The 57,671-nt window shown below is 37.1% G+C and carries 66 protein-coding genes, 1 tRNA gene and 2 other annotated features (2 of these 69 cut by a window edge); of the genes, 62 read left to right on the top strand and 5 right to left on the bottom strand.

Annotation, left to right across the window (positions count from 1 at the left end):
* From AC6UDA_RS03230 to rpmF, 16 genes are all read left to right on the top strand, one after another.
* Positions 1-580, top strand: partial view of a DnaD domain protein gene (locus AC6UDA_RS03230; protein WP_500710912.1) — the end only. Its footprint begins 764 nt before the window's first position; 580 of the gene's 1,344 nt are visible here — the last part of the coding sequence; the start codon falls outside the window, past its left edge; its stop codon occupies positions 578-580.
* Positions 581-582: 2 nt separating this feature from the next.
* Complete coding sequence (dnaI, locus tag AC6UDA_RS03235) at positions 583-1,509, top strand: primosomal protein DnaI (RefSeq protein ID WP_500710915.1); 927 nt, start codon at positions 583-585, stop codon at positions 1,507-1,509.
* A 261-nt stretch (positions 1,510-1,770) separates the two neighbouring features.
* The gene (gene thrS, locus AC6UDA_RS03240; RefSeq protein ID WP_500711131.1) at positions 1,771-3,744 is read left to right on the top strand and encodes a threonine--tRNA ligase; all 1,974 of its coding nucleotides are present in this window, start codon (positions 1,771-1,773) and stop codon (positions 3,742-3,744) included.
* A 17-nt stretch (positions 3,745-3,761) separates the two neighbouring features.
* Positions 3,762-3,886, top strand: a sequence feature (ribosomal protein L20 leader region).
* Positions 3,887-3,924: 38 nt separating this feature from the next.
* On the top strand, positions 3,925-4,431 hold the full coding sequence (gene infC / locus AC6UDA_RS03245) for a translation initiation factor IF-3 (protein WP_500693664.1): 507 nt from the start codon (positions 3,925-3,927) through the stop codon (positions 4,429-4,431).
* Between the two features lie 41 nt (positions 4,432-4,472).
* Positions 4,473-4,667, top strand: coding sequence for a 50S ribosomal protein L35 (gene rpmI, locus AC6UDA_RS03250; RefSeq protein WP_010021583.1), 195 nt, complete (start codon positions 4,473-4,475; stop codon positions 4,665-4,667).
* Positions 4,668-4,701: 34 nt separating this feature from the next.
* A complete protein-coding gene (gene rplT, locus AC6UDA_RS03255) occupies positions 4,702-5,058 on the top strand; it encodes a 50S ribosomal protein L20 (RefSeq protein ID WP_010021582.1) in 357 nt (118 codons plus the stop codon).
* 103 nt (positions 5,059-5,161) lie between these two features.
* Complete coding sequence (locus AC6UDA_RS03260) at positions 5,162-5,707, top strand: YqeG family HAD IIIA-type phosphatase (RefSeq protein ID WP_500693958.1); 546 nt, start codon at positions 5,162-5,164, stop codon at positions 5,705-5,707.
* Positions 5,707-6,825 (top strand): ribosome biogenesis GTPase YqeH, encoded by a 1,119-nt coding sequence (yqeH, locus tag AC6UDA_RS03265; RefSeq protein ID WP_500701031.1) that lies wholly within the window; start codon positions 5,707-5,709, stop codon positions 6,823-6,825. The genes AC6UDA_RS03260 and yqeH overlap by 1 nt, the downstream gene beginning before the upstream one ends.
* Before the next feature lie 12 nt (positions 6,826-6,837).
* Positions 6,838-7,149, top strand: coding sequence for a ribosome assembly RNA-binding protein YhbY (gene yhbY, locus AC6UDA_RS03270; protein ID WP_500695713.1), 312 nt, complete (start codon positions 6,838-6,840; stop codon positions 7,147-7,149).
* Positions 7,150-7,160: 11 nt separating this feature from the next.
* Positions 7,161-7,730, top strand: coding sequence for a nicotinate-nucleotide adenylyltransferase (locus tag AC6UDA_RS03275; protein ID WP_500710917.1), 570 nt, complete (start codon positions 7,161-7,163; stop codon positions 7,728-7,730).
* Positions 7,723-8,325 carry a bis(5'-nucleosyl)-tetraphosphatase (symmetrical) YqeK gene (yqeK, locus tag AC6UDA_RS03280; protein ID WP_500693668.1) on the top strand — a complete coding sequence of 201 codons (603 nt, stop codon included), beginning with the start codon at positions 7,723-7,725 and terminating at the stop codon, positions 8,323-8,325. Before AC6UDA_RS03275 ends, yqeK begins: the two co-directional genes overlap by 8 nt.
* An 8-nt stretch (positions 8,326-8,333) precedes the next feature.
* Positions 8,334-8,693: a ribosome silencing factor gene (gene rsfS, locus AC6UDA_RS03285; RefSeq protein ID WP_500693669.1), complete on the top strand. Its 360-nt coding sequence runs from the start codon at positions 8,334-8,336 to the stop codon at positions 8,691-8,693.
* A 1-nt stretch (position 8,694) separates the two neighbouring features.
* Positions 8,695-9,432: a class I SAM-dependent DNA methyltransferase gene (locus AC6UDA_RS03290; protein WP_500693959.1), complete on the top strand. Its 738-nt coding sequence runs from the start codon at positions 8,695-8,697 to the stop codon at positions 9,430-9,432.
* A 5-nt stretch (positions 9,433-9,437) separates the two neighbouring features.
* Entirely contained in the window at positions 9,438-10,556 is a 1,119-nt protein-coding gene (locus tag AC6UDA_RS03295) for a nucleotidyltransferase (protein ID WP_500696744.1), read from the top strand.
* Positions 10,557-10,638: 82 nt separating this feature from the next.
* Positions 10,639-11,193, top strand: coding sequence for a DUF177 domain-containing protein (locus AC6UDA_RS03300; protein WP_500710919.1), 555 nt, complete (start codon positions 10,639-10,641; stop codon positions 11,191-11,193).
* A gap of 42 nt (positions 11,194-11,235) precedes the next feature.
* Entirely contained in the window at positions 11,236-11,415 is a 180-nt protein-coding gene (gene rpmF / locus AC6UDA_RS03305; RefSeq protein ID WP_010021570.1) for a 50S ribosomal protein L32, read from the top strand.
* A gap of 87 nt (positions 11,416-11,502) precedes the next feature.
* On the opposite strand, the gene yidC is transcribed toward rpmF, so the two are convergent.
* Together yidC and AC6UDA_RS03315 are read right to left on the bottom strand one after the other, a co-directional pair.
* Positions 11,503-12,474 carry a membrane protein insertase YidC gene (gene yidC, locus AC6UDA_RS03310; protein WP_500695709.1) on the bottom strand — a complete coding sequence of 324 codons (972 nt, stop codon included), beginning with the start codon at positions 12,472-12,474 and terminating at the stop codon, positions 11,503-11,505.
* Between the two features lie 70 nt (positions 12,475-12,544).
* A complete protein-coding gene (locus tag AC6UDA_RS03315; protein ID WP_500710921.1) occupies positions 12,545-12,829 on the bottom strand; it encodes an acylphosphatase in 285 nt (94 codons plus the stop codon).
* A gap of 86 nt (positions 12,830-12,915) precedes the next feature.
* On the opposite strand from AC6UDA_RS03315, the gene AC6UDA_RS03320 reads away from it, so the two are divergent.
* The 8 genes from AC6UDA_RS03320 to greA all read left to right on the top strand — a co-directional run bounded on the left by AC6UDA_RS03320 (position 12,916) and on the right by greA (position 20,702).
* Positions 12,916-13,683 (top strand): TrmH family RNA methyltransferase, encoded by a 768-nt coding sequence (locus tag AC6UDA_RS03320; RefSeq protein WP_500710923.1) that lies wholly within the window; start codon positions 12,916-12,918, stop codon positions 13,681-13,683.
* Between the two features lie 86 nt (positions 13,684-13,769).
* On the top strand, positions 13,770-14,252 hold the full coding sequence (locus AC6UDA_RS03325; RefSeq protein WP_500693675.1) for an HDIG domain-containing metalloprotein: 483 nt from the start codon (positions 13,770-13,772) through the stop codon (positions 14,250-14,252).
* 17 nt (positions 14,253-14,269) lie between these two features.
* The gene (locus AC6UDA_RS03330; RefSeq protein ID WP_500693676.1) at positions 14,270-14,608 is read left to right on the top strand and encodes a winged helix-turn-helix transcriptional regulator; all 339 of its coding nucleotides are present in this window, start codon (positions 14,270-14,272) and stop codon (positions 14,606-14,608) included.
* Between the two features lie 262 nt (positions 14,609-14,870).
* Entirely contained in the window at positions 14,871-15,908 is a 1,038-nt protein-coding gene (gene pheS, locus AC6UDA_RS03335; protein ID WP_500695707.1) for a phenylalanine--tRNA ligase subunit alpha, read from the top strand.
* 14 nt (positions 15,909-15,922) lie between these two features.
* On the top strand, positions 15,923-18,334 hold the full coding sequence (gene pheT, locus AC6UDA_RS03340) for a phenylalanine--tRNA ligase subunit beta (RefSeq protein WP_500710926.1): 2,412 nt from the start codon (positions 15,923-15,925) through the stop codon (positions 18,332-18,334).
* A 13-nt stretch (positions 18,335-18,347) separates the two neighbouring features.
* Positions 18,348-19,475 carry an endolytic transglycosylase MltG gene (gene mltG / locus AC6UDA_RS03345; RefSeq protein ID WP_500693679.1) on the top strand — a complete coding sequence of 376 codons (1,128 nt, stop codon included), beginning with the start codon at positions 18,348-18,350 and terminating at the stop codon, positions 19,473-19,475.
* A 12-nt stretch (positions 19,476-19,487) separates the two neighbouring features.
* Entirely contained in the window at positions 19,488-20,162 is a 675-nt protein-coding gene (gene udk, locus AC6UDA_RS03350) for a uridine kinase (RefSeq protein WP_500693960.1), read from the top strand.
* Positions 20,163-20,225: 63 nt separating this feature from the next.
* A complete protein-coding gene (greA, locus tag AC6UDA_RS03355) occupies positions 20,226-20,702 on the top strand; it encodes a transcription elongation factor GreA (protein ID WP_500693680.1) in 477 nt (158 codons plus the stop codon).
* A gap of 45 nt (positions 20,703-20,747) precedes the next feature.
* Here greA and AC6UDA_RS03360 read toward each other — a convergent pair whose 3' ends face one another.
* Entirely contained in the window at positions 20,748-23,387 is a 2,640-nt protein-coding gene (locus tag AC6UDA_RS03360) for a YfhO family protein (protein ID WP_500710929.1), read from the bottom strand.
* A gap of 147 nt (positions 23,388-23,534) precedes the next feature.
* Here AC6UDA_RS03360 and AC6UDA_RS03365 point away from each other — a divergent pair, with 147 nt between their 5' ends.
* The 7 genes from AC6UDA_RS03365 to AC6UDA_RS03395 all read left to right on the top strand — a co-directional run bounded on the left by AC6UDA_RS03365 (position 23,535) and on the right by AC6UDA_RS03395 (position 28,797).
* Entirely contained in the window at positions 23,535-25,598 is a 2,064-nt protein-coding gene (locus tag AC6UDA_RS03365; protein ID WP_500710931.1) for a peptidoglycan D,D-transpeptidase FtsI family protein, read from the top strand.
* 122 nt (positions 25,599-25,720) lie between these two features.
* Entirely contained in the window at positions 25,721-25,870 is a 150-nt protein-coding gene (gene rpmG / locus AC6UDA_RS03370; protein ID WP_500693683.1) for a 50S ribosomal protein L33, read from the top strand.
* A gap of 55 nt (positions 25,871-25,925) precedes the next feature.
* On the top strand, positions 25,926-26,459 hold the full coding sequence (locus AC6UDA_RS03375; RefSeq protein ID WP_500710934.1) for a 5-formyltetrahydrofolate cyclo-ligase: 534 nt from the start codon (positions 25,926-25,928) through the stop codon (positions 26,457-26,459).
* A gap of 10 nt (positions 26,460-26,469) precedes the next feature.
* Positions 26,470-27,144, top strand: coding sequence for a rhomboid family intramembrane serine protease (locus AC6UDA_RS03380; RefSeq protein WP_500695700.1), 675 nt, complete (start codon positions 26,470-26,472; stop codon positions 27,142-27,144).
* A gap of 36 nt (positions 27,145-27,180) precedes the next feature.
* Positions 27,181-27,408 (top strand): YqgQ family protein, encoded by a 228-nt coding sequence (locus tag AC6UDA_RS03385; protein ID WP_010021549.1) that lies wholly within the window; start codon positions 27,181-27,183, stop codon positions 27,406-27,408.
* Position 27,409: 1 nt separating this feature from the next.
* Positions 27,410-28,372: an ROK family glucokinase gene (locus tag AC6UDA_RS03390; RefSeq protein ID WP_500693686.1), complete on the top strand. Its 963-nt coding sequence runs from the start codon at positions 27,410-27,412 to the stop codon at positions 28,370-28,372.
* Positions 28,373-28,392: 20 nt separating this feature from the next.
* Positions 28,393-28,797, top strand: a complete 405-nt coding sequence (locus tag AC6UDA_RS03395; protein ID WP_500693687.1) for a rhodanese-like domain-containing protein — start codon at positions 28,393-28,395, stop codon at positions 28,795-28,797.
* A gap of 43 nt (positions 28,798-28,840) precedes the next feature.
* Here AC6UDA_RS03395 and AC6UDA_RS03400 read toward each other — a convergent pair whose 3' ends face one another.
* Positions 28,841-29,017 carry a DUF3042 family protein gene (locus tag AC6UDA_RS03400; protein WP_500693688.1) on the bottom strand — a complete coding sequence of 59 codons (177 nt, stop codon included), beginning with the start codon at positions 29,015-29,017 and terminating at the stop codon, positions 28,841-28,843.
* A 92-nt stretch (positions 29,018-29,109) separates the two neighbouring features.
* On the opposite strand from AC6UDA_RS03400, the gene miaA reads away from it, so the two are divergent.
* The 24 genes from miaA (at position 29,110) to AC6UDA_RS03520 (ending at position 48,493) form a co-directional block, all read left to right on the top strand.
* Positions 29,110-30,030, top strand: coding sequence for a tRNA (adenosine(37)-N6)-dimethylallyltransferase MiaA (gene miaA, locus AC6UDA_RS03405; RefSeq protein ID WP_500710936.1), 921 nt, complete (start codon positions 29,110-29,112; stop codon positions 30,028-30,030).
* Complete coding sequence (locus tag AC6UDA_RS03410) at positions 30,020-30,541, top strand: hypothetical protein (RefSeq protein WP_500710938.1); 522 nt, start codon at positions 30,020-30,022, stop codon at positions 30,539-30,541. The genes miaA and AC6UDA_RS03410 overlap by 11 nt, the downstream gene beginning before the upstream one ends.
* A gap of 74 nt (positions 30,542-30,615) precedes the next feature.
* A tRNA-Arg gene (locus tag AC6UDA_RS03415) sits at positions 30,616-30,689 on the top strand.
* A 100-nt stretch (positions 30,690-30,789) separates the two neighbouring features.
* Positions 30,790-30,862: a sequence feature (ribosomal protein L21 leader region), on the top strand.
* Between the two features lie 16 nt (positions 30,863-30,878).
* On the top strand, positions 30,879-31,187 hold the full coding sequence (rplU, locus tag AC6UDA_RS03420) for a 50S ribosomal protein L21 (protein WP_500693691.1): 309 nt from the start codon (positions 30,879-30,881) through the stop codon (positions 31,185-31,187).
* 5 nt (positions 31,188-31,192) lie between these two features.
* Positions 31,193-31,513 (top strand): ribosomal-processing cysteine protease Prp, encoded by a 321-nt coding sequence (locus AC6UDA_RS03425; protein ID WP_500693692.1) that lies wholly within the window; start codon positions 31,193-31,195, stop codon positions 31,511-31,513.
* A gap of 26 nt (positions 31,514-31,539) precedes the next feature.
* Positions 31,540-31,836, top strand: a complete 297-nt coding sequence (rpmA, locus tag AC6UDA_RS03430; RefSeq protein WP_010021538.1) for a 50S ribosomal protein L27 — start codon at positions 31,540-31,542, stop codon at positions 31,834-31,836.
* A gap of 114 nt (positions 31,837-31,950) precedes the next feature.
* Complete coding sequence (gene efp, locus AC6UDA_RS03435; RefSeq protein ID WP_039143941.1) at positions 31,951-32,511, top strand: elongation factor P; 561 nt, start codon at positions 31,951-31,953, stop codon at positions 32,509-32,511.
* Positions 32,512-32,554: 43 nt separating this feature from the next.
* Positions 32,555-32,983 (top strand): Asp23/Gls24 family envelope stress response protein, encoded by a 429-nt coding sequence (locus AC6UDA_RS03440; protein WP_500710940.1) that lies wholly within the window; start codon positions 32,555-32,557, stop codon positions 32,981-32,983.
* On the top strand, positions 32,980-33,378 hold the full coding sequence (nusB, locus tag AC6UDA_RS03445) for a transcription antitermination factor NusB (protein WP_500693694.1): 399 nt from the start codon (positions 32,980-32,982) through the stop codon (positions 33,376-33,378). The genes AC6UDA_RS03440 and nusB overlap by 4 nt, the downstream gene beginning before the upstream one ends.
* Before the next feature lie 94 nt (positions 33,379-33,472).
* Positions 33,473-34,336, top strand: a complete 864-nt coding sequence (locus AC6UDA_RS03450) for a bifunctional 5,10-methylenetetrahydrofolate dehydrogenase/5,10-methenyltetrahydrofolate cyclohydrolase (RefSeq protein WP_500693695.1) — start codon at positions 33,473-33,475, stop codon at positions 34,334-34,336.
* Positions 34,326-35,675 carry an exodeoxyribonuclease VII large subunit gene (gene xseA, locus AC6UDA_RS03455; protein WP_500710942.1) on the top strand — a complete coding sequence of 450 codons (1,350 nt, stop codon included), beginning with the start codon at positions 34,326-34,328 and terminating at the stop codon, positions 35,673-35,675. Before AC6UDA_RS03450 ends, xseA begins: the two co-directional genes overlap by 11 nt.
* Entirely contained in the window at positions 35,675-35,926 is a 252-nt protein-coding gene (locus AC6UDA_RS03460) for an exodeoxyribonuclease VII small subunit (RefSeq protein WP_500693697.1), read from the top strand. Before xseA ends, AC6UDA_RS03460 begins: the two co-directional genes overlap by 1 nt.
* Positions 35,913-36,785, top strand: a complete 873-nt coding sequence (locus tag AC6UDA_RS03465) for a polyprenyl synthetase family protein (protein ID WP_500696732.1) — start codon at positions 35,913-35,915, stop codon at positions 36,783-36,785. The genes AC6UDA_RS03460 and AC6UDA_RS03465 overlap by 14 nt, the downstream gene beginning before the upstream one ends.
* A 7-nt stretch (positions 36,786-36,792) precedes the next feature.
* A complete protein-coding gene (locus AC6UDA_RS03470) occupies positions 36,793-37,611 on the top strand; it encodes a TlyA family RNA methyltransferase (protein WP_500706556.1) in 819 nt (272 codons plus the stop codon).
* Positions 37,612-37,623: 12 nt separating this feature from the next.
* Entirely contained in the window at positions 37,624-39,330 is a 1,707-nt protein-coding gene (gene recN / locus AC6UDA_RS03475; RefSeq protein ID WP_500706554.1) for a DNA repair protein RecN, read from the top strand.
* Positions 39,331-39,412: 82 nt separating this feature from the next.
* Positions 39,413-40,030: a guanylate kinase gene (gmk, locus tag AC6UDA_RS03480; protein WP_500693701.1), complete on the top strand. Its 618-nt coding sequence runs from the start codon at positions 39,413-39,415 to the stop codon at positions 40,028-40,030.
* Entirely contained in the window at positions 40,030-40,233 is a 204-nt protein-coding gene (gene rpoZ / locus AC6UDA_RS03485; protein ID WP_500693702.1) for a DNA-directed RNA polymerase subunit omega, read from the top strand. Before gmk ends, rpoZ begins: the two co-directional genes overlap by 1 nt.
* Positions 40,234-40,337: 104 nt before the next feature.
* Complete coding sequence (gene coaBC / locus AC6UDA_RS03490; RefSeq protein ID WP_500693703.1) at positions 40,338-41,543, top strand: bifunctional phosphopantothenoylcysteine decarboxylase/phosphopantothenate--cysteine ligase CoaBC; 1,206 nt, start codon at positions 40,338-40,340, stop codon at positions 41,541-41,543.
* Between the two features lie 20 nt (positions 41,544-41,563).
* The gene (gene priA / locus AC6UDA_RS03495; RefSeq protein ID WP_500710946.1) at positions 41,564-43,987 is read left to right on the top strand and encodes a primosomal protein N'; all 2,424 of its coding nucleotides are present in this window, start codon (positions 41,564-41,566) and stop codon (positions 43,985-43,987) included.
* Between the two features lie 10 nt (positions 43,988-43,997).
* Complete coding sequence (gene fmt, locus AC6UDA_RS03500) at positions 43,998-44,942, top strand: methionyl-tRNA formyltransferase (protein WP_500710949.1); 945 nt, start codon at positions 43,998-44,000, stop codon at positions 44,940-44,942.
* Positions 44,929-46,269 carry a 16S rRNA (cytosine(967)-C(5))-methyltransferase RsmB gene (rsmB, locus tag AC6UDA_RS03505; RefSeq protein ID WP_500707122.1) on the top strand — a complete coding sequence of 447 codons (1,341 nt, stop codon included), beginning with the start codon at positions 44,929-44,931 and terminating at the stop codon, positions 46,267-46,269. The genes fmt and rsmB overlap by 14 nt, the downstream gene beginning before the upstream one ends.
* A 9-nt stretch (positions 46,270-46,278) precedes the next feature.
* A complete protein-coding gene (rsgA, locus tag AC6UDA_RS03510; protein ID WP_500707121.1) occupies positions 46,279-47,184 on the top strand; it encodes a ribosome small subunit-dependent GTPase A in 906 nt (301 codons plus the stop codon).
* Between the two features lie 2 nt (positions 47,185-47,186).
* Positions 47,187-47,846: a ribulose-phosphate 3-epimerase gene (gene rpe, locus AC6UDA_RS03515; protein ID WP_500707120.1), complete on the top strand. Its 660-nt coding sequence runs from the start codon at positions 47,187-47,189 to the stop codon at positions 47,844-47,846.
* A 2-nt stretch (positions 47,847-47,848) separates the two neighbouring features.
* A complete protein-coding gene (locus tag AC6UDA_RS03520) occupies positions 47,849-48,493 on the top strand; it encodes a thiamine diphosphokinase (protein WP_500707119.1) in 645 nt (214 codons plus the stop codon).
* A gap of 57 nt (positions 48,494-48,550) precedes the next feature.
* Here the strand turns inward: AC6UDA_RS03520 and rpmB are convergent, their stop codons facing one another.
* Positions 48,551-48,736, bottom strand: coding sequence for a 50S ribosomal protein L28 (gene rpmB / locus AC6UDA_RS03525; protein WP_500693710.1), 186 nt, complete (start codon positions 48,734-48,736; stop codon positions 48,551-48,553).
* A gap of 193 nt (positions 48,737-48,929) precedes the next feature.
* Between rpmB and AC6UDA_RS03530 the strand changes: the two genes are divergently transcribed.
* The 7 genes from AC6UDA_RS03530 to smc form a co-directional block, all read left to right on the top strand.
* Entirely contained in the window at positions 48,930-49,292 is a 363-nt protein-coding gene (locus AC6UDA_RS03530; protein WP_010021513.1) for an Asp23/Gls24 family envelope stress response protein, read from the top strand.
* 30 nt (positions 49,293-49,322) lie between these two features.
* Positions 49,323-51,023, top strand: coding sequence for a DAK2 domain-containing protein (locus AC6UDA_RS03535; RefSeq protein ID WP_500707117.1), 1,701 nt, complete (start codon positions 49,323-49,325; stop codon positions 51,021-51,023).
* Positions 51,024-51,099: 76 nt separating this feature from the next.
* Positions 51,100-53,130, top strand: coding sequence for an ATP-dependent DNA helicase RecG (gene recG / locus AC6UDA_RS03540; RefSeq protein WP_500707116.1), 2,031 nt, complete (start codon positions 51,100-51,102; stop codon positions 53,128-53,130).
* A gap of 15 nt (positions 53,131-53,145) precedes the next feature.
* A complete protein-coding gene (plsX, locus tag AC6UDA_RS03545; RefSeq protein ID WP_500710951.1) occupies positions 53,146-54,177 on the top strand; it encodes a phosphate acyltransferase PlsX in 1,032 nt (343 codons plus the stop codon).
* A gap of 12 nt (positions 54,178-54,189) precedes the next feature.
* Positions 54,190-54,462 (top strand): acyl carrier protein, encoded by a 273-nt coding sequence (locus tag AC6UDA_RS03550; protein ID WP_500693715.1) that lies wholly within the window; start codon positions 54,190-54,192, stop codon positions 54,460-54,462.
* An 80-nt stretch (positions 54,463-54,542) separates the two neighbouring features.
* Positions 54,543-55,274, top strand: coding sequence for a ribonuclease III (rnc, locus tag AC6UDA_RS03555; RefSeq protein WP_500693716.1), 732 nt, complete (start codon positions 54,543-54,545; stop codon positions 55,272-55,274).
* A 13-nt stretch (positions 55,275-55,287) separates the two neighbouring features.
* Positions 55,288-57,671, top strand: the 5' portion of a protein-coding gene (smc, locus tag AC6UDA_RS03560; protein WP_500710954.1) for a chromosome segregation protein SMC. It continues 1,150 nt past the right edge of the window; 2,384 of the gene's 3,534 nt are visible here — the first part of the coding sequence; its start codon is at positions 55,288-55,290; its stop codon lies off the right edge, out of view.

Here is a 57,671-nt window from a genome sequence, read left to right on the forward strand (position 1 = left end):
ATTAATTTCTAGACGAAATCAAATAAAGGCTCCAGCAGAAAATCAATCCAAGCAAAGCCGTGTCCATGAGGCAGATAAATTACAAAGTAAGCTAACGGCCAAGGAACAGCAATTGGCCCAAATTGCTGATTCTTCCGCTCCAGTAGAATTTCTTGATTCTTTAAAGAGTGAAAAAGGTGGTTTTACTACTTCCGCTGAAGAAAGGATTCTATCTGAACTTATTAATCGCAACACTTTGAGTAATGGAGTGATCAATATCCTTGTTTATCACATCTTGATTGACGAGGGGAAACCTACCATTAATAAAAATTTAATTGACACCATTGCAAATGATTGGGCGCAAAGAAAAATTAATAGTGCATCGAAAGCGATTGACGATATTAAGCACCGTCAGGAACAGGTTACTGAAAGTAAAAACAATCGACAAAGAAGATACCGAAGGCGTACAAATGTCAAAGAAACATTGCCTGACTGGGCTAAGGAAAATAAAAGTCGGGGTAATGAAAAAATTTCGACTACTCAGCGAAAACGAATTGCTGAGAAATTAAATTCATTAAATAAAAAGTCTGGGGATGAGTAATCATGAAGAATGTTAGTGATGAGATGAGCCAATTGATGAAAAAGAAAAATTTGAATCATAATTACCAACAGTTAATGAATTCGGTTTATTCTGATCCAGACGTTAAAAAATTTTTAAGTGATAATGAGAGTGAATTAAGTGATGATGTTGTGAAACGGTCGGCATCAAAACTGTATGAGTTTGTCAATGAAAAGAAAAAGTTGGAAGAGGGAAACGCTAACTTTGCTAAGGGATACCAACCAACCTTGGTTTTAAGTGACCATTTGATTGACGTTTCGTACGAACCTACGCAAGCGTTGTTAAACAAGCAGAAGCGAGAACAATTTGCGTCACGCATTAAGTCCATTTCAATGCCCAAAGAAATTAAATCGGCAAATTTAAGTGATTATGAACAGACAGCTGAACGAGCTCAAGCTTTGGAAGGAGCACTTGATTTTATTGGTTCATATGAAAATAATCCTCAGCATTTTCAGAAGGGGTTGTACCTATACGGTCCCTTTGGCGTAGGTAAAACTTATTTACTTGGAGCAATTGCCAATCGTTTGGCCTCTGACGGTTATAGTTCGGTTTTGATTCATTTTCCAAGTTTTGCCGTTGAAATTAAAAATGCAATTGGAAACAATCAAGTTGGCGGTAAGCTGGATGAAATTAAAACTGCTCCAGTTTTGATGATTGACGATATTGGAGCAGACTCAATGTCATCTTGGATCAGAGACGACATTCTTGGGGTTATTTTAGAGTATCGAATGCAAAATGAGCTTCCCACCTTTTTTAGTTCTAACTTTTCTATGGATCAATTGGAACAAGAGCATTTAAAGGTTAATGCTCAGGGAGATGTGGAACCACTTAAAGCTAAGCGATTGATGGAACGAATTAAATTTTTAGCAAAGCCCATTGAACTTGATGGTAGGAATCGCAGGAATAAATAATGATTATTCTTGACATGTAACAGGTCGTTGTTTAGACTGTTAATTGTTAAGGACATGAGTGATTACGAATTTCACAGAGAGGATAGGTTTTCTGGAAACTATCTGTTTGGAGTAACTTACTTACCACCTTTATTAAATGACATTAATAAATAGGTTTTAAACGAGATGTCCAAATAAATGGACGAATTTGGGTGGAACCGCGCTAATGGCGTCCCTAGTATTTACTTACTAGGGACTTTTTTTATGAAAGGAATGAGTAAAATGGCTAAATTATCATTTGAGTTTCCAGATGGTAACAAGAAAGAATTTGATTCGGGGGGTACTGCGGCAGATATTGCCAAGTCAATTTCAGTTAGTCTAGCCAAAAAGGCAGTTGCGGCTAAGATTGATGGAAAAGTTGTTGATTTGATGCAACCACTAAAAGATGGTGGCAAGATTGACATCATTACTTCCGGTTCTGATGAGAGTCTTAAAATCCTACGACAGGGTGCTGCTCAGTTACTGGAAACGGCGGTCAAAGAAAAGTATCATGATATTCGCATTGGTGAAATTGCCGCGGATGAAGATGGTTTTTTTGTTGATACTGACAAAGAAGATCGTCAAGTTAGTTCAGATGAACTTGATGAATTAGCTGATAAAATGAAAAAGATCATCAAAAATAACGCTACGGTCGAAAGGGTTTATCTAAGTAAAGATGACGCTTTAAAAGAAGTTGATGGTGATCCTTATCAAGCACAACTAATTGCCAACATTGATTCTGATAATATTCTTTTTTACAGTATCGATGGGGTTAAAACGCTAGCTCAAGGGGTAGTAGCTCCAAGTTTGAAAGATCTAAAACACTTTAAGCTCCTGTCTGTTGCTGGTGCTTATTGGGAAGGTAAGTCATCCAATCCAATGCTTCAAAGAATTTATGGCACTGCTTTCTTTAAAGCTGATGACCTAGATGAAGATTTGAAGAAGCGTAAAGAGGCTAAAGAGCGTGACCATCGTGTTATTGGGAATAACCTCGACTTATTCTTTGTCGATCCAAAGGTTGGGGCTGGTCTTCCTTACTGGATGCCAAAGGGTGCAACGATTCGTCGTACAATTGAGCGTTATATCACTGATAAAGAGATTGCTCATGGTTACCAACATGTTTATACCCCAGTATTAGCTAATTTGGATTTGTATAAGCAATCTGGTCACTGGGATCACTATCGAGACGACATGTTTCCACCAATGAAGATGGATGATGACGAAATGTTGGAATTACGTCCAATGAACTGTCCATCTCATATTCAGATTTACAATCATCATATTCGTTCTTATAAAGAGCTTCCTCTACGAATTGCTGAACTAGGAATGATGCATCGATACGAAAAGTCTGGTGCACTTAGTGGTCTTCAACGAGTTCGTGAAATGACTTTAAATGATGGTCATACGTTTGTTGCTCCTGATCAAATTCAAGAAGAATTCAAAAAAATCTTGAATTTGATGATGGAAGTTTATCATGATTTTGACATTAATAACTATACGTTCAGATTAAGTTATCGTGATCCAAAGAATACCGAAAAGTACTTTGACGATGATGAGATGTGGAACAAAGCGCAAACGATGTTAAAGGGTGCCATGGATGACTTAGGTCTTGATTACGTTGAAGCCGAAGGTGAAGCCGCATTTTACGGTCCTAAGCTTGATGTTCAAACTAAGACGGCTCTGGGAAATGAAGAGACGTTATCTACCATTCAACTGGACTTTATGTTACCGGAACGATTTGATCTTCACTATGTCGGAGAAGATGGTAAGGAACACCGTCCCGTTATGATTCATCGAGGGATTGTTTCTACCATGGAAAGGTTCACCGCTTACTTGATTGAAATGTATAAGGGTGCTTTTCCAACATGGCTTGCACCCGATCAGATTCAAATCATCCCGGTTAGTGATGAAAAACACGGTGACTATGCTCGCAAATTAAACGAAAAGTTTCGTGCACTAAACTTACGTTCCAATGTCGACGAACGTGGTGAAAAGATGGGATACTTGATTCGTGATGCTCAAACCAAGAAGATTCCATATACACTAGTTGTTGGTGATGATGAGATTAAGAATAATACGGTTTCTGTTCGTAAGTATGGTGAAGATGACAGTCGCGATATGTCAATTGATGACTTTATTTCAGAAGTTCTTCATGATATTGCTACTTACTCACGTAATGATGATGAAGAGTCTAAGTCAGTTGACAAAATTAAATAAAATTGGTACTATTATGTAGTCAAAAGCAGAAGCTTCCCGCTTCTCGCCTGAGTGATTTTGATCGCTGGGCAATCTACGAATGAAAGTCCTAATGTTTTTAGGTGTAGCGGGTGCTCTGTAGCATCCGCTATTTTTCTGCTTAAAATTACCTGGAGGTGAATTACCATAGCAAGAGATAAGATGGTTAACGAGGGTATCCATGCTCGCGAGTTGAGATTAATCGGTGCTAATGGAGATCAATTAGGAATCAAATCTACTAAAGAAGCTTTGTCAATTGCTGAAGAAGCTAATTTGGATTTAGTTGTTGTTGCTCCCAAAGCAAAACCACCTGTAGCCAAGATTATTGATTACGGGAAATATCGGTTTGATCGCCAAAAGAAAGAGCGTGAAGCTCGAAAGCGTCAAAAAACTGTTAGTGTTAAAGAAATTAGGTTAAGTCCTACGATTGATAGTAATGACTTCAACACCAAACTTAAAAATGCCAAAAAGTTTTTGACAAAGGGTGAACGTGTTCGAGTTTCTATTAGATTTAAGGGACGTGCCATTACCCATAAAAGTATTGGAAGAGATGTCTTAAATAAAATGGCGGAAGCTACTTCTGACGTTGCCGATGTAACTCAACGAGCAAAGATGGATGGCCGAAGTATGTTCTTAATGCTTGCACCAAGTAAGAATGAAAAGAAATAACTCATTTAATTGGGTTATGAATCGATGAGGAGGAATATAATATGCCAAAATTGAAATCAAATCGTGCTGCCGCAAAGCGTTTTAGAAAAACTGCTAATGGTGGTTTAAAGAGTGGTCATGCCTACACTAGTCACCGTTTTCACGGTAAAACTAAGAAACAACGTAGACATTTACGTGGAACACGTATGATGGCTAAGTCAAACTTGAAGACTTACAAAGAATTACTACAAAAATAAGCGAATAATATAGTTTGTATAGGGGGATTTTAATATGCCACGAGTAAAAGGTGGAACTACCACACGTAATCGTCGTAAGCGTGTTCTTAAATTAGCTAAGGGATACCGCGGTGCTAAGCATCGTTTATTCAAAACTGCTAAAGATCAAGTAATGAAGTCACAGGAATATGCCTTTCGTGACCGTCGTGCCAATAAAGGTAATTTCAGAAAGATTTGGATTGCAAGAATTAACGCAGCCACTAGAAATAATGGATTGAGTTACAGTAAATTCATGCATGGTTTGAAACTTGCTAACATCGATATGAACAGAAAAATGTTAGCTGACTTAGCAGTTAACGATGCTGATGCCTTTTCTGCATTAGCGGAAAAAGCCAAAGCAGCATTAAAATAAGCCTAAAAAACTTTCACCGCTCTTGTTTGGTGGAAGTTTTTTTATCGGATTGGGATGCTCCCAATCTATACATAAATGATTTAAAATAGAAACATCAATTCTTATTTACAGAGAGGTCTATATGCTATCATTATTCAAACCGACTTGGATGGTTAACAATATTTATCAAATTTCCCCAGAAAAACTTGAAAGTTACGGGATTAATGTAATTCTGACCGATTTAGATAATACCCTAATTCCGTGGAATAATCCTGAGGGAACCGTAGAACTGCACGATTGGCTCAAAAGAGTTCGAGATCATGGAATCAGGGTGATTGTGGTTTCAAATAATAATCGGGAAAGACTAGAGAAAGCTCTTACTAGTCTTGAGTTACCATTTATTGCCCGGGCTTTAAAACCACTTACTTTTGGGATTTTAAGGGCTCTTAAAACGTATCGTTTAAAACGAAGTCAAGTGGTAATGGTGGGAGATCAAATTTTAACGGATATATGGGCCGCTAATAATACTCGAATTAGAAGTATTTTGGTAAAGCCATTGGTTACTTCAGATGCGTGGAACACACGGATTAATCGTTTCTTTGAAACGTTTGTATATGCACAATTGATGCGAAAGTACAGTGATTTAAAGTGGAAGGATGATATTGATTAATGGATAATGATGAAAATAATGAGCCCTTATATTGCATTGGGTGTGGGGCACAAATTCAAGATACCGATCCGAAACAGGCTGGTTACACGCCTAAATCAGCAATCAAGAAAGGAATTGATTCTGGAAAATTATACTGTCAGCGTTGTTTTAAGCTTCGTCATTATAATCAAATTGAACCAATTAGCATCTCAAATGACGAGTTTGTAAAGTTATTGAGTGAAATTAGCGACACTGATTCGTTAGTAGTATATGTCGTGGATGTATTTGATGTAGATGGAAGTATGATTCCTGGGATTCAGCGCTTTGTTGGTAACAATCCGATTATTTTAGTTGGTAACAAATCAGACTTGTTGCCATCGTCGTTCAACCAGAACAAAGTTAAAGATTGGTTACGTCAAATGGCAAATAAGAATGGAATTAGACCCATTGATATTGAATTAGTATCTGCCAAGACGAATCAATCAGTCGATGATCTGTTAAAAGCCATTTCAAAAAATCAGAAGGGCCGAGATGTCTATGTGGTTGGAGTAACTAACGTTGGCAAATCTACCTTAATTAATCAAATTATCCAACAAAGCACTGGTGAGAAGCAGGTTATTACTACCTCTAAGTTTCCTGGTACTACCCTCGATTTGATCAAAATACCGTTGGAAGATGGAAAAGAGTTGATCGATACACCTGGTGTTGTTCATGAAGATCAGATGGCTCACTATTTAAGTTCTAAAGACTTGAAGTATGTCTCACCGCAAAAACGGATTAAACCCAGGACTTATCAGTTGGATCCAGGGCAGACGTTATTCTTAGGTGCAATTGGCCGGTTTGATTTTATCTCGGGGGAACGTCATGGCTTTACCGTTTATGCTGACAATAATCTGATGATTCATCGAACCAAATTAACAAATGCTGATGAATTTTTTGAGAAACATGCCGGTGAATTATTGACCCCACCAACTGGTAAGGACAACGTCGTTGAGTTAAAACGACATGAATTTAAAATTACTGACAGAAGTGATTTAGTGATTGAAGGACTGGGATGGATTACCGTGCCGAAAGGTTCCACGGTTGCTGGATATGCTCCTAAGGGTGTGTCAGTGTTAGTTAGAAAAGCAATGTTTTAGGAGTATTTAATAATGAATTTAAAGGGAAAACAAAAACGATTTTTAAGAGCAAAAGCGAATCATATGCGGCCCATTTTCTCAGTTGGAAAGAATGGGTTAGATGAGACTTGGATGAATGAAGTTAAAAATGCTGTTGATCACCGTGAATTAATTAAAATTAATCTTCAACAGTCTGCCGATGTGGATGTGAGTGACGTTAAACAATTTATTGAGAATAACTCGGACATCCAAGTTGTCCAAACGATTGGTAAGACACTTTTATTGTTTAAGGAATCGAGTAAGGACAATTATCGTAAATTATCGATTGAAGTGGCAAATTTGTAGGAGATTGATTGATGCGCAAAAAGGTTGGAATTTTAGGTGGAACTTTTAACCCCATTCACTATGGTCATTTAATTATGGCTGAACAAGCTTTAACCCAATTAAACCTAGATTTAGTTCTATTTATGCCCGACTATTTGCCACCACATGTTGATTATAAGTCCGCAATTGATGCTTCTGATCGGGTTAACATGATTAATTTAGCCATTAGGGATAACGCTAATTTTAAAATTGAAATGATTGAAGTAAATCGCAAGGGGAAAAGTTATAGCTATGATACGATTAAGCAATTAACTAAAATTCATCCCGATGTTGATTATTACTTTATCATTGGTGGCGATATGGTCGAATATCTGCCAAAATGGTATCGAATTGATGATCTTATTAAAATGGTTAAATTTGTTGGCGTTAATCGTCCGGGTAATTCTGGGTCTTCTAAGTACCCAGTAAGTTTTGTTGACTCACCTGAGATAGCTATTTCATCGTCTTTAATTAGATCACATCTCGAAAAGGGTGAAAGTGTCAGATATTTGTTGCCAGATGTGGTGTTACGGTACATTAAGGAGCATGATTTATATGGATAAAGAGAAAATTAATTATCAAAAATATTCTAAGTATGATCGTGATCAAATTGTTGCCAAACTAAAAGCGACGTTAAAAGAGAAAAGATTTCAACATTGCTTGCGAGTTGAAGAGACCGCCATTACCTTAGCACGAGAGTTTAATGTGGACGAAACTTTAGCTGGACTTAGTGGTCTGGTTCATGATTATGCCAAACAACGGCCGGATTCGGAATTTATTGACATTATTAAGTCCCATCATTTGAATCCAGAACTACTTAATTATGGAAATGCTATTTGGCATGGCTACGTGGGTTATCTGATTGTAGAATCAGAACTTGGGATTCATGATAGTCGAATTCTAAACGCGATTAAATATCATACGATCGCATCGCCTGACATGGACAAAGTTGCACAGATTACTTATATGGCTGACTACATTGAGCCGGCCCGTGATTTTGATGGGGTTGAAAAAGCTCGTAAGATTACCAATCAAAATTTATGGGATGGTGTTAAATATCAAACTAAAAGTACCATTTCATATTTGGCAAGCAACGGAAAGGCAATTTATCCCGGTGCGATTACAGCTTTTAATGTAATTGTTGCTGGTAAAAAGTAGGGGATTATATGGATAATAATAAGATTTTACAAAATATTGTTGAAACTGCTGATAGTAAACGCGCCCACGATATTGTGGTTTTAGACATTGAAGAATTGTCGTTGGTCGGTCGTTATTTTGTCATTATGGATGCTCCTAGTGTTCGTCAGGTGAAGGCAATCGCAAATGATATTATTGATCGATTGAGTGAGGAGCACGTTGAAGTTTTACGGGTCGAAGGGCTAAATACAGGATCTTGGGTATTAATTGACCTCGGTGATATTATTATTCACGTCTTTAAGAGTGAACAACGGTCCTTTTACAACTTAGAGAAGCTTTGGTCTGATGCTCCTGATCTTGATATAACTGATTGGGTCAGTGAAGACTGATATGATTTATTCTGAGTTTGCGTCATTTTATGATAAATTATTTGACAATCATCTATATCGAAAGTGGTATGAGTTTGTAGCTGATAACGTCCCTAAAGAAAAGCATATTTTAGATTTAGCCTGTGGGACTGGTCGTCTTTTGGTTACTTTAAAAAAAGCAGGTTATGTCGTATCTGGAGCTGATTTATCGGATGATATGCTGGCCATCGCAAATGATCATTTAAATGAAAGCCATGTGTTTGACGTGGCGTTAATTAATGCCAATATGCTAGACCTGGATGGTGTACCCAATTATGGTGCCATTACGTGTTTTGACGATTCGATTTGTTATTTAGAAAATATTGAGCAAGTTAAAACAATGTTTGCTCAGGTTAAAGGACATCTTGTTAAGAATGGTAAATTCTTATTTGATGTGATCACCCCTTATCAGACCGATGTTGTTTATCCAGGCTATATGTTTAACACCAACGATGGTGACCATGCTTTTATGTGGAATACCTTTGTTGGTGATTTTCCTCATTCAGTGGAACATGATCTATCTTTTTTTGATTACAATCGGAATATTAACGGTTTTGATGAATATAATGAAACCCATAAAGAACGAACCTATCCCTTGGTAAAATACACTCAGGCACTGAATGAAGTCGGATTTAATAACGTTAAGGTGACGAGTAACTTTGGAAAAGATAAGGTTAAAGATGATACTACCCGTTGGTTCTTTGTATGTAGTGAGGAATAATCCAAATGAAAGCTGTTGGAATAATAACCGAATATGATCCTTTCCATAATGGTCATCTTTATCAATTACAGGAAGCTAAAAGACGAACTGAAGCGGATGTAACGGTAATATTTATGAGTGGTAATTGGACTCAGAGAGGCGAGCCAGCTATCTATGATAAATGGATCCGCACTCAGATGGCTTTAGATAACGGAGTTGATTTAGTAATTGAACTTCCAATATCGGATGCGGTTCAACCTGCCAGTATTTTTGCAGAGCGGTCGATGAAACTTGTAGAAGCTTTGGGCTGTTCATACTTATCGTTTGGTAGTGAGCACAGTGACTGGAATTTTACGAAGTTGGCATCTATTGACGTTCATCCGTCTGATAATTTTCATAATTATAATTTTTCCTATCCAAAATTATTTCAACGAACAATTAAAGAACAGAGTGGAATTGATTTAATTAAGCCAAATGATACACTTGCGTATTGGTATGCAAAGGCCAATCAGAAGTTGGGTTCCCCTTTAAAGCTAGTTCCGGTTAAACGGTACAGTAGTGAGCATAATAGTGGAGAGTTGAGTGGAAAAATTGCGAGTGGCAAAGCTATTCGCGCTTCAATTAAATCACATGATCATCGTTACCAAAAGTTTATTCCCAATTCTTCTGTCGTTCTAGACAACGAAAAACCAGTTTTCTGGTCAGATTTTTGGCCTTTTTTACGTTATGAATTGACTCAGAGTTCGATAGCTGATTTAAATCAAATTTATCAGATGACTGAGGGGTTAGAGAATCGTCTAAAGCAAATGGCGGTCAAAGACACAACCTATCAAGCATTTATTAAAGATGTTAAGACAAAACGGTATACCTATACTAGGATTCAAAGACTGCTGGTCTATACTTTATTTAAAATAAAGAAAACACAAATGATTAGTTATAATCCAGTTGTCCGAGTTTTGGGAATGAACGATACCGGGAAAAGTTATCTGAATCAAGTTAAAAAAGCAATCCCATATCCGATCGTTGATCGAATTGGAAAAGAAGAATTTAATAATACGTTGGAACTAGAATGCCGTTCTGGAATTCTTTATGGAATGATCAATGGTCGAATGCAAGATAAATTTACTTATCCCATTGTTATATAGAAGACCGTGCTATCAAGGATAGGACCTTGACAATGAATTTTATGGTATGTATAATTAGTCGTGTTGCATTGGAGGTTAAATTATGAAGTGGTCATTTGAAAAACTACTAGGATATAAGAAAGAGCCGTTTACAACCCATGAGACAGTGGATTTAAAAGACGATTTAATGAATCGATATCCGAAAAGTATTCTTGATGCCACTTCCTTTGACGTTGATGTATCTGCTACTCCTGACAAGGGAGATGTGATTATAGATGCTCACGTCAAGGGTAGTGTAACAGTTCCTTCTTCACGATCGTTAACCCCAGTTAAGTTACCCATGGATTTTAACATTAGTGAGATTTATGTGTTAACTGAAACTGCGCTAAATCGATATGATAATGAAAAAGTAGTGTTAGTTGTTGGTGATGACTTGATGATTGATTTTGATAAAGCAGTTGCTGATAACATAATTGTCAACATTCCGATGCAAGTTCTTTCACCAGAAGAGCAAAAAGGCAAAGCAATGCCTGAAGGAAATGACTGGGAAGTTATTTCTGAAGATGATTTTAATCGACAGGTGGAAGAAGATAAAAATGTTGATCCACGTCTTGCAAAATTAAAGGATTTCAAACCTTCAGACGATGACAAGACTTAAAAATTCACTAGTGGAAATCAAATTAAGAGGAGGTTGTGAATAATGGCTGTACCAAAGAGAAAAACTTCTAAAGCAAGAAGAAACATGCGTCGTTCGCATGACAGTTTATCAGTTCCTGGCATGAGCCCATGTCCTAACTGTGGCGAACTACGTAAGTCACATTTTGTATGTCCTAACTGTGGTTACTATGACGGTAAAGAAGTAGTTGCCAAAAAGGGTTAATTTAAAATAAAGAACTTCAAAAACACCATGGGTTTTTGAAGTTCTTTTTTTGTACTAAAAAACCGACAATTTAATTGTCGGTTTTATTTACTCGTTATGATTATGATGCTGTTGTTTTCCCGCATTACGTTTTCGGTTGTTTTCGTGTTCAATCTCAGTTTCGGATTCTCCAGATTTAGAAACTGTATTTTTGGAGCTGGTTGTTGAACTTGGTTCGGCCCCTGTCTCAATCTCTTCTTCTAATTCCTTTGGAATGACAACTTTGGGAGGATTCTTTTGGGCTTTTTCATTAATTTGTTTTCTAATTCGTGGACGGGACAAATTGATGATAAAGGTCTGAACGCAGGCAAATAATCCGCCAATAAAGAAGTAAATTCCTAATCCAGCTGGGGATGAAAGAGTAACAAATAGAATCATGATCGGACTAATTAACATCATAATCGCCATTTGCTTTTTCTGTTCTTTAGGGATCCCAACGGTTGAAAGGTATCCCTGAAGTGCATAAGCCAGAAACGACAAGACGGCTAATAAGATGCTGGATTGGCCTAGTTTAATGCCCATAAAGACGGTATGAGAAACTTCAGGTGAGTAACGAATAGCTGCATACAGAGCAGCAAACACTGGCAACTGGATCAATAATGGCAAGCATCCAATTCCACCTGTCATACTGATTCCGTTGTCTTTATAGAGTTGCATCATCTGCTGATTTAAGGCAACCTGCTGTTCTTTGGTCGTTGCTTTTTTTAGGAGTTGTTGAATCTTGGTCATTTGTGGTTTAACCAAATTCATTTTTTCCTGTTGAATAGTAGATTTTTTCATCTGACTAATCATCATTGGTAAAAGCAAGGTTCTAACAATTACGGTAATTGCAATTAAAGCCCATCCATAGCCACCAACGTATTGTGCTAGCCAATCCATAACGTGTTGCCCGGGAACGGCTAAATAATGATAAACGAATCCAAAGGGACGTCCCTTTGAATCGGTTCTTACACATCCAGTTAAAAAAATGCCAACCATGGCAATAAAACCGAATAAACCTAGTTTCTTAATTTTTTTCATTTAGTTAACTCCTAACTTTTAAGTAACATGTTACATACTAACCTAATAAGAATATTTCAGCAATTTCAAGTTAGATTTTAATTGAAAATGAATTTGGAACTTTTGGAAGTTTAATTGACTGTGTTTTAATGTTTTGGATCTTAGCAAAACCATTGGGTGCAGTTTTAATCGAATGAATAAAATCGTCTAACTCCGATTTAGTCCCATTTGCGATGATTAAAACGGTTCCGTTGGGCATGTTTTGGACACTTCCAGTAATCAAATATTGATCTGCGATTTTTTTAGTACTATATCGAAATCCAACGCCTTGGACAAGTCCTGAAACGATTATTTTGACTGACTGATTGTTTGACAAAATGATTCTCCTTAAAAGCGTTTACCGTAACTGTGATATTATAATAATAACAATATCAATTCTAATTCATTTTAAGGGGAATATAAATGGAAAGAATTAATTCTAAACAAAACCAAACCATTAAAGATATTAAAAAGTTACATACCAGTAAAGGAAGAAAAAAGAGTGGGGAATATTTAATTGAAAGTTGGCATCTGGTATCCGAGGCAATGAATTATCTTAAAGCAGATCAGTTGGTAACCATCTTAGCAACCGAAGATCAATATTTGGCTCATGGAGATGACCTTTCTGGTGAAAATATCATTGTTATATCAGATGAAGTTTCTACTGAATTAAGTGATACTTCGACAACTCAAGGAATTTTTGCCGTGTGTAAGATTGAAGAACCAAAGATTGATGTTGCTAAAGTTAGCGGAGCTTGGCTTCTGCTTGATAACGTTCAAGATCCCGGTAATATCGGAACGATGGTAAGGACAGCGGATGCCGCAGGTTTTTCTGGAGTGATCTTTGGTGACGGAACTTCTAGTGAATATAACGGGAAGGTTTTACGTGCCATGCAGGGAAGTCAGTTTCATCTTCCGATTATTAAAATGAATCTAGAACATGCCGTTGAGATGTTTAAGAAGCTAAAAATTAAGGTATATGGGACAGAGCTTAATTCCAGTGCCATTAACTATCGAGATGTCCCTTCTAAAAATGATTTCGCTTTAATTATGGGTAATGAGGGGAATGGAATGAGCCCTGGCTTACTAAAATTAACTGATGATAATTTGTATATTCCCATTGAGGGGAAGGCTGAATCTTTAAATGTGGCAATTGCAGCTGCTGTTATCATGTTTCGAATCAAAAATTAAATTGTTTCTTAAAGTGAGTCCTTATTATTGAATGGAACTTATCTAATTGGGTAGAATTAACCTAGAGACGGATTGGAGTAATTACTATGGAAACAGAATCGTGGAAAGATGACCCTGAATATGTTTCAATCATTTCTGATTTGTTAGAAAGTCCGCAAATTCAAAAATTAGGTGATTACACCCAACATCACCATTCGACTAGATTGAAGCATTCAATTGCAGTGTCTTATGAGAGTTATAAAATTGCTAAAAAGATGAATTTAGATTATCGAGCGGCTGCCCGTGGCGGATTATTGCATGATCTATTCTATTATGATTGGCGAACCACTAAGTTTGATTTAGGTTCACATGCATATATTCATCCACGTGTTGCCCTAAGAAACGCCAAAAAGATCACTGATATCACTCCGAAGGAACAAGATATTATTCTAAAACATATGTGGGGGTTAACCCTTGCAAGACCCAAGTACATGGAAAGTGTGATTGTTTCACTTGTTGATGATTATTCGGCAGTTGATGAATTTTTCTCACCGATGAAGAAAAAAGTTAAAGGATTATTAAAAAGATAAGTTAGGAGGATATGAGAATGGATTTAACTGATAAAGAAATCATTCATTTGTGTCCTAAATTTCAAGTGGCGTTTCAAATTCTAGGGAAAAAATGGAACGGTTTAATCATTGAATCATTTTTATTAGCCGGACCACTTCGATTTCGCGAATTAGCCAATAAAGTTGAGGAATGTAGTGATCGTGTATTGACCGAACGCTTAAAAGAGTTGGCTAAAGTGGGAATCGTAAAAAGACAAGCTGATAAGAACTCTGGAGTGGTTTATTATCAGTTAACTTCTAAGGGTGAAGAACTTCGTCCGATTATGAAGGCGGTTCATGGATGGTCTGACAAGTGGTGTGATCCTGATCATGCTTGACCAGTGATAAAAATTGCTTTAATATTTATTTAAATACAATGATAAAAGAAGTAGTAGACCGACGAACACAGAGAGTTCATGTTAGCTGAAATTGGACGTTACGGTTGAATTCGCTTTTTGATGTTAGCATTGAATATTAAAATGTTCGGTCGATGTCGTTATTCATCATTATAAGTGCGCACTTTGGTGTGAATTTGGGTGGTAACGCGATGCTTCGTCCCTTTTTTGGGATGGAGCTTTTTTTATGGAATTGGAGGTTAGTATGGCTTTAAAAGAAGATTTAGAACAAATTAAATCCAGTGGGTTGCAGGATATTGAGGCTACTAGTGATAGTAAAGCTTTAAATGATTTAAAGGTGAAACTTTTAGGAAAAAAGGGCTCAATTACAAAAGCCCTTCATGGAATATCATCACTTCCAGTCGAAGAAAGACCAAAGATTGGTAGCTTGGCGAATAAAGTTAGAGACGAACTTTCAAAAAAGATTGATTCCAAAAGATTGGAATTAGATCAAGCCGCTCTAAACCAAAAGTTAAAGGATGAAAAGATTGATGTCACCCTGCCAGGTGACTCGGTTCCAAAGGGGCATCCTCATGTTATCCAACAAATTATTGATGAAATTGATGATATTTTTATTGGAATGGGCTACCAGGTTCTTTCGGGTCCTGAAGTAGAAGAGGAAGTTTATAATTTTGAAATGATGAATCTGCCGAAGAACCATCCCGCAAGAGACATGCAGGATACTTTTTATATTACCAAGGATATTTTAATGAGAACTCATACCTCACCGATGCAGGCACGAGCACTTCAAAAACATGATTTTTCTAAAGGCCCCTTAAAGATGGTTTCCCCGGGCGTAGTTTATAGACGTGATACTGATGATCCAACTCATTCTCACCAATTTCATCAGGTAGAGGGAATTGTGATTGATAAGCACATTACGATGGCCGATTTAAAGGGAACTCTTGAGGTAATGACACACAAATTGTTTGGGGATAAATTTAAAGTCCGTCTCAGACCAAGTTACTTTCCGTTTACCGAGCCATCAGTTGAAGCAGACATTACCTGTTTTAATTGTAATGGAAAGGGTTGCGATGTATGTAAAAATACAGGTTGGATTGAGGTCCTTGGGGCAGGAATGGTTCATCCTAATGTTTTAAAAATGGCTGGAGTAGACAGTAGTGTATATGGTGGATTTGCCTTTGGGGTGGGTCCCGACCGATTTGCCATGCTGAAATACGGAGTAGACGATATTCGAGACTTTTATCTTAATGATCTACGTTTCTTGTCACAATTTGATTAAGGGAGGAAATAAATTTGCTGATATCTTATGAATGGTTGAAAGACTACGTTCAAATTAAGCTTTCTCCAAAAGAACTAGCTAATAAAATTGAAAAAACGTCAGTTGAAGTTGACTCCGTTTTTAAGCGGAGTGATGGACTAAAGAAAATCGTGGTTGGAAAAATCTTGTCCATTAAGGATCACCCCGATGCAGATCACCTTCACATTACGCAGGTCGATGTCGGCGAACAGGAACCGATTCAGATTGTTTGTGGTGCGCCAAACGTTCAGGTAGGCAAAAAGGTTATTGTTGCTTTATCTGGAGCGCGAATTGCCGATAACGTTAAAATTAAAAAGTCCAAGATGCGTGGGGTTGAATCAAATGGTATGCTCTGTGCCTTAGATGAGATCGGGTTTGATAAGTCATTGGTTCCTGATGAATGGAAAGACGGAATCTATTTCTTACCAGATAATGCCCGAATTGGTGACGAGGTTTATAACTATTTGGGAATGAATGAATCGTTAATTGATTTGGACGTCACTCCTAATCGTGGAGACATGTTAAGTGTTCGTGGAACTGCTTATGATTTGGGGGCGGTATTTAATGAGTCGGTTGACTTCATCGAACATGCTAGTGCTCCAACTGGAACGCACGACAGCGAGAAATTTGTTTCAGCAAAGGCTGATACTAATTTAGCGCCAATTTATAAGCTTAAAGTTGTTAAGGGCGTAAACGTGAAGCCTAGTCCACTTTGGCTTCAAATTAAATTATGGAATTCGGGCATTAAACCAATCAATAATGTCGTTGATATTACTAATTTTGTTATGACTAAGGTTGGACAGCCAATGCATGCCTATGATCTTGACAAATTAAAAACTAATAAGGTTGAGGTTAGAAATGCTAAAGATGGTGAGTCAATTACGACTCTAGATGGCAATGACCGTAAATTAACCGACACGGATGTTGTTGTTGCGGCTGACCAGCCAATTGCTTTAGCAGGACTAATGGGTGGAAAAAATTCGGAAGTTACGTCTGGCACTAAGAATATTTTATTGGAGGCAGGAGTTTTTGATCCGGTTAAAACCAGGAAGATGGCACAAAAACAGCTCTTACACACGGATGCCTCACAACGCTTTGAACGGGGAATTGACCACGGAAACGTTGAACAAGCACTTGAGTATGCTTCGGGAATGACCCAAGATTTAGCTCTTGGTCAATCTCAACAAGGGGTTGTTAGTGGGAGTGATGTTGAGGTTAAGCCACGAGTGATTTCAATTTCAACTTCTCACATTAATCACGTTCTTGGGACTAATCTTAGTAACGAGGAAATCATTTCAATCTTTAAACGTCTAGGTTTCTCAGTTGAGGCATCTGGAGACGATCTGACGGTCACGGTTCCTACTAGATGTTGGGACATTCAAATTGATGCTGACTTAATTGAAGAGGTTGCCAGAATCTATGGATATGACAATATTCCGTCAACATTACCAATCACTCGAACGACTGAAGGTGGACTAACACCAAAGCAATTAATGATTCGAAAATCTAGAGAAACACTTGAGGGACTTGGATTAACGCATGCTATGTCATACTCGTTAACTACAAAAACCAAAGCAAAGATGTTTATGGTAAATGGTAGTCATGAGACTAATTTGCAGTGGCCAATGACAGAAGATCATGCCGTTTTACGCATGAATTTAATTTCAGGATTATTGGATGATGTGTCATATAACCAGGCTCGAAACGTGCTTAATGTGCCACTTTATGAGCAAGGTCGTGTTTTTTATAAGCAAACTCCTGATCAGATAAGACCAGACGAAGTGGAACATATTGCTGGTGCCATTTCTGGATCGTTAGTTGCTCCAAGCTGGGACCAGAAAGCTAAGTCAGTTGATTTTTATCAAATTAAAGGAATTCTTGAAAAATACTTAGAAAGTCTTTCCTTAAAGGGTGACGTTACTTATGTTGCGACTGATAAAATTCTCGAAATGCATCCAGGTAGAACAGCGCTTGTTAAACTAGATGATCACATCATCGGTTTTGTGGGAGAAGTTCATCCAGAAGTCGCTAAACAATTTAAGATTAAAGAAACCTATGTTTTTGAACTTGACCTTGATTATTTAAATGTGGCTCCTAAGTCTGGACAACAATACCAAAAGGTTGGTCAGTACCCTGCTATTCATCGTGATATTGCTATGTTAGTGGATCGTACCATTACTAATGAGGACATATATAATGTAATTATTAGGAGAGGTGGCGCCTACTTACAGAATGCTACCGTATTTGACGTATATCAGGGGCAAAATGTGCCTGAAGGCAAAAAATCAATTGCCTATTCATTGATTTTTGAAGATCCTAACGCCACTTTGAAAGACGAGACTGTTGATAAAGCGGTCGATAAAATTCAAAAACGTTTGACCACTGAATTAAGCGCTGAGATTAGATAAGGGTGGATTCATAATGAGTGAGAGAAAAAGGCATTTAGGTGGTTTTATTTCCAAAATTAAAACTAGTTCATTTGGGAAGAAAATTATTTATTCTGTGATTGCAATTATTGTAATTTTAGTAATTGCAATTGCGTTATTTGGACATCACTATTTTAAAACTTCACTTCAACCACTGGATCCTCATGATAATGAAGTGACTCAAGTTAACATTCCAAGAGGCGCTTCCACCAAAAAGATTGGGGCAATCTTACAGAAGTCAGAAGTAGTTAAAAGTGGGATGGTATTTAATTACTATGTAAAATCACACAACATCACTAGTTTTAAGTCAGGATATTATCAATTAAAGCCGTCAATGTCCCTAGATACGATTGCCAAGAGTTTACAAAAGGGTGGAAGTTTCGAACCCATTCAAAGCACTGATAGTAAAGTTACCGTTCCAGAAGGAGCTAACATCGACCAAATTGCGGATATTGTGGCTAAAAATACCGATTTTTCTAGGGCAGAATTTATTTCCCTGATGAAGAATCGTAATTTCTTTGATGAAATGACCAAGGATTATCCAGAATTACTGGGGTCCGCTAAAGATGCCAAGGGGACCCGTTATCTTTTTGAAGGATACCTTTATCCAGCGACATATCCCGTCCCTAAACATTCGTCGTTAAAGATGATGGTCAGTTTAATGCTCGCTAAAAGCAATCAAATGTATGGTCCATATTATCAAAGAATGAAAGAGCAAAAGCTGACGGTTCAGCAAACTTTAACGTTAGCATCTTTGATTGAACGTGAAGGTGTAAGTCAAAATGATCGTAATAAGATGGCTGGTGTGTTAAGAAATCGCATTGATAAAAAGATGCCACTTCAATCGGATGTGGCTGTTTTGTATGCACTTCATAAAAACTCAAAGACACTTTCAAAACGTGATTTAATGGTTAATTCCAAATATAATCTTTATGTTAATAAAGGGTTTGGTCCTGGACCATTTGATAACCCTTCGGTAAGCTCAGTCCAAGCTGTGCTATATCCAACTGATATGTCTAAAGGATATTTATATTTCTTGGCCGATCCGAAAACTAAAAAGATTTATTACGCTAAAACCTTAAAAGAACAGCAAAATAACATTAAAACTCATATGGATCGATAGTGGAGGATTAAAATAGTGAAAAGCAAAAAAAGACCCGTAATTATTGGAGTTACCGGAGGCTCTAGTAGTGGTAAAACAACGGTAAGTAGGTCAATCTTGAATCGTTTGCTGGGACATTCAATTGCAATCTTGCAGCAAGATTCTTACTATAAGGATCAATCCAATATGACGATGGACGAAAGAAGACAGGTTAACTACGATCATCCGCTTGCTTTTGACACTGATTTAATGGTTAAGCAATTGAAGCAGCTGTTAAACTATGAATCAATTGAGAAACCGGTTTATGATTATTCCAAATTCACCCGGAGTGGTGAAACTGTTACTCAAGAACCACGTGATGTAATTATTGTTGAGGGGATTTTAATCCTTGATGATAAAAGGCTCCGGGACCTAATGGATATTAAAGTTTATGTAGATACTGATGCTGATATTCGCGTCATTAGGCGGATTGAGCGGGATACCAAAGAACGTGGTAGAACGCTTGATTCGGTAATTCAACAATATTTAGCAACCGTTCGCCCCATGCATCTCCAATTTGTTGAACCCACGAAACGATATGCTGATATAATTATTCCTGAGGGTGGCAAAAATCAAGTAGCAATTGACTTACTAGTTACTAAAATTCAGTCAATTTTAAATGACGTTGGTGACGATCCGATTAGTAATGCAATTGATACGACAATATAATTAAGTTGCCAAACTTTAATTTAAATGGTATTTTAATTTTGAATAAAATAGTGAGGTGTAAGAATGGCTGAAGATGAAATGTACCCGATGACTGAAGAGGGGAAAGAAAAGCTCGAAACTGAATTAAAAGATTTAAAGGTCAATCAAAGACCAAAGATTGTTGATCGAATCAAAGTTGCTAGAAGTTACGGTGATCTATCTGAAAACTCTGAATACGAATCTGCCAAAAACGAACAAAGTATGTTAGAGAGCAGAATTGCTACGGTAGAGCACATGTTACAATATGCTCAAGTGGTTGATAAAGAAGAGACCGACGAAGATGAAGTGACCGTTGGAAAAGAAATTCAGTTTAAGGAACTACCTGATGAAGAGCCAGAGACATTTACAATTGTCGGAGCTGCTGAAGCTGACCCGATGAGTGGAAAAATCTCGAATGATTCTCCAATTGCACAGGCTTTGCTTGGCCATAAAGTAGGGGAAAACGTTGATATTGATATTCCTGCTGGCGTAATGCATGTCAAGATATTATCAGTTAAATAATAATTTTAATTTAAAATAGGGCAATCGTCTCAAGTGACGATTGCCCTATTTATTATATCTTTTTTTAAACCAACTTCTTAAAATTAAGGTGAGAAGTGTCAAAGCACTAATGATTATTCCCATATTTAAGAATGGTGGCCAATATGAAAGCTGAATGTGCTTCATTCCTTTTCCAGTTTTAAGTGCAATGAAGTAATGATCCCATTTCGTGATTGAATGTTTCTTTCCGTTTATTTGGGCACTCCAGCCTTTCGAGTACGGGATACTTGAAGCAATTACTGAATTAGAACCGTTTGTCTTTATATCAGCCTTTACCGTTCGTGCGTTTGGGCTGGATATTTTTTTGGTTCCCGATCGAAGTTTTCGATCGGTTTGCTTAAATAAAGAATTATTTAGCTGGTATAAAGTAAAGTTTTCTAACCAAAGTGATGACTTTTTCAAGCTGATTTTTACTTTAATCTTTTTGTTTTTTGCGTTATTGGCAATGTTAATGACCTTAATCGAATTAGATTCAGGACTAAGTGACAGTTGGTTACCATCAACTGACAAATCACAGTTACCGTTATTTAACGCTGTTCCCATCGTCAAATAGTAAGAGTCATTAGTTTTTGGCTTAAACGTGAGATCAAGAGAGGCCGGCTGTAAGACGTTGACTTTGTTGAAGATGGTGCCAGTAAGTTGATTGTGTTTGGTTACGTTGTTATATCTAACGTGATTGAAGTTAATGCTCGAAAAGAGGTGACTTTGGACTTGGTTGTCTCCCGTTAGATTTGACCATAGCTGTGTTTGGTATTGAATGGGATCTGGACTGGCAGCATTTTTGTGGATTGATTGGTCACTGGCTCTAAACATCATTGGTAACGCATACTGATTTTCGTATACTGAAAATCCCTCAGATGATCCCATGTTTTTGTATGAGTTTTGGTCATATCGTTCTGGGAATTCTCTAATACCTGGAACGTCAACTGGAGCTGTGTAGGGACGAGCCAGATGGTATTTCATTGAGAGCAGTGCATCTGAAACCATGGTTCCACTGGAATATTCGATTACGCCATCGCCATTTGGCTGACCAATTTTTCCAACTAGATCAGACATTTTAGGATTCATGACGGATGAAAATAAGGAAGCACCATAAAAATTAAAGTTAAAGGGGTCGTTTTTAGTTCGGGAAAAGTCCTTGCTGATTCGATATGGGCCATCTAAAGAATGATGTTTCAGGTAAGTTGTGACATGATCTAATTTATTTACGTAACCACGGTATTCAGAGTTACTTAAGTATGAGATGTTGTTTAAAGAGAGAATAAGATTAATGGTAATGCCAAAGACAATTAGTGAAAAAACACCCAAATTAAACCATTTTTCATTCCGGAAGTGGGTTAATAAAACGATGATGGCGGCTAAAATCATAAGTCCCTCAATCACAATTGTGAACCATTTAAGATAGTTATATTGAGGCATTCTAATGGTGGTATAAGCGACCATTAGTGCAAGCAATAAAATTATGAGCCACGTTCCAATTTGCTTAAAACTAATTGCCTGAATGTGAGATAAGCTAACTAGCGCGACCATGATGAACCAAAAACATATTACAAACGAAAAACGGTAGGGGTACCAGATTGGAAACTGAAATGCATGCCAAAATAAGTCGAGTGGCTGAAAACACGTTGACAACAGTAAAAAGATGGTCATTACCAAAGTGAAAATTCGAGTTTTTTTGGAGAAGGTTTTATTAACAAAAAAGAACAAAAATAGTACCAAAATCGTTTCTGAAATAAAAAGGTTTGGTAAGCCCTTGGGCATTTGGTCAAAATTAAAGGTCCCAGGAGCAAATTTAGTTACTAAGTCAAGCATTGGATATTCAAATTTAAAGTTCAATTTATCAGAAAATCCCTGGCCCTTGGAGTTAATCAGTGAATAAATGGTTGGCAGAAGAATGAAAGCAGCTAATCCCACCGAAATTAATCCATTTGCGACTAGTCGCAAAAATCCAACAAACATATCTTTGATATTTGAAACATTGATGGCTAAATAGTAGATAGTTAGTGCTACGATAAAAATCGTAATCATGTATGCCATATAATAGTTAATGATCAACATAGCGGTATATGATGTAATGAAAAGTAGTTTTTGGTTGTTTTTTAAGAGTTTAACTAAACCAAGCAAAATTAAAGGAAGTAAAATCATGGCATCGAGCCAAATGATATTTAGGTTATTTGCAATCATCCAACCATTTAATGCATATGCAGTTGCAAATGATGACAGTATGAGTGAAGAATTAGTAAGATGAAGTTTGCGAACTAGAATGGTAAAGGTCAAACCAGATAAGCCAATCTTTAAAAGTAATAGGATGAGAATCCCTGATGGGAGGGATGCATTATTAAAAAAGAGTAAGATAAGGTTTAATGGACTCATTAGATAGTAAGCCCAAGTCCCGATCATTTCATTCCCTAGTCCGTTAGAAAACGAATAAAGAATTGATGAAGGATGGTGCAAGATGGCTCTTCTAAAATATGCAAAAAAATCAACGTACTGTTGTCCTAAATCAACCGTTAAAATCGTATTATTTCCGAAAGGTGCCATATTGCGATATGCTGCGTATAATGCCATAATAACTAGTGGTATTAAAAAGCTTAGGATTAATGCGAAGTTTTTAGATAGGCTCTTTTTTATTTTTTGGTTAAGCATTTAATTACCTCATTAATTTATAAAGCAATGAATTATAATAAGATTAGGTTTGTCGTTTTTCTAATAAATAGAGTATCATATATAAATTAAGAAAAGCGCCATAAGTGATGAATTCGAGTTATTAATTAGTTAAGGAGCGTTAGCATCGTGAGAAACTTTTTTGATCGGTTATTTAGAAGAAGGAGTCGGGATTCAAGCCGGCGAAACGGTAATTCCAAAATTCCATTTCGACTGAATTTTATCTTCGCAATTGTTGGAATATTGTTTGCAGTTTTAGTATTTCGACTAGCATACATGCAGATTTTTCAAGGATCAGTTTATAAATCTGATGTTAATCAGAGCGATAATTCAGTTAAGTATGGTAATGTTCCGCGTGGGATGATCTATGACTCAACCGGGAAAGTTTTAGTTGGTAACAAAACTCATCGGGCCATCACCTATACTAAAGGATTAAGCGTAATGCCCCAGGAGATTTATAATGATGCCAATAAACTTGGGAGTTACATCACCCTCCCAACTAAAGGGCTTACTAAAAAGCAGATTGGTGAATACTACTTGGCCGATAAGACTAACCTTACAAACGCTACTAAGGAAGTTCCTAATGGAACAAAGTTAGCGCCACAAGCAGCCTACAATAAAGCTTTAGATATGATCCAGAATGGGAAAATTGTAAAGGTTACCCCTCAAATGAAGAACGCAGCTGCTATTTTTACGGAAATGAGTGGGGCTTATCAATTATCAACTACCAACATTAAAACTGATGGTGTAAGTAACAAAGAAATTGCTGAAGTTGGTGAACATGCTTCTGAAATGCCTGGAGTTCAGGTTGGAACAAGTTGGTCTCGTGATTATCCATCTGGAAATGAGATTCAAAGTGTTGTTGGAAATGTTTCATCCAGTAAAACTGGATTACCTTCTGATCGGGTTAATGAACTTTTAGCTGAAGGGTATTCAAGAAATGATTCAGTTGGACAAAGTAATTTGGAACAACAATATGAACCAATTTTACGTGGCTCTAAGTCCCAGACCGAGGTTAAAGTTGGAGGGGATAACAAGATTGTTAAAGAAGTTAAGAAGTATCCAGGCCAACGGGGCCAGAATCTTCAGTTGTCCATTAACTCTAAGTTTCAAAATAAACTCCAAGATTTAGTTAAGGGTGCAGAGTCTGGGGGCGTTGGTGATTCCACGGGGGCTTATGCCGTTGTTATGAACCCAAAGACCGGTGCTGTAATTGGAATGGCTGGTGTTAACCGTGATCCTAAGACTGGTAAAGTGACACCAAACGAGTTAGGAACCATCAACAGTGCCATTGTAATGGGATCGGTTGTTAAGGGTGCAATGGTTTCAGGTGCCCTAATGGATAAGGTTATTACACCGAATAACAGTACAATGGAAGATATGCCAATTGATATTGGTGGAGCTAAGAAGAGTTCTTGGTTTAACAAAAATGGTGAGGCCAACATGCCGGTTAACGCCCAGGGTGCTCTAGAGGTTTCCTCTAACTCTTACATGATGCAACTTGCTATGAAAGAAGGGGGCTTCAGGTATAAAGCAGGAGGATCACTTAACATGAGTCCCAACATTTTTAACATCGAACGAAACTACTTCAATCAATTTGGTTTAGGTGTTAAGACTGGGATTGATCTACCGGGTGAAACTGCTGGCATTCAAGGACCATCAACGTTTGCTAATATTGGGAAATCTTTGGATGAATCATTTGGTAACTATGATTCGTACACTACGATTCAATTAGCCCAATACATGTCCACTATTGCTAATGGCGGATATCGTTTGAAGCCACATGTGGTTCAAAATGTAAGATCAACCAATACCAAGAACGGACAACTTGGAGCTGTTCAGAATACGACGATGCCAACGGTGTTAAATGAAATTCCAATGACACAACAAGAACGAAACGTTGTTACACAGGGATTGTATCAAGTAGTTCATGGTACCAATAAATATAAAACCGGTGGAGATTTGTCAAGCCTATCTCCCGAAGTATCTGCTAAGACGGGTACTGCCCAAACATTTTACAATGGTAAACCAACTGTTACTCTGAGTTTGGCCTCTTATGCACCATCAAAGGATCCACAGGTAGTGGTCGCATTAGCCATTCCTAATCTCCCGGTTGACGCTGAAAGTAATAACTTGAATCTTGCTAAACAAATTTATCAAGCATACTGGGATGATGTTCAGAATAAGCCATAAAATACTGTTAAGTAAAATTACTTAACGTTCTGTAAATGAGACTGGATATATAGTGCTAAAGATGTTAATATTATGATTGTTGAATTAGTTATAAAAAACGAATATGTTTGGAGGTATTTGACATGCGTGTTCATATCACTTTGGAATGTACTGAATGCCACGAACGCAATTACTTATCAACTAAGAGTCGTAGAAATAATCCCGATCGCTTAGAATTAGAAAAGTATTGCCCACGTGATAGAAAAGTTACTTTACATCGCGAAACAAAATAAGATTTTGGGTTTTTACCCAAAATCTTTTTTATTATAAAATTAATGGGTGATGTAAATGAATAAAAATAAAGTTAGAGAATTGGTTTTAAAAAGAATGAAAAATGCTAAGCCATCGGATCAATTCTTTTATGGGTTGTATGAAGCGCTCTTTGACCTTCAAGAATGGCAGAACGCCAAGGTGGTTGCCACAACCATGAATACAGCCATTGAGATTCCTACAGCTCCCATAATTTTTGCGGCTTTAAATGATGGGAAAAAGGTGGTGGTTCCTCATACACTTCCTAAGCATCAGATGGAGTTTGTTGAGCTTAGCCATACTTTAAAGTTTCAAAAGACTAAGTTTGGGATCTGGGAGCCCGTTAATGGAAAGACGATCATCAGTAATTTGATTGATTTGATGGTGGTTCCAGGAGTTGCTTTTAATCCTGATAGTAATCAGAGAATTGGTTATGGTGCGGGATTTTATGATCGTTATTTATCTCGATTTGACGGCTATAAGGTTTCACTGGCCCAAAAATCACAAATCGTTTCTGAGTTAAATTGGAAGCCAGATCCATTTGACGTTAGATTGGATCGGATTATTTTTTAGAGGATTTAAGATGATCAAACAAAAACTTAAAAGAGTCAATAATTATCCTTGGGTAACGTACTTATTACTGTTCATCATGGTAGTTGTATATTTAATGATGACTTTAAGTGGTGGCTCAGAGAACACCGTTAATCTACTAAAGTTTGGTGCGCAATATAACCCCTTAGTAAAAGATGGTCAGTGGTGGCGCCTAATTACTCCCATTTTTGTTCATATTGGTTTTCAACATATTTTAATTAATGGAATCACTTTATATTATTTGGGGAAATTAATTGAACCAATCGTTGGTCATTTAAGATATTTTGTCATTTTTATGGTTGCAGGATTTTGTGGAAATTTAATGAGCTTCGCGTTTGGAAGTGGAATTTCAGCAGGATCCAGTACCGCTATTTTTGGATTATTCGGTGCCTTTTTGATGATTGCTTTTCAGTATCGTGGTGATTCATTTGTCAGAAGTACTGCAAAGACGTTTATTCTTTTTGTGGTAATTAACCTTGTATTTGATATCTTTACGCCTGGTATTGATATTTTTGGTCATATTGGCGGATTCATTGGTGGTTACCTGATTAGTTTTGTTGTAGGATTAAAGCACAATATCAATTTAAATAAAATTATGAGATTATTTTATGCAACCGCTTTAATTATTGGTATAATAATAATGTACTATTTAGGTTCTGTTCGTTGACACGTTGTACATAGTTAATTTAGGATGATGATTAAAATGACAACTCTATATGATGTTCAACAACTGTTAAAAAAATTTGGAATATATGTATATGTCGGTAAACGACTTTGGGATATTGAAGTAATGGCCTTAGAACTCGACCATCTTCATGATGCTCATGTAGTTAGTGATCGAGAGTTTACATCCGCAAAACTAGTATTAACACGTGAACACAGGATTGAAGAAAAAAACTTAAAATCTAAAAATGAGACGGGAGGTCTATAGAATGGCAAAGAATTTGATTGGGATTGACTTAGGTGGTACCACTACTAAAATGGCTTTTTTGGACGAAAATGGTGAGGTTCTTGATAAATGGAGAGTACTCACTGATACTAGTGATAAGGGCGCTCACATCGTTGAGAACATTGTTAAGTCAATCAACAAACATATCGAGGATTCTGACAAAACCATTAATGATTTTGTTGGAATTGGAATGGGAACACCAGGAACTGTAAACCGTGAAAAGGGGACAGTTTCCGAAGCTTTTAACCTTAACTGGAAGGATGAACAACCAGTTCGAGAATTGATTCAGAATGGGGTTGGATTACCATTTCAATTAGACAATGATGCCAATGTGGCTTCCTTAGGTGAATACTGGAAGGGTGCAGGTAGTACTGAAGACGACGTAGTCTTTGTTACGTTAGGAACTGGAGTTGGTGGTGGAGTAATTGCTAACGGTAAACTCCTTCATGGTGTTAATGGTGGAGCAGGTGAAGTTGGACACATTGCTGTTCAACCAAATGGTTACCTTTGTACCTGTGGCAAAAGAGGTTGCTTAGAACAGTACGCTTCAGCAACTGGAATTGTTCACGTAGCTAAGGATATGTCTAAAGATTTTAAGGGACATTCACGGTTAAAGGATCTCGAAAATACTGATGAAAAAATCACTTCAAAAATGGTTTTTTACCTAGCAGATAATGGCGACATCTTTGCTAATCAGGTTGTGGATAAGATTTGTTTTTACCTTGGACTAGCCTTATCTGATATTGGAAATACTTTGAACCCAGCAAGTATCATTATTGGTGGTGGAGTTTCTAATGCTGGAAACACTTTGCTTCAACCAACTACTAGATATTTCCAGGAAAATGCCTTTCCATCAATTAGAGATTCAACTAAAGTTAAATTAGCTCAGTTGGGTAATGATGCTGGGGTAATTGGTGCAGCTTCGTTAGCATTACAATTTAGATAAAAGTATTGGAGAGATTTTAATTGAGTAGTGTGATAGTTTCAGTTCTTTATTTTCTGATCACTCTAGGAGTGGTTCTGTTAATTTGGTGGTTATACCATGAATTTACTATTTTAATGGCCAAACGTTATTGTAAGTTTTTAAATGAAGATGAATTTCAAAGTGGGATTCGCAAATCGCAAGTTATTGACTTACGTGAAAGTAAAGCTTTTAATGATGGTCATATTCTTGGTTCAAGAAACATGCCATATTCAACTTTTCGAAGTTTTTATCAAGAACTGAGACCAGATCTACCAGTTTATTTGTACGATCAGAATAAGACTTTGAGTATGAAAGTTGCCAAATTCCTTCATAAAAAGGGTTTTAAAAATATTTCAATTCTTAACGAGGGTTACCAGCGATGGGATGGCAAAATTAAAAAGGGTTAAATAAAAAGAGAACTCGATCGAGTTCTCTTTTTATTATTAATAATTAACTTAAATGAGCTGAATGACTTTTTCTGTTTGCTCTTTTACGGTTTTCATTAATTTTGGACTCTTGTTCCTCCATTGGTTGAACCACCGTTTTCTTGAATGAAAGCCAAACTCCTGCAGCGATTCCAATACATGCTGCAACTCCCGTAGTAAATCCTTGTGTAAATTTACTCATAGTCATTGCCTCCTTTTTTATTATCTACTTGTCTATTATGCGTTATTTGCGCTAATATATCCAGTATAGAACATCATTAATTAGGTGAATTTATGAACAAATTATTAGCGATTGTTGGTCCAACGGCTGTTGGAAAAACGGACTTATCAATTAAAATTGCAAAACAGTTTAATGGAGAAATTATTTCTGGCGACTCAATGCAGGTTTACCGTCATCTAGATATTGGGACTGCCAAGATTTCTCGAACGGAGCAACAGGGAATTCCTCATTATTTAATAAACATCATTGATGTTGACGAACAATATTCGGTGGTTGATTTTGTTGAAGCTGCTGAAAAATTAATTAAGGAAATTACGAATCGAGGGCATCTTCCAATTATTGTTGGTGGCACTGGATTTTATCTTAATTCACTCTTAAGGGGATTAAATTTAGGAAGTAAGAATGATCCTGAAATTAGAGCAACATTGATTAATGAACTTAACGAATTTGGTCCAATGAAAATGTGGGATAAATTAAATCAGGTTGATCCCGTAACGGCATCAAAGACACCTATGCAAAACACACGACGCATTTTACGGGCTCTCGAAGTATACCTTGTTAGTGGAAAACCAATTTCCAAGCAGGATAATCAGGGACGGCAGTATGATGAATTGATTGTGGGACTTAATACGCGTCGTGATGTCCTATACCAGCGGATTAATCAACGAGTAGACCAGATGATGGAAAACGGGTTAATTAAAGAAAATAAATGGCTTTTTGAAAATGGTGGGAGTAAAATTCCTGCTAGTAAGGGAATTGGGTATCGAGAATTCATCCCTTATTTCAATGGTAACGAAAGTTTGGATCGAGTAGTAGAAGATGTTAAGCAAGACTCAAGACACTACGCTAAGAGACAACTAACGTGGTTTAGAAACAAGATGGACGTTACTTGGTATGATTTAGTTCAACATCCCGAAGAAATTACTCAAATTAAACAACAAATTAAGGAGTGGCAAAACAATAATGGATATTAACAAAATGGTTTCGGACACAGTCAACTTATATCGGCAGTTAGATGCTAAGAATCAAACAATTTGGAAACCTGGAACTCATGTTTCAAGTTCTTATGTTTCTTTAGACATTCACTTTTCTGAATTGGCTAAAAATTCTGGGATGCTTAAAACGGACATCACTAGTTCTGAGAATAATCGGGACAACCAGCTCGAAAGTTACATTAGGACTTTCAGGGATTTTTTTCTAATTGCTAACCTACAAAGTTGGGTGGATGTGATTACTGTAGATGACGAAATGTTAAATAAGTTATTAGGAATGAAAAAGACTGATGACCTTAATTCTTTATATTTATCAATGCTGAATATGTTACTAAAAAGTTATTATGAGAAAAGCAAGATCGGATATAAGCACGCTTGGACTTTATTCTTAAAGTTCGGCCTTGTTGATTTAGGCTTTAGTCCAGATACAATCACCGATAGATTTAACGGTCTACTGCAAGATGATTTAAAGCTGGTTTTAAATGATCATTAAATCAAGCAATGTACTAAAAACCATTGACTTATAGTTCGATATTCAATATAATTATTCTTGTTGTTTGAGTTTATGTCGCAGTAGCTCAGCTGGATAGAGCAACGGTCTTCTAAACCGTAGGTCGAGCGTTCGAATCGCTCCTGCGACATCTCGAGAAAGGGGCACACGCTTAATATCTGGTGTGTCCCTTTTTCATTTGACTTATAACATTAATTTTTATATACTTATGATGTTGTAATTGTGGACTTCCACAGCTACAACCGCTCAGTTTGAGTTTTAAGGTCCATTGGGCACTTAATACTGGCGAGTCTAAGCAAATTATAAGGAGGTGCACTACATGTACGCAATTATTGAAACAGGTGGCAAGCAATACAAGGTTTCTGAAGGTGAAGCCATCTTTGTTGAAAAACTTGATGCTAACGAAGGTGACAAGGTTACTTTTGATGATGTTGTCTTTGTTAGTGGCAAGACCCCTAAGGTTGGTTCACCATTAGTTGACGGTGCTTCAGTCGAAGGAAAAGTTGATAAGCAAGGTAAGGGTAAGAAGATCCGTATCTTTAGATATAAACCTAAAAAGGGTGCTCAATCAAAGAAGGGTCATAGACAACCTTATACTAAGGTTACTATCAACAAGATTAACGCTTAAGCCATATGATTAAAGCTACATTTGATTTAAATCATAATTTAATAACTGGATTTAAAGTGACTGGCCACGCTGATTCTGGTGAGTATGGGCATGATATCGTCTGTGCAGCAGTATCAGCGTTAGCAATTTCTTCTGTGAACGGGTTAATTACCGTTTGTGACATTGATCCATATGTAGAACAGGATGAAAAAAATGGAGGATATCTCCAAGTTAAGATTCCGGTTGAACATTTGAATGATGTTAAGGTCCAAACGTTACTTAAAAGCTTTATGAATGGACTTATGGATATTTCAAAACAGTATTCGAATTACGTTGAAGTAAAATAACACTTTTAATTTGGAGGTGTAAACGCATGTTAAAAATGAATCTACAATTTTTCTCTCACCATAAAACCGGTGGTTCATCATCTAATGGTCGTGACTCAGCTGGACGTCGTTTAGGGACTAAAGCTGCTGATGGCTCATCAGTAACAACTGGTACAATTTTATACCGTCAACGTGGAACTCATATCTATCCAGGTAAGAACGTTAAACGTGGTGGAGATGACACATTATTTGCTTTAGTTGATGGGATTGTTCGTTTCGAACGTTTAGGTCGTGACAAACGTCAAGTTTCTGTTTACCCTGAAGCAGAAGTAGCAACTAAGTAAATCCAAAGAGGCCTAGCGTTAACGCAGGGGTCTCTTTTTTTATCAATATCGTAACTTGCTTTTACGTGATCGATATTGATATGATAGGAACATAAATATGTGGGAGGCATGAAAATGTCAATTTCAATTGTAAAAGTAAAAAATGGTATGACCATTCAAGCTGACAATAACATCTGGAAGATTGTTAGTTTTCAACACGTAAAGCCCGGTAAGGGTGGAGCATTTGTTCGTACTAAGTTAAAGAATTTAAGGACGGGAGCCGTTCAGGAAAAAACTTTTCGGGCTAGTGCTAAAGTTGAAAAAGCTAACATTGAAACCAAAAAGATGCAATACCTCTATGATGATGGTAGTGGACTTGTCTTCATGGACATGGATAATTATGAACAACTAACGATTCCAAGAGAGCAAGTTAAAGAAGAAATGAACTACTTACAAGAAAATATGGAAGTTCAAGTTATTCAGTACGGCGGTGAAACTTTGGGAGTTGAAGTGCCTAAGACGGTCACACTTGAAGTAGCGGATACTGAACCTGGGATTAAAGGTGATACTGCTTCCGGTGGTTCTAAACCCGCTACTATGACCACTGGTTTAACGCTTCAAGTTCCATTCTTTGTAAATAAGGGTGATAAGTTAGTGATCAATACTGATGACGGTACTTACATTTCTCGGGCATAATGGTCAGAATGATCTGATTGTTTAGCCAATTGGGGGTTATATTATGGCAGCAGACGAAAGTTTCATTACACTCGACAATAAGAAATCAGACCTAGGGTCGATTAAAATTGCACCTCGTGTGATTGAGGTCATTGCTGGAATTGCGGCCGTGCAAGTTGAAGGAGTTAACCGGATGCGTGGTAGTTTTTCTTCCAGTGTTAACGAATTATTTGGAAGAAAAGAGCGCGGTAAGGGCATCAGATTAGCAATTGAGAATGGCAAATTGAATGTTGATATTTTTGTATACCTAAATTACGGGGTTTCGGTTCCTAAGGTTGCTTTAGAGATTCAAAATCAAGTAAAACAACAGTTGTTGTTTATGACTGACCTTCGTATCGGTTCCGTAAATGTTCACGTTGAAGGAATGATTCTTCCAAAGAGTACTGGTAAAGTTGATACTGATAAATTATTCGATAATGAGGATAAAAAGTGAAAATAAGTCGACATCAAATTAGAGAGTTAGCTTTTCAAACCTTATTTGCGATGGAAAGTAATGATGCTGTTGAACCAAGTGAATTTTTTGATTATCTTACTAATGAAGATGTAAGGGCGCCAGAATATTACTTGGAAATCGTTAATGGGGTAAGAGAGCATAAGAGTGAACTTGATAAGATCATTACAGATCACTTAGCGAATAAATGGTCGATTGATCGAATTAGTAAAGCTGACCTAATTATCTTAAGAATTGCGCTGTATGAAATTAAGTATGAAGAAGCAACGCCAAATAAGGTTGCCATTAATGAAGCTTTAGAATTAGCTAAAAAGTTTTGTGATGATAAGTCACGAAACTTTATTAATGGCGTTTTAGATAGTGCGATTGAAAAATAGGAACCCGTGATGGGTTCTTATTTTTTTACATTTAGCTAGAACAAAAATAATATGCTAGAATTGTACTAATAATAATGTATCGGGAGATGTTTTCGTGGTTAGCATAATTGATGGCAGAAAGGTTGCAAAAGACCTGAACTTAAAAACAAAAAAGCGAGTTTTTAAACTAAAACAAGCTGGAATTACTCCAGGATTAGCGGTAGTAATCGTTGGAAATGACCAGGCAAGTCAAAGATATGTTCGAAGCAAAGAAAAAAAGGCAACAGAGTTAGGCATCTATTCCATTAAGAAGGCTTTACCTGAATCAACCACGCAAGACGAATTGATCCAAATTGTGAGAAGTTTGAATGAGAACCCTGAAATCAATGGAATCTTAGTTCAATCGCCACTTCCTGATCATATTAACGAAGACAAAGTGATTGAGGCAATTGATCCTACAAAAGATGTGGATGGTTTTCATCCCGTTAATGTCGGCAAGTTATTTCTTAATCTTAAGGAGAATTACCCGGTTGCATGTACTCCGAAGGGCATTATGACTTTACTATCAGAGTACCATATTGACTTAGATGGTAAAAACGTTGTGATTGTTGGCCGTAGTTCAATTGTTGGAAAGCCAATGTTAGCTTTGATGCTTAACGCCGATGCAACCGTGATTGACGTTCATAGTCACACTGATGATGTTTCAAAGTACACGAAGCAAGCTGATGTAGTTATTTCAGCGGTCGGCAAGTATGCCATATTAAATGATGATGATTTTAAACCAGGTGCCGTTGTTATTGATGTTGGTCAAAATATGGATGAGAATGGTAAATTGGCTGGCGACGTCGAATACAAATCAAAAAGTGACAATATCGAATATATCACTCCGGTGCCGGGTGGCGTAGGACCAATGACAATCGCAACCTTGATGCAACAAACGGTTGATATGTGTGAATGGAGCAAAAAGAGTGGCAAGTAAATATTTAACTGTATCAGCTTTGACGCAGTATATCAAAAAGAAATTTGACGTTGACCCATACCTAGGACGAGTTTACCTTACCGGTGAAATCTCCAACTTTCGCTTGCGACCAACTCATCAATATTTTAGTTTAAAGGATGACAACTCAAAAATTAACGTTACCATGTTTAAATCGGCCTTCTCTAAGGTTAAATTCATGCCAGAGGAGGGAATGAAAGTCCTTGTTACTGGACATGTTTCCGTGTATGAAAAAACCGGAATGTATCAGTTTTATATTGATCACATGGAACCGGATGGAGTGGGTCAACTTTATGAAGCCTACGAACAGTTAAAAAATAAACTTGCCAAAGAGGGCTTGTTTGAGGAAATTCATAAAAAACCTCTTCCAATGTATCCTAAGAGAATTGCCGTAGTCACGTCTCAAAGTGGTGCAGTTATTAAGGACATCATCACCACTGTTAGACGGAGATTCCCGATTGCTCAAATTGTTTTGTTTCCAGCAGCTGTTCAGGGTGAGAATGCAGCAAGTGAGATCGCTCATCAAATTAACCGAGTCAACGAAATTGGCGGATTTGATACTCTTATTATTGGTCGTGGTGGTGGTTCTATTGAAGATTTATGGCCATTTAATGAAGAAATTGTCGCAAGAGCTATTTATAATAGTAAAATTCCAGTGATTTCATCAGTTGGACATGAAACTGATACAACGATTGCTGATTTAGTTTCTGACAAACGGGCAGCAACCCCGACCGCAGCTGCTGAGTTGGCAGTTCCTGTGCTTAGTGATGTAATTCTTGATTTAAAGACTAAACAGACTAGGATTTATAACGCCATGGATAACATTTTGGCCCGTTCGAGGTCACAATACGATAAAGTAATGAATTCTTACGTTTTTAACCAGCCCGAACGTCTTTATGAATCCTATGTCCAGCAATTAGATACTTTAAATACCAAACTGGGTACTAACATGAAAGATTTACTAAATCATTACCATAATCAACTTCAAGCTTATTTAGAACAACTAAAATTAAACTCACCGGTTCATAGCATCAATGCAAACCAAAAACAGGTTAATTATTATCTTGAATCGATGAAAAAGTCCGTTCAAGTGATTTTGAAAACAAAACGGACTCAGTTAAATTCAAACGTCAGTGCACTCGACCATCTAAGCCCGCTACGTTTAATGAGTTCTGGATATGGGATGGTTACAAACGATCATGATAAATTAGTTAAGTCGGCTAAGGATTTAAAAAAGGATGAACACATTCGTATTCAGTTCAGTGATGGAAGTGCTAGTGCAACCGTTGATCATGTTGGACTTAAAGGAGACAGTAAATAATGGCAGATAAAAAACCAACTTTTGAAGAAAATATGGATAAATTAGAAGAAATTGTTAATCAACTTGAACAAGGAGACGTACCTTTAGAAAAAGCTCTTTCAGAATTTAAAGATGGAGTTGAGTTAAGTAACGAAATGCAAAAGACACTTTCAAATGCACAAAAAACGCTTACTAAAATGATGGATGACAGTGATAATGAAATCCCATTTGATCGTGATCAACAAGGTGGAGACAGTGATGACACCCAATAAACAAACTCTTTCAGAATTTAAAGATAAATATATTCCGAAAATCGATCAAACTTTAGAAACAAACATTGATAAGTCGAGCTCGATAAAATTAATTGTAGATGCCATGAAATATTCTTTGATGGCTGGTGGAAAACGATTACGACCATTATTGACGTTAGCCACCCTAAAAACTTTGAATTACGAAGTTGACGAGTCCACCATTAAAACCAGTTCTGCGGTTGAGTTAGTTCATACCTATTCTTTAATTCATGATGATCTACCAGCCATGGACAATGATGATTATCGTCGTGGTCAACTCTCCAATCACAAAAAATTTGGCGCTGATATTGCAACTTTAGCTGGAGACGGATTGTTGACGTTAGCGTTTAACTGGCTTTCAAGAGCTGATTTGTCAGCTGTAAAAAAAGTTCAATTGATTCAGTTATTGTCCCATGCTGCTGGTCCAGACGGAATGGTAGCTGGTCAAACTGTAGATGTTAGTTCAGATAACCAACATTTGAATCTGGATGAATTAATGCATTTACATAGAAACAAAACCGGTGAGCTGTTTCATTATTGTGTTATAGCAGGAGCGACCATTGCTGATGCTGATCAAGCAAGTCGGAAATGTTTATCTGCGTTTGCTTGGAATTTTGGGCTAGCATTTCAAATATTTGATGATATTAAAGATGCTCCTAACCTTGAAAATCAGGATGATGTTGATAAAAATACGTATGTAAATTTGTTGGGAATTAATGGAGCAATTCAAAAATTAGATGAGACTGTTAGTAAAAGTCAAGAGGCATTAAGTAAGTTGCCGGATGAATTTTCACCCGATTTGTTAGATTCATTTTTATCTTATTTTGTGGTGAAAAAGTGAGGTTATAATGGCAAAGGATAAAGAGCGGGTTGATGTCTTACTTGTCAAGCAAGGATTGTTTGACACACGCGAAAGGGCAAAAAGAGCCGTCATGGCTGGTGAAGTACTTGGAAAAAATGAACAACGCATGGATAAGCCTGGGGTGAAGATTCCAGTTGAAACCAAGCTGCATTTAAAGGGAAATGCACTTCCCTTTGTCAGTCGGGGTGGATTAAAATTAGCAAAAGCACTCAAAAGTTTTAATATTAGTGTTCGTGATAGAATCGTTTTGGACATCGGATCCTCCACCGGTGGATTTACGGATGTAATGTTACAAAATGGAGCTAAATTGAGTTACGCCTTAGATGTTGGGACAAACCAATTAGTTTGGAAGCTTAGAAACGACCCTCGTGTTGTTGTAATGGAGAATACTAATTTTAGGTACAGTAAACCAGAAGATTTTACTTGTGGAGAACCTAGTTTCGCCTCAATTGACGTTTCTTTTATTTCTCTTAAATTAATTTTAAAGCCCTTAAAATCAATTTTAGTTAAAAATGGGGAAGTAGTGGCATTAATAAAACCCCAGTTTGAGGCTGGTCGTGGAAACGTTGGTAAGCATGGCATTGTAAGGGACAAAAACGTGCATAAACAGGTGATTACTAACGTCATTCAGTTTGCGACTGAGGCTGGTTTTTCTGTTTTAGGACTTGATTTTTCTCCCATCAAGGGTGGTGAAGGGAATATCGAATTCTTGATTCATCTAAAGTCATCTGATGATCCTGAAGTAGGAAACGATGTTGCAGTTGAAGATGTCATGGATCGGGCTTATAAAAGTTTAAATAATTAAGAAGGTGAGAAGTTGTTACAGGAAATTTCAATCAAAGACTTTGCGATTATTGATCAATTGGAAGTTAATTTTTACTCAGGGATGACAGTTCTGTCAGGAGAAACTGGTGCAGGAAAGTCGATTATTATTGATGCCGTTGGTCTACTTGCTGGTGGTAGGGGATCGTCTCACTTTATTAGAAAGGGTGCGAACAAATCAATTTTACAGGGAATGTTTGCCATTCCTAAAGATGGTCTTACTGCTCATGTGTTGGATAAATTTGGGATCGAACATGATGATGATACGGTAATTTTACAGCGTGAATTATATCGTAATGGCCGCAACGTATGTCGCATCAATGGCATATTGGTGAATACAAATACGCTAAAAAAAGTTGGCGAAACTTTGGTTGATATTTATGGACAAAATGAACATCAAGCGCTGATGCAACCTGATAAGCACATTGGGTTACTTGATGAATTTGCTGGCGACAGCCTCAAACCTACGCTTAAGCTTTATCAGGAACAATATGAAAAATACCTTAAATTAAAGAAAGAATTAAATAATAAAAATAAAAATGAAAAAGAATGGGCTCAACGCATTGATATGCTTAAGTACCAGGTAAATGAAATTGAAACGGCTGATTTAACGGATGGCGAAGAAGAAGATCTGATAGCCGAAAGGGATCGTTTAAATAATTTTCAAGCCATTAGCGATAGTCTAGGAAGAAGTTTTAATGATATTAATGGTGATGAAAGTATTAGTCCGATTGATATGATCGGGGATGCCATGAATGCTCTTGAAGATTTAGAACGGTTAGATGATGAGTTTAAGTCAATTTCTGAGAATGTTAAAAATGCTTATTATACGCTGCAAGATGCTTCTGGAGAGATTAGTAATCAGATGGATAATTTGGAGTTTGACCCTGACAGATTGAACGAAGTTGAGCAACGCTTAAATACTATTTTTGAGTTAAAACGAAAATACGGTGATTCGATTAAACAGATTTTAAAGTATTACGATAAAATCTCTGGTGAATTAACTGATATGGAGACGGATGAAAAGAGTGGCAATAATTTAGAAGAACGCTTCAATGCTTCCGTCAAAGAATTAAATAAACTTGGGAAAAAGTTAAGTGATATTAGACATCAGCAAGCCGAAAAGTTAACTGCTGAAATTCATCAACAATTAGCTGATTTGTACATGGATAAAACGCAGTTCGAAGTTCGTTTTTCCAATTTACCTAAAGATACTTTTAATCGAAATGGAATTGAAGAAGTTGAGTTTTACATCCGAACGAATCCGGGTGAGGACATGGCACCGTTATCCAAAATTGCCTCAGGTGGTGAACTTTCTCGAATTATGTTAGCTCTTAAAACGATCTTTTCCCGCGTCCAAGGAGTAACTTCAATCGTGTTTGACGAGGTAGATACGGGTGTTTCGGGAAGAGTGGCTCAAGCAATTGCAGATAAAATTAGTGCAATTGGTAAGAAATCCCAGGTTTTGTGTATCACCCATCTGCCACAGGTTGCCGCCATGGCTGATAATCATGATTTCATCTCGAAGCATGTTGATTCTAATAATCGAACGGAAACTTCGGTTCAACCCTTATCAGGTGAGCAACGAGTTAAGGAACTTGCTAGAATGTTAGCAGGAACCACAGTTACTAAGTTAACCATGGAACACGCTTCTGAACTTTTAAACTTGGCCAATCAACAAAAAAGACAAAAAATTAAATAGCATTCATTTTATCTCTTATTGATTAATTGATTTATAAATTGCATAATATATATAAAGAAGTTACGAAAAAGGAGCGGTTTAAGTGAGTGAAAGAGGAATGTTAATTGTTCTTTCTGGTCCAAGTGGAGTGGGGAAGGGAACGGTTAGAAAAGCCCTTTTTAATGAGCCTGATGTCGATTTCAAGTATTCAATCTCGATGACTACCAGAAAACCCCGTGAGGGAGAAGTTAACGGGGTTGATTATTACTTTGTTTCAAAGGATCAATTTGAACAGAATATTAAAAATGGTAAGATGCTGGAGTATGCTAAGTATGTTGACAATTATTATGGCACCCCGTTACAATACGTAAACGAGACATTAGATTCAGGAAGAGATGTTTTTCTGGAAATTGAAGTTAATGGTGCCATGCAGGTGCGTGCCAACTGCCCCGATGGAGTTTTTATTTTCCTAACTCCACCTGACATTGATTCACTTAGGGATCGTTTGGTTGGCCGTGGGACTGATGATATTGAAGTTATCAACAAACGAATTGAAAAAGCTTCTAAGGAAATCCGAATGATGCAAAACTATGATTATGCAGTTGTGAATGATAAGGTTTCAAATGCGGTAGACCGAATTAAAACAATTGTTAAAAGTGAACGTTTAAAGGTAAACCGTGTTATGCCAAATTATCTTAATAAATTAGGAGATGAAGTTTAATGTTTATTTATCCACCACTTGAAGATTTATTGCAACACGTTGATTCAAGATATTCGCTCGTTATGTTAGCAAGCAAAAGAGCTGAAGAACTTGATCAAGGTGCGAAACCACTGCTTTCCCATTATAAGTCAGTAAAATCAGTTGGAATGGCGTTGGAAGAAATTGCTGCCGGCGTGTTAACCATCGCTCCAAAAAGTAAGTAAGAAAGGACTTTTGTGATGAATCTCATCACAGGGTCTTTTTTTATTAAATGAATAATAAGGGATGTGTAGTATAATTAATAAGAAATACTTTGGAGGGTATAATTTTGTTAAACGGGAAGCAAATTGTCTTATTTGTATCTGGTAGCGTTGCTGCTTATAAGGCAGTTTATTTATTGAGACTTTTAAAAAAGAATGGTGCTAGTGTCAAAGTTGTAATGACACCGTTTGCCAAACGATTTGTCTCGAAATTAACTTTTCAAGTTTTATCGAAGAATGATGTCTATGATGATCAAAGTTATTTTGATGACTCAACAACGATTAATCATATTGGGCTAGCTAAATGGGCCGATTTGGCAATTGTTGCCCCTGCTACCGCTGATTTTATTTCTAAAACAGCAAATGGGATTGCGGATGATTTTGCAAGTACGACTATGTTAGCCATGGAGTGCCCCAAGTATTTTGCGCCAGCAATGAATGATGTCATGCTAAAAAATCCAGCTACCCAAAGAAATCTTCAAAGATTAAAAGATGATGGTATCGAATTTATTGAGCCACAAGTTGGTCCACTAGCCGAAGGATATTCAGCTCTAGGTCGACTTGCTGAACCAGAAGAAATTTATCAGTTTGTGGTTAGTCAATTAAGTGATCATGATGACCAACCTCTTTCTGGGGTTAATATACTAGTAACTGCTGGTGGTACTAGAGAACCAATTGATCCGGTTAGGTACTTATCAAATAATTCATCAGGAAAGATGGGATATGCAATTGCTGAGGTTGCTAAAGAAATGGGGGCTAAAGTGACACTTGTAAGTGCCAACAGTCAGTGCCAGATTCCAGATGGTGTGAAAGTTATCAAAGTTAGTTCTGCTGATCAACTGGAGCACCAGGTACAACGCTTATTTTCAGATAATCAGGTTTTGATTATGGCTGCTGCAGTTAGTGATTTTAAACCTGCTCATGCGGAAAAACAAAAAATAAAGAAGGATCAAGACCATGATTCTTTAGATCTCCATCTAATTAAGAACGATGATATTGTTGCAAAAGTGGCACAACAGAAGAACCCTAATCAGGTGGTGGTCGGTTTTGCGGCCGAGACCAATGATCCTCTTAAAAATGCTAAGCAAAAGTTGATGAAAAAGAAATTAGACCTAGTGGTATTAAATGATGTTTCCAATTCATTAATTGGTTTTAATAGTGATGATAATCAGGTTTCAATCATCTCAAAGGATGGTTTGGTCAAAAAGACAGAAGTTGAGTCTAAATTAAAAGTTGCTAGTGAAGTGTTAAATGTCGTTGTTGACCTTTTATAGCTAATCTGTAATATGCAAGAATGGAAAGAAGGGGTAATTTGAAAATTGCAAAAGTGATTGTTGATGTTCCGACCATGCAAACAAATGTACCCTATTCATACTTAATTCCTACTGGATTAGAAGATCAACTGAAACGAGGCATGAGGGTCATTGTTCCATTTGGGAATGGAAACAGAAAAGTTGAAGGTTTTGTCGTTGATATTACAGATGAGAAACCGGACCAGCTTAATCAACTCAAAAAGATTGATAGTACCATGGATTTGAGCCCAGTGTTGAACGACGAAATGATTGAACTTTCTAAGTGGTTGGCTGATACAACTTATTCTTTTCGAATTAGTTGTCTTTTGACCATGCTTCCTAATGCGATGAAGGCAAGATATACAACCTATGTAAAAGCAACTGGAAATCTTGCCGATCAAGAGCTTAATGATAAGTTTAAAGACCAGAGTATGGTTCCGTTTGACACGGAGCATTTTAATAGTACGGAGATGGGGAAACTTGCTAAGTTACGTAAGAACAATAAAATCCAAGTGATTTACAAAGTTCAAAATGAAGCCAAAAAGAAAACGGAAACGGCCATTTTAAATCAATTAAGTGATTTTGGTCAGGCAAAAAAACAACTTCGTAAGAATGCCACTTCTCAATTAAACTTACTTTCTGTCTTAGAGAACCATACTGATCAACCAATTATTCAGACCCACCTCGTTAATGATCTTAAAATATCCAATTCAGCGATTAGCAGTTTTGAAAAGAAGAATTGGATAAAAAAAGTTCAGGTTGAGAAGTATCGTGATCCGTACAAACATGACATTACAATTGATCAACCAAAAAAGTTAACCGTTGATCAAGCACATGCTGTTCGTGAAATTGATCGTTCCATTGAAGCCCATCGAAATGAAACCTATCTACTTGAAGGAGTAACTGGATCAGGTAAGACTGAGGTTTATCTTCAATCCATCCAAAAGGCTCTGGATTTAGGTGAGACGGCGTTGATGTTAGTTCCAGAGATTTCTTTAACCCCCCAGATGGTTAATCGAGTTAAAAATCGGTTTGGTAATCAAGTTGCTGTAATTCATAGTGGTTTGTCAACTGGGGAAAAGTATGATGAGTGGCGTAGAATTAATAATGGAAAGGCAAAGGTAGTAGTAGGGGCAAGATCAGCAGTTTTTGCTCCTCTTTCTGATATTGGGATTATTATTCTTGATGAGGAACACGATACAAGTTACAAGCAGGATGATAATCCACGTTACCACACGCGGGATGTTGCCATTTGGCGTGGCAATTATCATCATTGTCCGGTCGTACTTGGGAGTGCAACACCTTCGCTTGAGTCAAGGGCTCGTGCCGGAAAGGGAGTTTATAAATTTTTATGCCTTCCCGATCGCATTAATCAAAGGCGTTTACCAGAAGTTTCAGTTGTTGACATGACCAGAGAAGAAGAGACTCATGATGGAATCTTTTCGCACCAATTACTTAGTGCGATTAAGCAAAGAATTGAAAAGCACGAACAAGTAGTGTTAATGCTTAATCGTCGGGGATTCTCGTCTTTTCTGATGTGTCGAGATTGTGGCTATGTTTTAAAGTGTCCCAACTGTGATATTTCTTTGACGCTTCACATGGATTCTCATACGATGAAGTGTCACTACTGCGGATTTGAGGAACCAATTCCTAAGTATTGTCCCAACTGTCACAGTAAAAATATTCGTTACTTTGGTACTGGAACTGAAAAGGTAGAGCGACAATTACATGAACTCGTTTCAAAAGCGCGAGTAATCAGAATGGATGTCGATACAACCCGGAAAAAGGGTTCTCATGAGAAGTTACTTCGTGAATTTGGTGAACATCATGCTGATGTTTTACTAGGAACGCAGATGATTGCTAAGGGACTGGATTTTCCGAATGTAACTTTGGTGGGGGTATTAAATGCTGATACCGGATTGGATTTACCTGATTTTCGTTCTAGTGAACGAACGTTTGATTTATTAACTCAAGTTTCCGGACGAGCTGGACGAGCTGATAAGGATGGAGAAGTCATTATTCAGACCTATAATCCAGATAATTATGTGATTCAATTGGCTAAAGACCAGGATTATGAAGCATTTTATCAAAAAGAAATGCAATTAAGACATTTAGCTGATTATTCTCCATACTTCTTTACCATTAAAGTTTCAATTAGTTCACTAAATGAGAGGCAGGCGGCTAATGAATCTTATGAGGTTGCTAATTATCTTAAAAAGTCGCTTGATCAAACTACCATTATTTTGGGGCCAACCCCTAGGCCGATTGCTCGAATGAAAAAACGTTATTATTTCCAAATCATTATTAAGTACAAACGTGACTTAAAACTCAATGAAAGCTTAAAGCATATTTTACAAATATCACAAAAAGAAGTTAGAAAGGGTTTACAGATCGGGATTGATCCAGAACCAGTCAGTTTTATGTAGGTGAATTATTATGAAATCAATTGTATTTATGGGAACGCCTGAATTTAGTGTTCCAATCCTAAAAGCTTTAGATCAGAACTACAAAGTGTTGGCAGTGGTAACCCAGCCAGATCGACCGGTGGGGCGAAAACATCAAATTGAAGAATCACCGGTTAAGAAAGCTAGTCAAGATTTGGGGTTACCGGTACTACAACCGCAAAAATTAGGTGGAAGTCCCGAAATGGAAGAAATCATTCAAATGAAGCCAGATTTTATTATTACTGCTGCATTTGGCCAATTTTTGCCGACTAAATTGCTTGAAGCAGCGCAAATTGCGGATATCAATGTTCATGGATCTTTACTGCCGAAATATCGTGGTGGGGCTCCGGTTCAATATGCCATTATGAACGGAGATAAAGAAACTGGAATTTCGATTATGTACATGGTCAAAAAGATGGATGCTGGTGACGTTTTAGCTCAACAACCTGTTAAGATTGAAAACATCGACGATACTGATAGTATGTTTAAAAAGTTGAGTTTAGTGGGACGTGACCTTCTCTTAAAGACTTTAAAAGAAGTTATTAATGGAACTGCACATCCCCAAAAACAGGATGAAGAACAAGTTGTGTTTTCGCCAAACATTAAGCGAGAACAAGAAGAGCTAGATTTTTCTCAACCTGCTAGTTTGGTTGATGCAAAAGTCAGAGCGTTAAGACCCGATCCGATCGCATTTGCAATGGTGAATGGGAAACCAAATAAGATTTGGGAAACAACGGTTATTGATGAGCAGACTGATTTAGATCCTGGTAAGGTGGTTAGTAAAGATAAACACCATTTAAAAATTGCTGCTGGGAACGGAACGGTTTTGGGAATTGAAGAAATTCAACCGTCTGGGAAGCCAAAAAAATCAATTACCGAATATTTGAACGGCAACCAGAAATTAGAAATTGGAGATCAATTTATTGACAGAAAATAACTCAAGTAATCCACGATACTTAGCCGTAAGAACACTAGAGCGTGTTCATGGCGGTGCATATTCTAATCTTCAAATCAACAATGTGATCGATTCTAGCACGATGAGTCTCAAAGATATTTCCCTGTATACTAATATCGTTTATGGTGTGATTCAGCACCGGTTAACGTTAGCTTATTATGTTGACCATTTAGTAAAAAGATCTGACAAACTTGATGGTTGGGTCAAAGAATTACTGTATACGGCAATTTATCAAATGCAGTATTTAGACAAAATACCAGATCGTGCGATTTTTGATGAATCAATTAAGATTGCCAAAAAGCGTGGGCATGATGGTATTAGACGACTTGTTACCGGAGTCCTTCACTACATCCAACGAAATGGATTGCCTCCAATTGATAAAATTAAAGACACTGCCACTTACGACTCAATCTTTTATAGTGTTCCGCTGTGGATTGTAAAGCAACTTAATGAGCAACTTGGTATGGATAAGACGGTTGATATACTTAAAAGTATTAATCAGCCAGCTAAGCAATCAGTCCGGGTGAGCCATCGTAAGATTTCTGATGATGATTTAAAGAAGAAATTTTTCCAAGAGGGATATGAGGTTAAGAGTAGTGAAGTAGCTGATCATGCGCTTATCTTATCTGGTAAAAGTGCTAGTGGTAGTCCTCTGTTTAAAGAGGGTTTGTTTACGATTCAGGACGAAAGTGCCATGTTGCCAGTTCAATCCATGGACATTAGAAATGATGACTATGTACTAGATGCTTGTGCGGCTCCTGGTGGTAAAACCACGCAAATTGCTGAATATTTGACTACTGGTAAGGTTGAGGCTTTAGATCTGCACCTCAAAAAATTAACCAAAATTGAGCAAAATGCAGCCCGAATGGGTGTGAAAGATAATATTGAAGTTCATGCCATTGACGCTCGTAATGTTTCTGAATTATTTGGTGAAAGTACTTTTGATAAAATCCTGGTTGATGCTCCCTGTTCGGGACTTGGATTGATGAGGCGTAAACCAGAGATTAGATACGATAAGACACTTGATGACGTTTTACATCTTGTAAAGATTCAAACTGAAATTTTGAATGCTGTGGCACCAACACTCAAAGTGGGCGGACAGTTGGTATTTAGTACATGTACCATCATGAATCAAGAAAATAGTGAGAATATCAGCAGGTTTTTAGATCAGCACCAAAACTTTAAACCGGTTTGGGTCAAGACAAGAAAAGACCTAAAGCCAAATCGTGATACAGATGCTTTAAAAATTTATCCAGACGACTATGATTCTGATGGCTTCTTTATCGCGGGCTTTCAGAGGATTCAATAGGAGATTAATGTGAGAAAAGGCAAGATTTATCAATCTTTGAGTGGGTTCTATGACGTTGAGTCCGATGAAAAAATGTACCGGACGAGAGCACGAGGGAACTTTAGAAAAAGAAATATTAAACCCATCGTTGGCGACCTGGTTGAGTTTGATGAAACTAATGTGAACGAGGGATACATTTTAAGGGTTTTACCAAGGTTTAATCAATTAGTTAGACCACCAGTTGCTAATACTGATCAAGCAATTGTAGTTAATTCAGCCATTGAACCTGCTTTTTCTTTCTCACTATTAGATAAGCAACTTGTGGCCCTCGAAAAGCAGAAGATTATCCCAATTATTTATCTTAGTAAGACTGACTTGTTAACGTCAAAAGCGCAGGTTGATTTTTTTAAAACGGTTGCGGATGATTATAGGAAAATTGGTTATGAAGTTGTGTTGCCTGATAAAAAAGATGATGTAAATGCAGTGAGTGATGTTTCGAAGTTACTTCCTCACAAACAATCAATCGTAATGGGTCAGACTGGGTCAGGAAAATCAACACTGCTTAACGAAATTGACCCTAAGTTAAAGCTTAAAACTGGAGTCGTATCTAAGTCTTTAAGTCGAGGGAAGCATACCACTAGGAAGGTGTCTTTACTAACGGTAAATGGCGGCTTGATTGCTGACACACCAGGCTTCTCTTCTTTTGATACTTTGGAAATTAAGTCAAATGAATTAAAAAATTATTTTCCGGAATTTGTACGTGCTTCACCCAACTGTAAGTTTCGTGAATGTCTGCATGTTAATGAACCTGGTTGTGCCGTGAAAGCTGGGGTTGAAAGTGGTACAATTCTATCGAGCAGGTATGATGATTATCTGCAAGAATATCATTTATTAAAAGCACAAAAGCCAATTTATAATAAGAAAAGAGGAAATTAAACATGATTAAAGTTGCTCCTTCAATTTTAAGTGCGGATTACGTAAACCTACAAAAAGACATTGAAAAGGTCGATAAGGGTGGTGCGGAATTACTACATATCGATGTTATGGATGGGATGTTTGTTCCAGCGATTGCCTATGGTCCAGGCTGGGTCAAAGAGATTCGCCCCATTACTGGATTAACACTTGACTGTCATTTAATGATTGAGAATCCTGAAAGATATATTGATACTTTTGCTGATGCTAACGCAGATATTATTGGGGTTCATGTTGAATCAACTTCCCATATTCATCGTGCTCTTCAAATGATTAAAGATAAAAACGTTAAAGCTGAAGTCGTAATTAATCCGGGAACCCCAGTGGAGATGATTAAGCCAGTCTTGTACATGGTTGATCAAGTTCTTGTTATGACTGTTAATCCCGGATTTGGTGGTCAAAAGTTTATTCCTGAAACGATTAGTAAGGTTAGAGAATTAAATAAATTACGTGAAGAAAATGATTCATATTCCTATGACATTGAAATTGATGGTGGTGTTAACAATAAGACGGTGGTTGACGCCTATAAAGCTGGCGCAAACGTCGCTGTAGCTGGTTCATATGTTTTTGATGCAAAAGATCCTGCTGCTCGTATTCAGGCTCTTAAGAACGCTACTAATTTTTAGTTATGAATAAGGTAAATGTCGTTGTTGGGGGACCAATTGAGTTATGGCCATCTAACTTAAAGACAAAAAAAATAAAGGGTCCCTTCATTGGGGTTGATCGAGGAAGTTTACGACTAATCAAATTGGGCATTATTCCTGAATACGCTGTTGGTGACTTCGATTCGGTTTCAGATTCGGAATTTAAAATAATATTACAAAAAGCCAAGCATGTTATTCGGGTTGATCCGGTAAAGGATGAGACTGATACTGAATTAGGTATCAGGACCGCTGGCAAGTATTTTCCTAAGAATGAGATAGATATTTATGGCTTTTCAGGCGGGCGTCTTGATCACTTGCTGACCAATTTTTTGATGGTCTTAAAGCCAAATATTAAACCCTATCTTTCAAAGCTGAGACTCATTGATAGTCAAAATGTAATCCGATACTTTCTAAGTGGGTCGTATCATATTAAGAAAATCACTGGAATGAAATATTTAGACTTTTGTCCGCTGTTACCAATGCATTTAACGCTCAGTGATGAAAGATATCAATTAAATCATTATTGGGTGGGGTATCCAACTTCTTATTCAAGTAATGAATTTATTGGAGATAGTGCTTCGTTTGTTTTTGATGAAGGAGTATTGATGGTGATTCAAAGTCGAGACTAAAAAACAGTACAACCATTCAATGGTTGTACTGTTTTTAATTAATTAAAATAATAATGATTATACTCTGGTAATCTTACCAGATTTTAAAGTTCTGGCACTAACCCAAACACGTTTGGGCTTACCATCAACTAAGATGCGTACCTTTTGTAGGTTTGGCTTCCAACTTCTTCTTGATGAGTTTAAAGCGTGAGAACGACGATTGCCGAAATGAGTTCTCTTACCATTAATTTGATCCTTAGCCATAATATCCCTCCTTACTTTGGAATTCTTTTATATTCAATAGTTTACCTAAATAACTTACCATAATACCGTCATAAATGCAAAGTTTCTTTCAAGTAAATGTCCTTGACACCATGATTCATATTTTTGTTTTATAATGGGGTGTGGTAACATTAGATATCGTTATGAGCTCGAAAGGATAAGGGGGATGCAAACGATGGCTGTAAAGTTAAACACTCAATATGGATCAATTGATATTGATAATGATGTAATTGCTACAGTAGTCGGCGGTGCCGCAACTGATAATTATGGAGTTGTTGGCATGGCTAGCAAAAACCAATTTAAAGATAATATGAATGAAATTCTTCGAAAGGATAGTTACTCAAAAGGAGTAGTTGTCAGAGAAGTTAACAAGAAAGTTCAAGTTGACGTCAACGTCATTGTGAGTTATGGAACCAAGATCTCTGAAGTTTCTCGTAATGTTCAGTCAAAAGTTAAATATAATTTGGAATCAATGTTAGGGATTAATGCGGATTCAGTAAACGTAATTGTTCAGGGTGTTAAAGTTATTAACGACTAGTGGTTTGAGTATAAGGAGGATTTGATAATAGTGTCATTAACTAAGATTACTACTAAAGAGTTCGACCAAATGGTTCAAGCCGCCGCGGTCGTTCTTAATAATAATACGGATTTTATTAATTCGTTAAATGTTTTCCCAGTTCCAGACGGAGACACTGGAACGAACATGAGTTTGTCATTATCAAGTGGGGAAAGTTACGTCGATAAATCAAATGATGATACGATTGGCGGCAAAGCTTCTGCACTTGCTAAGGGGCTATTAATGGGAGCGCGAGGTAACTCTGGTGTCATTATGTCTCAGATTTTCCGTGGTTTTGCAAAAAACGTTGAAGGTAAAAAGGATCTTGATGCTCAAGAATTTGCAGATGCTATTATCGCTGGAGCTAAGACTGCTTATAGTTCGGTCATGAAGCCCACTGAAGGGACCATCTTGACGGTAGTTAGACTAGCTGCTAAAGCTGGTGAAAATACTTCTTCAGATACTGATGATGTTATAAAGGTAATGGACTCAATTCTTGATGCTTCTGAGAAAGCTCTTAAAAAAACTCCAGATCTTCTCCCAGTATTAAAGCAAGTGGGAGTGGTGGATTCTGGTGGACAAGGATTGGTATTTGTTTTTCAAGCTTTTGATGATGTTTTAAATGGTCGAAAGATTGAAGACAAAGGTGAACATCAACCTAATTCTGAAGAAATGAACGAAATGATTGATGTTGAGCATCATAAGAGTGCTCAAGGTAAATTAAACCCAGCAGACATTGTTTATGGGTATTGTACCCAAATTATGGTGCGAATTGGGAAGGGAAAGCAGGTTACCCAGAAATTCGACTACGATACTTTTTATAACTATCTGGCGAAATTAGGGGACTCGCTTTTGGTTATTAATGATGATGAAGTGGTTCGCGTTCACGTTCACACGGAGCATCCTGGCAAGGTCTTGTCGTGGGGACAACAATTTGGTGACTTAGCAACCGTTAAAGTTGATAACATGCGACTGCAACAAGAATCAATCATGGAAAGCGATGAAAAAGCTCAAAAGACCGATGATTTAAAGGAAGAAAAAGAGCATAAAAAGCCGCGTGACTTAGCAATTATTGCGGTGGTTGCGGGAGCAGGTTTAGAGAAGCTCTTTAAGAGCTTAGGAGTAACTAACATCATTAGTGGCGGACAAACGATGAACCCTAGTACGCAAGATATTGTTGACGCTGTCAATAACAGTAATGCTAAAAAAGCGATCGTTCTTCCTAACAATAAGAATATTTTCCTATCGGCAGAGCAAGCCCAGGGAATCACAGACATTCCGATGGAAGTTGTCCACACCAAGACAATCCCACAAGGATTAACCGCGATGTTCTCATTTGATCCTGATAATACTTTTAAAGAAAACCAGACCCAGATGGACGACTCTTTAGATACCGTTAAAAGTGGCCAAGTGACGACTGCTGTTCGTGATACAAAGATTAATGGAATGGACATTAAAAAGGGTAGTTACATGGGAATTATTGATGGAGACATTCAGGTCCTTGGTTCTTCTTTAGATGATGCAGCTATTAAGATGCTGAAAAAAATGTTAGATGATGATAGCGAAAACGTTACGATTATTTTTGGAAAAGACGCTGATCAGGATGATGCTGATAAAGTTTCGAATGCTGTCTTATCAGTGGACGATGAATTAGAAGTTGAGACTCATGAGGGGGATCAACCAGTTTATCCGTTGATTATTTCCGTTGAATAGGTAATATTATATAGATAGATACTTAATAAGACTGCTAGTCCTTGTGGATTAACAGTCTTTTTAGGAGGTGAATTTGATGAGTGGGTTAGATGACCATGTGGAAACGCTTAGAGGAGTCGGTCCCAAAAAAGTTGAAGCTCTAAATGATTTGGGGATTGTGACCATTTATGATTTACTGACATACTTTCCATTTCGTTATGAAGATTTTCGAACTAAAGATCTTTCTGAAATTTCTGATCAGCAGGTGGTCACTCTGAAGGGTAAGGTTGCTATAAATCCAACGGTTAATTTTTTTGGAAGACGTAGAAGTCGTTTAACTATTAAGTTACTAGTTGGTAATGATGTGATTCCGGTGTCTTTTTTTAATCAGCCGTGGCTAAAGAAACAGGTTGAAGCCGGGGATGAAATTTTGATTTACGGAAAGTTTGATGCAAATAAAAAATCGATGGCCGGAATTAAAATTTTGAAAGCTGGTGATGGCGAAAAATTTGGTTCAATTTATCCCGCTAACCATAAGATTACCCAGAATACCATTCGCCAATTGGTAACCGAAGCCTATGATCAGTACCAAGGTCAAATTGAAGATTTCATCCCCAATTGGGTTTTAAAAAAGTATAAATTAGAAAATTTAAAAAATGTCATTTCTAACATGCACTTTCCAAAAAATCAAAGAGCAGCAGCACTCGCACGTAGAACCGCAAAGTTTGATGAATTTTTCTTGTTTCAAATGCGAATGCAAACTTTAAAACATCAGAAAAATCAGGCCCCTAATTCTGCGATAACCATTAATCGTGCTAAATTACAGACGTTTGTGAGTTCTCTTCCGTACGAATTGACCCTGGCACAAAAAAAGGTTATTTCAGAAATTTTATCTGATCTAAAGCGTCCATATCAGATGAATCGGCTTTTACAGGGAGATGTTGGGAGCGGAAAAACGGTTGTAGCGGCTATCGCAATTTATGCTGCGGTTCTTTCTGGGGAACAAGCCGTAATAATGGCTCCCACTGAAATTTTAGCCGAACAACATGCTGACGGACTTGCTGAGCTTTTTAAGGATACTAGTGTTAACATTGGACTACTGACTGGTGATACTTCTAGAGCGGCTCGAAATGAACTTTTACCCCGTATTGAAAGTGGCGAGATTAACTTGGTGGTGGGTACTCATGCATTGTTTCAAAAAGAGGTTAAATACCATAATTTAGGATTAGCTGTCATTGATGAACAGCATCGGTTTGGAGTTAACCAAAGAAAAGCCCTGAGAGAAAAGGGTAAATCGACGAACGTGTTATCAATGACTGCTACGCCTATTCCACGAACTCTATCGATCACAGCGTATGGTGAGATGGATGTCTCGGTAATTGATGAGTTGCCAGGTGGTAGAAAACCAATTAAAACGGCTTGGATTAAGAATCAACAGATTGATGCAATGCTTAATTTTGTCAAAAAGCGCTTAAATCATGGAGAACAAGTTTACGTGGTAGTCCCCCTTATCGGTGAATCTGAAGCAGTGGATATGAGAAACGTGACTGATACATACCAAAACTTTCAGCAAGAACTTGGTGATAAATACACGGTTGGCTTACTCCATGGTCAAATGAGTGATGAAGACAAAAATAAAGTAATGGATGCTTTTAAGACTAATAAGGTACAAGTTCTAGTTTCTACTACAGTAATTGAAGTCGGAGTTGACGTTTCCAACGCAAGTACCATTGTGATTTATGATGCTGACCATTTTGGGTTGGCTCAACTACATCAACTTCGGGGTCGTGTGGGGCGAGGGGACCAGCAAGCTTATTGTATTTTAATTGCTGATCCTAAAAATGAAACTGGTAGAAAACGAATGAATGTGATGTGTTCATCAACTGATGGTTTCTTTATTTCACAAAAAGATTTAGAATTAAGAGGTCCTGGGGACATTCTTGGTAAAAATCAGTCTGGAATGCCAACCTTTAAAGTTGGAGATCCAGTTGCTGACATTAATATTTTGAGCACAGCGCAGACCGTTGCAAAAGAAATCGTTGATGATGTTAATTGGGAACAGGAACCGAAAAATCGAAAGTTAGTAAAAAGACTTAAATCTTTAAATCAAGATGTTAAGTTTGATTAAGGAGCTTTGCCTATAATGATAAAAATTGCTGTTGATGCAATGGGTGGCGATAATGCACCTGATGAAATTGTCAGAGGGATTGAGCTTGCTCGTGATGAAATGGATTACGTGGAGTTTCAACTCTTTGGTGATTCTGATAAAATCAATTCGTTGTTAAATAACAAAGAAAATATCAAAGTGATTCAATCAGATGAAGTTATAAAAATGGAAGATGAACCCGTTAAAGCAGTAAAAGAAAAAAAGGGATCAAGTCTGGTCATGGCTGCTCGAGCTGTTAAAGATGGAACAGCTGATGCATTTTATTCCTGTGGAAATACTGGTGCCATTCTAGTTGCTGGTTTATTGATAATCGGTAGAATCAAAGGAATTGATCGTCCGGGACTGGTTACTACTTTACCAGTAATTGATAACGATACTGGTTTCACGTTAATTGATTGTGGAGCAAATGCTGATGCTAAGGTTGTTAACGTTTATCAGTATGCACTACTAGGTAAGTATTATGCTGAAAGAGTTTTAAAGATTAAAAATCCACGGGTTGGGTTGATTAATAATGGCACTGAGTCTGACAAAGGAAATAAGATTCATCAAAAAATGTATCGTGCTTTAAGAAAAAATGATGACATTAATTTTATTGGTAACATCGAATCACGAGGGTTGCTGAATGGAGTTACCGATGTAGCGGTAACCGATGGCTTTACCGGTAATGCGGTTTTAAAGAGTATTGAAGGAACTGCATTGTCAATGATTAATATGTTAAAAGACGGCATTATAAATGGTGGAGTGAAGTCCAAAGTGGGTGCTTTATTACTCAAGAATACTTTAAGGAAGATTGCCCACAAGATGGATTACACTAAGTATGGGGGTGCCGTCCTACTTGGATTGAAGGCCCCAGTGGTGAAGAGCCACGGTAGTAGTAAGGCTAAGACAATTAGAAATACGATACTTCAAATTCAGCAAATTATTAATTCTAATTTTGTTGATTCAGTGAAAGGATATTTTTCTAATCATACTGATGAAATGGATAGTATTAAAAATGGTGAGCAGTAGGAGGGATCACTGATGGATAGAGAAACAGTATTTAAAAAAGTAGCAGAAATCACCTCAAGTCGTTTTAAGGTTCCGGTTGATAAGGTAACGAATGACTTAAACTTTACTAATGATTTAGGCGCTGATTTTATTGATATGGCGGGATTTATCGTTGAATTAGAGGATGAATTTGGCGATGTTTTCACCAGTGAAAATACTGAGAATATCAGTGATGTCGGCGACCTAGTAAATGTAATTATGCGAGATATTGATCCAAAAACGAAAAAACACATTGCAAAGAAATAGATGATTCGTTGTTATGACGGGTCATTTTTTATTATGCAATTATCGTAATTTAGGCATTAATGATATAATTAAAAGAAAAAATGTTACCTTTGGAGGAAATAGAATTGCAAAAGCAGTTTGATGACTTGTTAAAAGACAAGTTTAATATTAAGTTTAACGATGAAGCACTTTTAGATGAAGCAATGACCCAAGCATCATACGTGAACGAGCATCCCGGTCAAGGATTAAAATTTTATGAACGTCTGGAGTTTTTAGGGGATGCTGTCTATCAATTAGTGGTTTCAGACTACATCTTTAGACGTTTTCCTGAATTACCACAAGGTCGACTGACTAGATTAAGAGCTGCTATGGTTAATGAGCATAGTTTTAGTCGTTTTGCCCGTGAATGTCATTTTGACAAGTATATCCGACTCGGCAAAGGTGAAGAAAAGGCGAATGCCAGACAACGTGACTCACTTTTATGTGATATTTTTGAATCATTTATTGGAGCGGTGTATCTCGATCAAGGAATAGAAACGGTGAGGAATTTTTGTCAGATTGTGATTTTTCCTAAGCTTGATGAGGGTTGGTTTGACGAATTCTTTGATCATAAAACTGAATTACAGGAAGTTGTTCAAGAAAATGGACCAGTTGATTTAGACTATGAACTAGTTAGTGAAGATGGTCCTGATAATGACCGTAAATTTAAAGTTGCGGTAAAAATTAACGGCAAAGAAATGGGAGTCGGGTTAGGACATTCCAAGAAAGATGCAGAACAGAAAGCGGCAAAGAAAGCACTCAATGAACTGGGAGTAAGCACAAGTATTAAGTAAATGAGGCATTAAGGTGAAGTTAAAATCAATTGAGATTGCAGGATTTAAATCTTTTGCAGATAAAACCACAATTGACTTTCAGGATGGGCTTACTGGAATTGTTGGTCCAAATGGTAGCGGAAAAAGTAATGTCATCGAGGCAATTCGTTGGGTTTTAGGTGAGCAGTCGGCCAAAACTTTACGTGGTAAAAAAATGTTAGACGTCATTTTCTCTGGGTCCAAGGGGCGCAGAGCTCTTAGTCGTGCAGAAGTTAGCATTTATTTTGATAATTCTGATCATTTTTTGGATTCTGATTATACCGAAATTAAAATCACACGTAAAGTTTATCGAAATGGTGATAGTTCTTATTCAATCAATGATAAAGATTGTCGTTTGAAGGATATTAATAATCTTTTTATGGATACTGGATTAGGTGAGGGTTCCCTTTCCATTATTTCTCAGGGGAATGTTGATGAAATTCTCAATGATGATGCTGAAAAAAGGCGATCAATTATTGAGACAGCTGCTGGAGTTTATCGATATAAAAAACAAAAGGTGGAAACTGAACAAAAGTTAGCTGATACTCAAGGAAATTTGGATCGAATCTCAGATATTATTAACGAGTTGGACAAACAAATTGGGCCTCTAAAGGAGCAAAGTGATGCTGCGTCCCTCTATTTGGATAAGAAAAAATATCTTGATCAATTGAAGTATTCTAAATTAGTGATTAAGATTAAAAATCATGAAGACGCAAAATTGAATCTAGAAAATGAACTTAAAAAGCAAGACACTACTTTTACTAATTTAAAAATAAAAGTTAAGGAAGTTAAAGAACGCAAACAAGGGTTAACGAATAAGATTAAAAGTTTGGGTCAAAAGCGTGAACAACTTCAAAATCAACTTTTAAGTGACACTAAATCACTCGAATCAGCTCATAGTGATCAGCAGTTATCTCAGCAACGACGTGAATTTAATCAACAAAAGATTAACGACTTAGAAAGTAAAGTAAGTGATTTAAAAGAGCAACTGGAAAACGTCAAAGACAATATTACTGACAACCAAAGTCAAATTAGTAAAAAGCAAGCTCTCATTTCCGACTATTCTCATAAGATGAAGCAGCTTGAAGCAGCTTCTATTCGGCAAAATTTATTAGAAAAACAAACAGAACTTGAAAATATAAGAAATGATTACATAGATTTGATGCAGTCATTAGCCAGTGCCAAGAATAATTTAAAGTTAATGCAAAAATTATCCAAGCGTAGTGATAGTGAGGTAAAAGAGAAGTACCAGCAAATTAATGCGATTGAAGATCAAAGCAACCTTTTAAAGCAAGAAATCACTTCAGAAGAGACCGAATTATCGAAACTTCAAAACAACCAGAAACAAATGGTGGATGAATTAAAGCAAGTTGATAAGAAGTTGTCAGATTCAAGGGACAAAGAAAAAGAATTAAAGGCAAGCTGGTATGCTGCATTACGTGTTTTTCAGGAGACTAAAACGGAACGAGATAGTATTAAGTCAATCTTGGAAAATCATAATTCGCTTTATCGCGGGACGCGAAACTTATTAAAAAGCAAAGCGAATTTAACTGGTATTAAAGGAACAGTAAGTGATTTTATTGAAGTTCCTGATCGTTATGTTATAGCCATTGAAACAGCACTGGGAAGTCAGATTCAGCAGGTTATCACCGGGAATGTTAAAGATGCTAGAGATGCAATTCACTATTTAAGCGAGAAGAAACTGGGAAGAGTTACGTTCTTGCCTATGAATGCCGTTAATGAACGTTATTTATCCTCTAATGTGTTAAATGAGGTAAAATCGATTTCTGGCTTTGTTGGAATTGCTTCGGACCTGGTCAAAATGCCAACGGATATGACACGGGTTAAGAATCACCTGATGGGTGGTACGATGATTGCGGTTGATTTAAAAAGTGCTACAAAGATCAGTAAGACAATTGGTCATAAGGCTAAAGTGGTAACTTTAGATGGGGATGTCGTTAATGCTGGAGGTGCAATCACTGGTGGATCAAATCACAACCAGTCCACTGGCTTACTAAGTCAAAAAGAAAAATTGGTCCACTTAAATCAGCAAGTTGAAGAAATGAGCCAGAAGATGAATGCTGGTGAGGAGACTATCAAAAAATTCCAAGATCAGCACACAATAAAGCAGGATAAGCACGATGAACTTCGTCAAAAATTAAATGAATTAAAAGGAGAGATTCAAGCTAAACAAAAAAGCATTAGTATGAATCAAAGTAGTTTAAAGGAGTCTCAAAGAAATGCTGATGCAATTCGATTACAATTAAAAAACACAACTAGTGATGATGGTGTAAATGAGATTGATCTTTCTCATAAGATTAATGATTTAAAAATGCAAATTAAGCAAAATCAGTCTAAGAATACCTCAATCAAAAGTCA

Source organism: Fructilactobacillus sp. X8R4C1 (genome assembly GCF_059900905.1).

Bases quoted from the DNA above. Each gene is read 5' to 3' on its own strand.
- dnaI (WP_500710915.1), top strand. From the start codon at position 583: ATGAAGAATGTTAGTGATGAGATGAGCCAATTGATGAAAAAGAAAAAT.
- thrS (WP_500711131.1), top strand. From the start codon at position 1,771: ATGGCTAAATTATCATTTGAGTTTCCAGATGGTAACAAGAAAGAATTT.
- infC (WP_500693664.1), top strand. From the start codon at position 3,925: ATGGTTAACGAGGGTATCCATGCTCGCGAGTTGAGATTAATCGGTGCT.
- rpmI (WP_010021583.1), top strand. From the start codon at position 4,473: ATGCCAAAATTGAAATCAAATCGTGCTGCCGCAAAGCGTTTTAGAAAA.
- rplT (WP_010021582.1), top strand. From the start codon at position 4,702: ATGCCACGAGTAAAAGGTGGAACTACCACACGTAATCGTCGTAAGCGT.
- yqeH (WP_500701031.1), top strand. From the start codon at position 5,707: ATGGATAATGATGAAAATAATGAGCCCTTATATTGCATTGGGTGTGGG.
- yhbY (WP_500695713.1), top strand. From the start codon at position 6,838: ATGAATTTAAAGGGAAAACAAAAACGATTTTTAAGAGCAAAAGCGAAT.
- AC6UDA_RS03275 (WP_500710917.1), top strand. From the start codon at position 7,161: ATGCGCAAAAAGGTTGGAATTTTAGGTGGAACTTTTAACCCCATTCAC.
- yqeK (WP_500693668.1), top strand. From the start codon at position 7,723: ATGGATAAAGAGAAAATTAATTATCAAAAATATTCTAAGTATGATCGT.
- rsfS (WP_500693669.1), top strand. From the start codon at position 8,334: ATGGATAATAATAAGATTTTACAAAATATTGTTGAAACTGCTGATAGT.
- AC6UDA_RS03290 (WP_500693959.1), top strand. From the start codon at position 8,695: ATGATTTATTCTGAGTTTGCGTCATTTTATGATAAATTATTTGACAAT.
- AC6UDA_RS03295 (WP_500696744.1), top strand. From the start codon at position 9,438: ATGAAAGCTGTTGGAATAATAACCGAATATGATCCTTTCCATAATGGT.
- AC6UDA_RS03300 (WP_500710919.1), top strand. From the start codon at position 10,639: ATGAAGTGGTCATTTGAAAAACTACTAGGATATAAGAAAGAGCCGTTT.
- rpmF (WP_010021570.1), top strand. From the start codon at position 11,236: ATGGCTGTACCAAAGAGAAAAACTTCTAAAGCAAGAAGAAACATGCGT.
- yidC (WP_500695709.1), bottom strand. From the start codon at position 12,474: ATGAAAAAAATTAAGAAACTAGGTTTATTCGGTTTTATTGCCATGGTT.
- AC6UDA_RS03320 (WP_500710923.1), top strand. From the start codon at position 12,916: ATGGAAAGAATTAATTCTAAACAAAACCAAACCATTAAAGATATTAAA.
- AC6UDA_RS03325 (WP_500693675.1), top strand. From the start codon at position 13,770: ATGGAAACAGAATCGTGGAAAGATGACCCTGAATATGTTTCAATCATT.
- AC6UDA_RS03330 (WP_500693676.1), top strand. From the start codon at position 14,270: ATGGATTTAACTGATAAAGAAATCATTCATTTGTGTCCTAAATTTCAA.
- pheS (WP_500695707.1), top strand. From the start codon at position 14,871: ATGGCTTTAAAAGAAGATTTAGAACAAATTAAATCCAGTGGGTTGCAG.
- mltG (WP_500693679.1), top strand. From the start codon at position 18,348: ATGAGTGAGAGAAAAAGGCATTTAGGTGGTTTTATTTCCAAAATTAAA.
- greA (WP_500693680.1), top strand. From the start codon at position 20,226: ATGGCTGAAGATGAAATGTACCCGATGACTGAAGAGGGGAAAGAAAAG.
- AC6UDA_RS03360 (WP_500710929.1), bottom strand. From the start codon at position 23,387: ATGCTTAACCAAAAAATAAAAAAGAGCCTATCTAAAAACTTCGCATTA.
- rpmG (WP_500693683.1), top strand. From the start codon at position 25,721: ATGCGTGTTCATATCACTTTGGAATGTACTGAATGCCACGAACGCAAT.
- AC6UDA_RS03375 (WP_500710934.1), top strand. From the start codon at position 25,926: ATGAATAAAAATAAAGTTAGAGAATTGGTTTTAAAAAGAATGAAAAAT.
- AC6UDA_RS03380 (WP_500695700.1), top strand. From the start codon at position 26,470: ATGATCAAACAAAAACTTAAAAGAGTCAATAATTATCCTTGGGTAACG.
- AC6UDA_RS03385 (WP_010021549.1), top strand. From the start codon at position 27,181: ATGACAACTCTATATGATGTTCAACAACTGTTAAAAAAATTTGGAATA.
- AC6UDA_RS03390 (WP_500693686.1), top strand. From the start codon at position 27,410: ATGGCAAAGAATTTGATTGGGATTGACTTAGGTGGTACCACTACTAAA.
- AC6UDA_RS03400 (WP_500693688.1), bottom strand. From the start codon at position 29,017: ATGAGTAAATTTACACAAGGATTTACTACGGGAGTTGCAGCATGTATT.
- miaA (WP_500710936.1), top strand. From the start codon at position 29,110: ATGAACAAATTATTAGCGATTGTTGGTCCAACGGCTGTTGGAAAAACG.
- AC6UDA_RS03410 (WP_500710938.1), top strand. From the start codon at position 30,020: ATGGATATTAACAAAATGGTTTCGGACACAGTCAACTTATATCGGCAG.
- rplU (WP_500693691.1), top strand. From the start codon at position 30,879: ATGTACGCAATTATTGAAACAGGTGGCAAGCAATACAAGGTTTCTGAA.
- AC6UDA_RS03425 (WP_500693692.1), top strand. From the start codon at position 31,193: ATGATTAAAGCTACATTTGATTTAAATCATAATTTAATAACTGGATTT.
- rpmA (WP_010021538.1), top strand. From the start codon at position 31,540: ATGTTAAAAATGAATCTACAATTTTTCTCTCACCATAAAACCGGTGGT.
- efp (WP_039143941.1), top strand. From the start codon at position 31,951: ATGTCAATTTCAATTGTAAAAGTAAAAAATGGTATGACCATTCAAGCT.
- AC6UDA_RS03440 (WP_500710940.1), top strand. From the start codon at position 32,555: ATGGCAGCAGACGAAAGTTTCATTACACTCGACAATAAGAAATCAGAC.
- AC6UDA_RS03460 (WP_500693697.1), top strand. From the start codon at position 35,675: ATGGCAGATAAAAAACCAACTTTTGAAGAAAATATGGATAAATTAGAA.
- AC6UDA_RS03465 (WP_500696732.1), top strand. From the start codon at position 35,913: ATGACACCCAATAAACAAACTCTTTCAGAATTTAAAGATAAATATATT.
- AC6UDA_RS03470 (WP_500706556.1), top strand. From the start codon at position 36,793: ATGGCAAAGGATAAAGAGCGGGTTGATGTCTTACTTGTCAAGCAAGGA.
- rpoZ (WP_500693702.1), top strand. From the start codon at position 40,030: ATGTTTATTTATCCACCACTTGAAGATTTATTGCAACACGTTGATTCA.
- priA (WP_500710946.1), top strand. From the start codon at position 41,564: ATGGAAAGAAGGGGTAATTTGAAAATTGCAAAAGTGATTGTTGATGTT.
- fmt (WP_500710949.1), top strand. From the start codon at position 43,998: ATGAAATCAATTGTATTTATGGGAACGCCTGAATTTAGTGTTCCAATC.
- rpe (WP_500707120.1), top strand. From the start codon at position 47,187: ATGATTAAAGTTGCTCCTTCAATTTTAAGTGCGGATTACGTAAACCTA.
- AC6UDA_RS03520 (WP_500707119.1), top strand. From the start codon at position 47,849: ATGAATAAGGTAAATGTCGTTGTTGGGGGACCAATTGAGTTATGGCCA.
- rpmB (WP_500693710.1), bottom strand. From the start codon at position 48,736: ATGGCTAAGGATCAAATTAATGGTAAGAGAACTCATTTCGGCAATCGT.
- AC6UDA_RS03530 (WP_010021513.1), top strand. From the start codon at position 48,930: ATGGCTGTAAAGTTAAACACTCAATATGGATCAATTGATATTGATAAT.
- recG (WP_500707116.1), top strand. From the start codon at position 51,100: ATGAGTGGGTTAGATGACCATGTGGAAACGCTTAGAGGAGTCGGTCCC.
- plsX (WP_500710951.1), top strand. From the start codon at position 53,146: ATGATAAAAATTGCTGTTGATGCAATGGGTGGCGATAATGCACCTGAT.
- AC6UDA_RS03550 (WP_500693715.1), top strand. From the start codon at position 54,190: ATGGATAGAGAAACAGTATTTAAAAAAGTAGCAGAAATCACCTCAAGT.
- rnc (WP_500693716.1), top strand. From the start codon at position 54,543: ATGTTACCTTTGGAGGAAATAGAATTGCAAAAGCAGTTTGATGACTTG.